Origin of the sequence: Psychrobacter sp. H7-1, assembly GCF_904846585.1 — a bacterium.
In the GTDB taxonomy this organism is placed as follows: Bacteria; Pseudomonadota; Gammaproteobacteria; order Pseudomonadales; family Moraxellaceae; genus Psychrobacter; species Psychrobacter raelei.
Genome location: NZ_CAJHBH010000016.1, coordinates 1 through 53664 on the forward strand (window position 1 = coordinate 1; position 53664 = coordinate 53664).

Genomic DNA, 53664 nt, shown 5'->3' on the forward strand with positions numbered 1-53664 from the left:
TCTATTTATGGTTATTTGCAAGAATTTGACATCTATTTCGGGTAATATGCGACATTTATTTCTGGTAATTATAGCCTAAAAGGTGCAATATATGGAGTGATTTTGACATTTATTTCTGAAACTGACACCTCAGGTGGCTCAGTCGGTTATGACCACAAGGCCATGGGGATTACTGCTCGCGGCGCTTGGGAATCGGTCAAACGTCACTTTAGAATGTTGGGTCTAGACATCCAAAACAAAGACGACTTCACCGTCGTGGGTATTGGTGATATGAGCGGCGACGTGTTCGGTAATGGCATGCTGCTGTCTAAGCATATCAAGCTGCAAGCTGCCTTTAACCATCTGCATATCTTTATCGATCCTAATCCAGATACGGAGGCATCTTACGCCGAACGCGAGCGCTTATTTAATCTACCGCGCTCAACGTGGGATGATTATGAAAAATCGCTTATTAGCCAAGGCGGCGGCGTGTTCTCACGCTCAGATAAATCGATTGTCATAACTGATGAAATGAAAGCGGCCTTTGATATCTCTGAGGACAGCTTAACCCCCAATGAGTTGATTGGTCGCTTATTAAAAGCGCCGGTGGACTTAATTTGGAACGGCGGTATCGGTACGTACGTCAAGAGCCGCGAGGAGAGCCATGCTGATGTGGGTGACCGAGCTAATGACGCGGTTCGCGTTAATGGTGAGGATATCCGTGCCAAAGTCTTTGGTGAAGGGGGTAACTTAGGCTGCACCCAACAAGGCCGTATTGAGTATGCCTTATATGGTGGCCCACAACATGAAGGCGGTCATTTATATACCGATGCCATTGATAACTCAGCCGGTGTTAACTGCTCAGATCATGAGGTCAATATAAAAATCTTATTGGGCAAAGTGGTTGAGCAAGGTGATATGACCACCAAGCAGCGCAATGACTTATTAAAGAGCATGACCGATGAAGTGGCTCAGTTGGTACTGCGTCAAAACTATCTGCAGCCGCAAGCCTTAGAGCTCAGTCATTTAGATGGGGCAGATAACCTAACCGATCATAAGCGTATTATTGATTATCTAGAAGCACAGGGCCGTTTAGATAGAGCCATTGAATTCTTACCAAGTGATGAGGTGATTGAGCAGCGCATGAAGTCAGGCGTTGGTATGACCCGCCCTGAGCTTGCTGTGATATTGGCCTATGGCAAAATGTGGGTGTATGAGCAGCTATTAGAGTCAGATCTTCCTGATGACCCTTATTTCGTTAATGAGCTGCGTAAATACTTCCCAGATGAGCTGGCAAGCCGTTTCTTTGATGAGATGACCCGTCACCGTTTGCATCGCGAGATCATCAGTACGTATCTGACCAACAGTGTGGTAAACCGCTTGGGTATTGAGGCCATCTTCCGCTTGTTTGAAGAGACCAATCAAAGCGTAGCGACCCTAATCCGCGCTTATGCCATTGCCCGTGATATCTTTGCAGTCACTGACAGCTGGCAGACGCTTGAAGCCTTGGATAACCAAGTGGACGCCGTAACCTTGCTGCAGTTAGAAGTCAGAGTGCGCTCGGTGTTAGAGCAGGGTATTGTGTGGCTGGTTAATGCTTTTGGCAATGATTTGCAAGTCGCACCAACCATTGAGCGCTTCAAAAATGGGGTGTCTGAATTAACTCAGTCACAAGGCATTATTGCCCATCAGTTCGAAACACATCTAGAAGAAGATGTGTCTGAGTTGACCGACTTAGGACTCAATCAAGATCAGGCTCAAAGCTTTGCCATCTTACCCTATGCTATTGATGCCTTAGACACAGCGCTACTGGCTGAGCAGTATCAGCGCCCGGTGGATGAGATTGCACAGCTGTACTTTGAGGTTTATCAAAACCTGCATATCGACTGGCTAATGCTACAAGTTGAGCATCTACCGCAGCAAGACCACTGGGACAGACGTGCGCGCTATGCGCTGCTTAATGAGCTGACCCGTAGTTTGCGTCAGATGATGAACAAACTGTTGTCTCAGGACAATGCAGCGGCCACTCTTGAGCAGTGGCAACAGGCTCACAGACAAGCCATTGAAGATATGGCGGGTCAAATGTCTAAGCTGAACGGTACTGAAGTAGGCTTATCAGCGCTCTCAGTTATGATTAGCGAGATTAACAAGCTGATTTCTGAGTAAGTAGCGAGCGCTTGATGATGAGCGTTATGTGTCTCTAACAAAAAGACCTCTTTATCGATAAAGAGGTCTTTTTATTTGCCTGTATTCTGCCTTTAGTATGATGATGACTGAGCTTAGCGCTTATAACGAGACATATGAGAAAATAGAGGGCATTAATCCTTAACCGCCGAACAGCCAGGACCGCTGAGTTTACTATATCCGCCTGAGAGTTTATCCACTCTAATTTGGGTGTGAATTCTATCTTTAAGCGCTTGCACATGTGAGATAATCCCAATCAGCTTGCCTTCTTGCTGCAAGTTGGTCAGCGTATTGAGCGCCACATCCAGCGAGTCCTCATCAAGTGTACCAAAGCCTTCATCCAAGAACAGCGAGTCGACCCGAATGTTTTGGCTGGCCATACTCGATAACCCCAGTGCCAAAGCCAGACTGATTAAGAAGCCTTCGCCGCCCGATAAGTTTTTGGTACTGCGTATCAATCCGCCTTGATAGTCATCAATAACGTTAAGCTCAAGCGGACTGTTCTCGTCACGTACCAGTATGTATCGGTCACTCATTTTGCGCAGCTGAGTATTGGCGTTGCTGACCATAATCTCAAAGGTGAGCCCTTGAGCGAAGGTGCGGTATTTTTTACCATCGGCAGAGCCAATTAAGCCATAGAGCTCTTGCCAGACTTTCAGCTTTTGTTTTTGCTCAGCTATCTTCTCAAGTTGGGAGCGCTGATCTGTTTTTCGTGCCTCATTGGTTTGTAGCTGCTGATTGATGCCGCCCACCTGTTCGATAAGCTCATCGACCATGTCTTGTTGCTGTTGCCGCTTAGCCTGTAGATTTTCTTTGGTGTCTGTGGTTTGCGGATTAGCCGTTTTATGCTGTAGCTGATGTTCAACCGTTTTTAAAGCATTTTGGGCATAATTTAGGGCATTAACAATCTCTTGCTGTCGTTGATTGAGCGCATCACGCTCTTCTTTGGGCAGGCGAGCGGCCAAATAATCGGCCTCAGAATCAAAATCATGGGCAAGAAGCTGTGTGCCTAGCGCGTGCTCTTGCTGAGCAAGTTGACTTTGTAATTCAGACAGCTGAGCCTCAAGGCGTAGGCTTTCTGCTTGAAGCGTGCTTAATTGATGCTGCGTATGGCTGTGCTCTTTATTTATTTGGTTAAGCTGGTCTTTGGCACTATCAAGCGCGGCACGCAATCTGCTGTCTTCGCTATTGACTTGCTTATCACCAAATAAATCACGGCGGCGGCTTTGCAGCTGAGTCATCTCATGTGACAGCTGACGGATGGTGTCAGTCAATAGCGCAAGCTGGCTGTGCTCTTTGTCTGCCTGAGCCTGATTGCTTTTAAGCTGTGTGTCTAATGTTTGGATCTCAGTGAAGAGCTGCTGCTTGGAGGTCAGCTTGGCTGCATAGCTGTTATTGAGTGTGCCCATCCATTGACTAAGATTGCGTAGCGGCTGTAATGAGTCATAGCACTGCTTGTCATCTAAGTGTTGCTGATTATTCATACAGTGTCTAAGCTGAGCCAGTGACTGCTCGCAATCAGTAAGGGTCTGTGAGGCGTCATTAATCGCCGCACTGTCTTTATACTTATCTAGCAAACCTTGCAGCTGTTGGACGCTCTCACCAAGCTTACTGAAACCTTGATCTATAAAGGCTGTAGCTTGAGTGATACTATGCTGGTTAAGCTGCTGCTTGGATTCAATGTCCTTGATGTGCATCATTAGCCTTTGGTTATCAGCCTCTATCGCTTTATGCCGCTTCTCGATATCTGTTATCTGCTGGGTCAGCGCATCTTGTTCCTCTAAAGACTGCTTAATCTGCTGTTTTTGATGGTGTAATCGCTGCTGTGCGTCATAAATACACGCTGTAATTTGCTTACCCGTGGCTAGTAAAGCCTCAAGCTGCTGCTGGCTTGGCTGACTGTCAAAACCTGCTGTTAGCTGCGATAGCTTTAACAAGAGAGCCGGCTTAGGCGCCGCTGGCTGCTGGTCGTTTTGATGATTATTTGGATCGCTGCTTTGAGGATCAGTTTCATGAAGGTGAGCGCTGCTATTTAGTAACTGCTGTTGCAGCACAGTGGGGTCAGCACTTAATTGCTCAGATAACGTATTAGTATGGCTTAGTATCTGGCTTAGTGTTGTATTAAGTCGCTGTAGCTGGTTTGTCAGCTGAGCATGGCTTTGTTGCTGCTTATACTCAGTGTTTTTATAAGCCAGCTTGGCGTCGTCCAAATTTTGCTTGGCACGATTAATTTTAGCGACTATTTGAGACAGCTCATCTTTTAATTGATGGAGCTTGGTATGAGCCTCAGATGAATTAGATTTTTTGTTAGCAACACTAGGGTGTTCGGTAGAGCCACACAGTGGACAGGGCTGATTATGGGCTAACAGCTCGATATAATCCTCAAGCTTGGCCTCCAGCTCAATGATTTTTTGTTGTTGTTCTACTTGAGATTGTTTGTCCTGCTGATGACGGTTTAGCATCTCAAGATCTTGCTCAGCCTGTTCAATGGCGCTTTTTAGGTCAGCCATATCTGAGTCAAACTGAGTGGTGACTGCCTTTTCAGCGCTGATTTGAGTAGCCAATTCAGCTTTATTATCAAGGTGCTGCTGTAGTATGGACAGCTGCGTGCTCAAGGCATCATTGTACTCTTGCTGCTGACGAAGTGCCGCCAAAGGCTGCCCCTGTAACAGGGCTTGCTGCGCGTGATATAACTCAGTTAACTTGGCTTGTTTTGTCTCATAAAGGGCCTGGTTCGTGGCCTGTTCTTGCTTTAGGGCGTTTAATTGATGGGTCAGATCCTTATTTTCTTGCTCTTTTAAGTGCTGCTGCTGATACAGCTTATAGTTATTTTCAAGCTCAGCTTTGAGAGTTAAGCCGAGGGTATTTAAGCCACTTATATCCACATTTAGCTGGCTGTGGTGCTGGTACTGCTGTAGGTAGCTATCAACCTCAGCCAGCTGCTGCTGGGTTTGGCTTTTATCTGATATAAGGCGTGTTATTGTTGCCTTGAATTCGGCCAAGCTTTGCTGATGGGTGTGCTGTAATTGTTGCTGCTGCTTTAGGGTAAGCTGCTTTTGTTCAATTTGATTATCCAGCTGGCGCGTTTGTTCAATCACAGGGAGCGTGTCATTCAAGACTTGGTTAGCTGATGCTTCACGCTTTTGTGCCTGAGTCATTTGTGTTTGCTGCTCATCAAGCTGCTGCTGTAAGACAGGGATTTGCTGCTGTTTATTAGACAGCTCTTGATCCAGCTGATGTTTTGAGGCGCGCAGATTACACACTTGTGTATAGTGACTTTCAATCTCTAACGCCTTATTGGCAAGCTCTAGACGTTTTGCATCCTCTTCAAAGGCTGTTTTTGCTTGTATGGATACCGCCACATCGGCGTTAAGCGTCACCACTTGCTCTGTAAGCTGCTCAACCTCAGTGATCCATGTTAATTGATCCTCTAATTGGCTAACGATGGCGCGGTGATCTGTCAGTTGTTTGGTATTGGCCTCGAGCTGTTGTTTGAGTTGGGTCTCGGCCTCTACATCGAGCAACTCTAGCCCCTGAAGCTTGGCCTGCAAGGTATTAAGAAGGGCTTCTTCTTGTCGTTTTTTTTCGTGCACCCGCTCAGAGATGGTGGCATAAATATCGGTGCCGGTTATCTTCTCCAAGATGTCGGCACGCTCATCGGCTTTGGCGCTTAAAAATGCCGCAAAGCTGCCCTGAGCCAATAAGATGGAGCGGGTGAATTGCTGAAAGTCCATACGGGTAAGTTCAACAATTCGCTTTTTGGTCAGTGATGATTTTTCTTCAAGAACCGTACCGGCTTTTTGTCCCTCATGATCGCTGGCAAGGGATAGCTCATGGGTGGCGTCTTGCAAGTTACCGTCAGGCTTACCATGGGCACGGCGCTGATACCAATGACAGCGGTAATGTGTGCCATTTATATCAATCACCACTTCGGCCAGACACTCCCCAGTTTGGCGAGTCATCACCTCATTGGTCGATTTACTAATGTTACTGATCCGCGGTGTTTCTCCATATAGCGCTAAGCAAATGGCATCCAAAATGGTGGTCTTGCCTGCGCCTGTGTGCCCAATAATGGCAAAAATACCTTCGTTGATATAGGCTTCATCGCTAAAGTCGATGCGCCATTCGCCTTTTAAAGAGTTTAGGTTTTTGAGTCGTAATTCAATCAGTCGCATGGGATAACAAGCCGTTTAAATAAATAACGTTGAAATAATTAAAACATAGTAAATAGCAGCACAAGGGCAATAGTAATAGCAACATAAGCATAAGCATAAGCATAAGCAGCACGTGCACCAGCAATAGATCTACTCGGCCATTGAGTCATCATGATGGATTTGATACACGATTTGTGCATAGGCCTCGCGCAAGCTGGGGCGCTGAGATTCTGCCACTTTATTCGCCACTAAGCAGCGCTCAAAGACCTGCATTTCATCCAAGTCTTGCAGCGTCTCATGCGTGCTCTGTGCTTTGAGCACCTTGTTACGAATCTGATGGTTCTTGATTTTTAATACCTCAAAAGGTGTGTCAGCCACGGCAGCATGGATCTGCTCGCGCAAATCGCTGACGATTTCATCGCCGGTATAAGCCACCTCTATCCAAATGGGCTTGGTGTGTGGGAGTTGTTGCAGGCTTTGTAGAATATGATTGATATCACCTGAAATGGGCAAGAGCTGCTGAAAGCAAGGCACAGTAACCGCGATAATTTGCATGGTATTATCGGCGGTGATGTGCAAGGTTTTGGCCGCCAGTGCCTCATCTGGCTTATGCTGCTTGTCTAATTGGCTTATAGAGTCTGCTGCTGAATCTGCATGGGTTTGCAGCTGAGATGGCTGATTTGCTGTCGGCTCAAGCCAATCGTCAAATAAATCTCCACAAAACAAATCCGCTTGAGATGAATTGGCAGCTGCGCCTGCTGCCGGTGTCGTCAAGGTATGGCTGGGCTTAGCAGATATTTGAGGTGCAGTAGAAGCCTTCTCAATACGCTCTTTAATGTGCTCTTGAACGCTCTCTTTAAGGCTATCAGAGGCTAAATTTTGGCCAAATTGTACCAACAATACCTGTTTGGTCTGATTGGCCTCTCCAAAGCCCATCGCAATAGGGGAGCCACTATAACGAATGTGCTCACGGCCGCCCACCTTTTGCGGCACATGCAGATGCCCAAGTGCCACATAATCAAAGCACTCATCAAACATATCGGCTGAAATCTTACCCAGACTGCCGACATACAGCTCACGTACCCCATCATCAGCTGTGGTCGCACCCCCTGCGGCAAACAAATGACCAGTGGCAATAAGAGGGATATGGCGCTGCTGCTGAGTGATCAGCTTGGCCTGTTTGGCTTTGGCAACCTGAGCCACCTTCGCATAGTGCTCATGGATACCAGCCAACAGATTGGCATCTTTATCTGCGCCTGACTCGCCTGCTTGAGCACTACGCACATCACGGTCACGAAGATAAGGCACCGCCGCAATGACACACTGCGCTTTATCCTGGCTGTCTGTGAGCACCAATACTTCATCGGCCACATCTTCGCAAGCGGTGCCAATCACATGCACGTTTAACGCTTTGAGCACATTGGCTGGCGCGTCCAAGAAGGTAGGGGAGTCATGATTGCCAGCCACCACCACCACGTGATCACAGTGCGACTTAGAGACCACACCCAAAAATTCATAGTACAGCGCTTGAGCCTTATTACTGGGCGTCATGGTGTCAAATACATCACCAGCGACGATCAGCACATCGACCTCATATTGCTGCAAGGTCTGAGTCAGCCATGCCAAAAAAGCCTCAAATTCATGGTAGCGCAATTGGCCATACAAACGGCGTCCCAGATGCCAGTCTGAGGTATGTAAAATGGTGAGTGGTTTTGGAGGATGGGATAACGAAGTAGAGTTTGACATAAAGGATAGCAGAGCAGGTTAAATAGTTAAGAGGGCGACTTGTCGTTAAAAGAGCGACTTAATCAATAGCAAAGAGGATAAATTATCATAGCACAAATACCGCAAAAGCTGAGCAGGATAACCAGGCTGTCGCGAAGTTTATTATTGTTTAGTGTATGATAGTGGTTTTTTTAGTATTGATAAATGAAAGAAGGTAAATTTCGTGTTAGTAGCAACAAGACAGCATGTTCAATGGCAAGAAAATGGCAGTCTACACCGTGCACAATGGCTCTCACAGAGCAATCATGGTCCGCCTGCCCGCATCATTATCATCGATGACACCACCACGGCAGATACCGCCTACCGCTTAGCCAATGCCGGCACTTCTATGCTGTGGCGAGGCGACTTTCATAATGCCAAGCAATTAATTCAAGCCCTGCAGCGCCGTATTGATCGTGCTGAGCTGCGCAAGGCTGAAAAAACCGCAAAAAAAAGCCGCTCAAGCAGTGACTGATTCAATGAGGGGTGACTCAAAGCCGGTGAGCGCGTCACAACACCTGCCGAATCTATTTCATAAAAACCGTTTGGCGCAAACTCAGCGCTCTCGAATATTAAGCCGCCTACTATTACATTTCGATGCCAATTATCAACTCAATCTAGGCCGCGCCCCTGAAGTCAGGGAGGCTTGTACAGCTGCCTTTGGTAAGATGGATGAGGCATGCGTGTTGTCCTTTCGTGACTTGCAGGGCGCATTGGGTGCCGCGCAGTGGCGCAAAAAAGGCGTTCCCGTTGAGGCTCTAGGCGTATCAATTCACCCTCATTACGGTGTGTTCGCACCAACCCGCCAAGAATATGTGCAGCTGCTACTTGATGCACCCTTGCCAAAGCCTTGCGATATCGCCTATGACATTGGTACCGGTACGGGTCTATTATCCATTGTTCTGGCGCAGCGTGGTGTGAAAGAAGTGATTGCCACTGATTTAAATCCCCGTGCATTAGACTGTGCCGATGATAACTTCGAACGCCTGCAAATTGAACAGGTACAGCTACAGCAAATAGATCTGTATCCCAAGCAAGCGCCGCTGGCTAATTTGATTGTCTGTAACCCGCCTTGGCTGCCCGCCAAACCCAGCTCACCGTTAGAGTATGCGGTATATGATGCCAATAGTGCGATGTTGCGTGGTTTTTTTATGGGCGCAAAGTCGCATCTGGCCGACAACGGTGAAGTCTGGTTGATATTGTCAGATTTAGCCGAACATTTACAGCTACGTAGCCGTGAAGAGTTACTTGGCTGGATAGAGGAGGCCGGCTTAAAGGTCAAATATCGCTTAGACACTGAGCCAACCCATGGCAAAAGCCAAGATAAAAGCGATCCATTATTTGAGGCGCGCCGTGCTGAGGTGACTTCGCTGTGGTGTTTGTATTAGGTTCACGCAGTGGACTTGTGACGGCAAAACCTTAGGCGTATTCAGCTTAGGTGCCTATTGATGGCTATTAGTAATATGCGCCTAAGCTTGCCATACCAAGCCTGTACTGTAAGCATACGCTAGATTTTTTAAGTGAATGATAATTGTTTTTATTATCGTTCGTAAGTATAATGTGACTCTAAATTCAAAGCATATTCAATTGCTTATTAATTTTTCACCTAATCTACGGCGATTCTATGTTACAAGCCCAGCACCTTTCTATTAGCCGTCAAAACACCCTATTATTACAAGACATAAACTGTCAGATTGCGACCAATCAATTGGTTGCTCTGGTTGGCCATAATGGCTCCGGAAAATCCACTTTAATAAAAACCTTGGCAGGCGAGATGTTACCAAGCTCAGGGTCGCTTGTGCTTGAAGATAAACCGCTTAGCGATTATGGCAGTAAAGATTTGGCCAAAAAACTGGCCTATTTGCCGCAGCAGTTACCCGATGCCGCCTCTTTTAGCGTCAGTGAGCTTGTGATGCTCGGCCGCTATCCGCATCAAAAATGGCTACAAAAACCCAGTCAAATAGACCGTGATAAAGTCACTGAGGCAATGCATTTGACTCAAGTGGCACCTTTTGCTGATCGCATTGTGTCTACCTTGTCGGGCGGTGAGCGAGCACGGGTTTGGCTGGCGATGTGCTTGGCTCAAGATACCCAATATCTGCTACTTGATGAGCCATTGGCAGCACTAGATGTCCGCTATCAGCTAGAGGTGATGGCACTGATTAGACAGCTGGTAGATACACAGGGCTTGGGAGTGGCTATGATTGTACATGATATTAATCTTGCCGCTCAATATGCAGACCGTATTGTTGCGCTAAAAGCTGGGAAAATCTGCCATGATGATACGGTGGCTAATATCATGCAGCCAGACGTGTTAAAAGATATTTTTAATGTCGATATGCAGCTGCTAACTCATCCAGTTAATGGCCAACCTGTGGCAGTGGTGTAATATGAAAGTGAGACTGCCTCCTCTAAAAAAACCACCCATCAGCCCCACCACCTTTCCATCCAATCAGACCGCTTTAACCAGACATTGCTTGTTTAAATCTGCAGCGTTTAAGCTGATACAAGTGCTTAGTGTGGCAAGTCTTGTGCTCACAGGCTGTGACAACGTCGATGGTGCGGCTGATTCCACACAAGATAAGCCTGCACTTAATGACTCATCAGCCCCCTCTCAGATAGAGGCGCTTGATCAGCCAGACAGCGCTTCGGCTAACCCTTCTAAGAAGTCCCTGAATGTGGTGTCACCTGATTGGGGTGTGTCGGCCACGCTTACTGCCATGGGGCATCCCCCCATTGCTACCGGAGATATGAGAGTGTGGGATCAATGGGTGGCTGAGCCCAAACTGCCATCCTCCGTCCATGACTTAGGCATACGCTATCTACCCAATGCGGAGCTTGCTGCACAGTTGCCGGTTGATTTAATTATAGATAACTTTTTTTATGAGCACTCACGCGGGGTATATGGTGACGTGCCGGCGCAGACGGTCATGTTTGCCGCTCAAGGTAAGACGGCTAAATGGTCAGATTATACCGCGCCTACGCGTAAGCTTGGGAAGATTATAGGCAATCCTGCGCAAGCAGAGCAGTATATCAACCAAAGTCAGCAGCGCATTAATCAGGCCGGTGCAAAGCTACAACAGCGGTATCCTGCCATCAAAAAATTTGCCGTGGTGCAGTTCGTTGATGCCAATAACATGCGTATGTATGCCAATAACAGCTTATTTAATACTGTGCTGACTAAGATGGATAAGCAGTTGGTTGCATTGGGTGAGGGCAATGAGTGGGGGTTTGTGCCCATTCAAATGGGAGACTTGACTCAGCTTGAGCCAGATGTGTGTCTATTGATTATCAAGCCCCTAAACCCTATCACCCAGCAGCAAATCCAAGACAGCTTGGTGTGGCAAAGACTGGGCTATGGCGCCGATCCAAGTACCTCAGACACCAGCCGTTGTATGACCATTTTGCCACCGGTATGGATTTATGGCGGTATGGCATCACTCACCAGTTTGGCAGACAATCTTGCCTCAGCTACCTTAGTTGGAGGCCGTGCTCATGACATCAAATAATCGTCACTCTATGCCTAATAGTAATCAGAACAAAGACAATAGCAATAGCCATCTCCCTAAACGCTTACTGTTAGCGGCTATTGCCATCAGCAGTTCGGTATTGATTGACAGGCTTTGGGAGCTACCAGTTAGCCAGCTGTTTAAGTCAAGCTTTACACTTGATGTGGCGGATATGGCGGTACAGTTAAAGCTGGTCGCTACCAGTGTGGTGGCCTTATTGGCTGGAGGGCTACTGGGGGTGGTCAGTGTGTTATTACAACAACTGGTCAAAAACCCTTTGGCCTCTGATACCACCTTGGCCATTGGCACTGGCGCTCAATTGGCGCTGCTTATTGCGACCTTATTTGTGCCAAGTTTAGCGATTTATGGTGGGGTATGGATTGCCTTTGTCGGGGCGCTGTTTAGTTTGGTATTGGTATTTAGCTTATCAGCGCCCAGCCGTTTTAATCCCCTAATCTTAGTGTTAGCCGGACTGGTGGTAAATATTTTACTGGCTTCATTTGCCAGCACTTTGGTGTTGTTTTTTACTGAGCATAGCGTCGGTATTTTGTCATGGGCGGCTGGGTTTTTAACGCAAAATAATTGGCATACCACGGTTAAGCTTGCCATAACGGCCATAGCACTGGCGGCGATAAGTATCCCCTTATTAAAGCCGCTAACCCTAATGAGCCTAGATGATATGCAAGCCAAACGGCTGGGCGTACCTATTAATGCCTTACGTTTAGCGGTCATTGCTATCGTGGCTATCGTATCGGCGCTGGTGGTCAGTGAGGTGGGCTTGATTGGGTTTATCGGCTTGGCGGCAGCAAGTTTGGTGAATGCCTTGGGTATTGGCTCTATCGGGCGCAGATTGGTAGCGGCCTTTGGCTTTGGCGCTTTATTGCTGTGGTTGACCAGTAATGTGGCGCTGCTATTAGAGCCGGTGATGGGGACGCCGATATCGGCGGGCTCTATCACTGGCGTGTTGGGTGCCCCGCTGATTATTTGGCTGATTTTACGTCAAAGACGCCAAGGCGTGACGCCTATTACGCCGATGTTCACGCCCCAGCGTAAAGCCATCAACTGGTGGCGGTGGAGTGTGGGCGTACTGCTACTTATTGCTTTAGTTAGCGTATGGGTCAAAGACCTCTCAGGCATTGCCTTTAGTACAGATTGGGCGCTAACCCAGCAATACCGATTGCCGCGCACGCTAAGTGCTGCTGCTACTGGCGTCATGCTGGCTACCGCCGGGGTGTTGCTACAGACCTTGACTCGCAACCCCATGGCCAGCCCGGAAGTACTGGGCATTAGCTCTGGGGCTGCATTGGGGGTCATTGGCGGCTTTTTATTGTTGCCCGCTTTTGGGATAAAAGCTGGTGCCCTAAGCTTGGTTGGCTCAGGGCTGGCAGGGGCATTTTTGGTGCTATTACTGATTATTTGGTTGGCGCGTAAAGTCACGCCAGCTTACTTACTGCTGGTCGGTATCGGGATTGCCGCTATGATGGATGGCATCATGAGTATGGTCAAGCTGTCAGGTGACCCAAGACTTGAGGCCATGCTGAGCTGGCTATCGGGCACCACGTATAGCGCCAGCCCTGAGACGGTCTGGTACTTGATGATAGCAGCAGCGGGACTGGTGGCGCTTAGTATGTTATTGATTAAGCCGCTAAGGGTGCTGGGATTAGGTGAGTCGGTGGCCAAAAGCTTGGGCGTTAAGGTGAGATTTTATCAATGGGCGCTACTGATCGTGGTGGCAGCGCTGAGTACAGTCAGCACATTGGCGGTGGGTCCGCTCAGCTTTATTGGGCTGATGGTGCCGCATTTGGCCACTTCTTTAGGGGCAGTGCAGCTTGAGAAGCAGCTGCCATTAGCAGCAATTCTGGGCGCGGGGGTGATGGTCTTAGCGGATTGGATTGGCCGCTATATCATCTTCCCTTATGAGCTGCCGGCAGGCACCATAGCCGCTATCATTGGGGGACTGTACTTTATATGGCTCATTCGGCGCAGTTCGGTTCATCAGTAAGCTAAGATTAGCATTATCTGATGACACACTTATCACCGCCGCCTGGCTCGTTATCACAACAAGCCTACCGAGATCCAGATAGCCGCCAAGTACGCCGAGTGCTGTGGACCTTGCTATTGGGCGGCACAGTGGTCAGCTTTAGCAACAGTGCGTTAAACCCGGCCATCCCTGTTTTTATGTCCATATTTTCAGTAGATATTGTGACAGGAAGCTGGCTGTTAAATGGCTATGTACTGGCAATGAGTGTGGGTCTGATGCTCAGTGGCTATTTGAGCAAGGCCTTTTATTTTAAGCAGGTATATATCTGCGCCATTACCGGATTTATGGTGGGCTCAGTGCTGGGTATGTCAGCTACCAGCTTGTCATTGATTATTATAGCAAGAGTCATTCAAGGACTGGCAGGCGGCTTAATTATCCCCTTATCCATCGGCCTGTTATATCAGGTGTATCCCAGCGCTCAGCAAGGCCGAGCGATGGCGTTGTGGGGGATAGTCATTATGATGTCTTTGGCTTTTGGCCCCTTAGTTGGGGCTTTTTTAGTGGCACATTTTGCATGGTGGACTTTATTTGCCATAACCTTACCGCTTAGCGCCTTGGTGGTGGCCATGGCAATAAAGTGGCTGCCCTGGCTACCTGAGCACCAAGCACCAAAAACCCGCCACAAGCCGTTTGATAAAAAGGGCTTTATGGGATTGCTGCTTTGGCTACTGGCACTGAGCTTATGGCTCAATACCTTAAAGTCAGACTCTGCGATGCAAAGCAATGGCTTGATTCAATTGGTGCTGCTGGCCGGCTTTGTGGTCACGGCTGTCCTCTGGTGGCGCTATGAGCAACGACAGTCAAACCCGCTAATCAATGTCAATTTGTTTGCCAATAAAACTTACTTGCACAGCACAATATTAAGTATCACCCAGACAATTGGCCTAATGATGGGCCTGCTATTTTTGCCTATTATCATTCAGCAAATAATGCACAAAAGCGCGATGTGGACAGGCTTGGTGTTAATGTTTGCCACCTTGATTGCCAGTGTGACCACTCATATTGCTGGCGGTATTGTCGATAAATATGGCGCTAGGGATATTGGCAGTGCAGGGGTGGTTATCAGTGCGGTCTCTATGCTGATGCTAGCTTGGGGCTTAGCGACGCCTAATATCTGGCTAATGATGCTGGTCATGGGCGTCCAGGGAGTGGGAACAGGATTGGCCTATTTACCCACCACAACTGTTGGGTTGAGTAGTCTGGATAAGCCTATGGTGACCGAGGGCGCCGCCTTAAATAATATCAGTCACCGTATTATCTCTACCCTGTTTATTGCGCTTGCAACTTTATATATCAATAGTGAAGGACTGGGAATATTGATAAAGCTCATGACAAGCTTATCAGAAGCTCACGCGCTAGTAGCACCGATGCAAGAGGTGTTTGTGGGACTGGCGATGCTATTGTTGATGACGCTTATTTCTGCCAGACAGCTGCCATCTGGGTTATCAGATAATTCAGAGTAAATAGGGATAGATAAGCATGAGTGATAAAAATTATAAGCTAAGACAGCGGCCTAAAAGAGCAATTAATGATTGAAATAATTATGTTTATTTAACTTTTGGGAGCCGTTTTTTTGTAATCAAATGTAGAAATGCTAATAATTATCATTTACAATATCATTTATATTTACAAGATTGATACCTTCAGTATTATGAGGGTATTGATTGTTACTGTGCTTTATCTGGTATTGTTTTCTACCTTGGATTTAGTAGATATTGATGGATTAGATAAACATTGATTGGCACTTAATTTATGACCTAAAGGTAGAAGCGATTTTGAGCCTCAGCACGCCTAAATCTAGTCCAAAAAAGAGACCCTACCTATATGAAAAACCATCATCTTGCATTATCTGTTCTAAGCTTATGTGTGAGCCAGCAGCTTTATGCCCAAACCGAGGCAGGCGCTGCTGCAAATAATAATCCAAGTGTAGATATCTCTGAGTCGATACAAACGCAGCAGCAAGCAGCCCCTCAAGCAGAATTTGAGGCGATCGTGGTTAAGAGTAAAGCAAAAACAGGGACAGCCTTAGCACAGAAAATTAGTGAAATGCCCTCTGTAACCCAAATCATTCTCGAAAAAGATATCCAAGCTCAAGCGGTGGGCAGTCGTACCACAGGCGACATATTGGCGCAGCTTATTCCAAGCTTAGGCACCAGTAGCGGCTCGACCAGTAACTACGCCACGACTATGCATGGCCGTCCGGTACAGTTTTTATTAAATGGGGTGCCGTTAACCGGTTCACGTAACTTATCTCGAGAGCTCAACAGCATTGATCCGGCACAACTTGAGAGAGTGGAGGTATTATCAGGGGCGACCAGTATTTATGGGGCAGGCGCTGCCGGCGGCTTAATTAACCTAGTTACCAAATCTACGCAAGGAGTCGGCTTACAGCACCAAACCCGTTTAGGTCTAAGCAGTGCTCGAGATTTTGACTCTGATTCATTGGGCTACAGCGTGGGCCAAAGCCTTGCTTATGGCGGTGAGCAGATGTGGGGCCGCTTGGATGTTGATTATGAAGAAAAAGGTGGAGAGTTTGACAGTCACGGTCATCGTATCAGCCCTGATGTCAACCAAACCGACCAGCAAGATACCAAATCACTGAGTGTCAATGCCAATATTGGCGCAAATATTGGACAGTCACAAAGTGTCGATTTGGCAGTGACCTATTATAATGATGAGCAAGAGACGGACTATGGCCCAGATTATGGCAACAATCTAGGGGTGTTATTGAAGGGGAAGACGCCTTCACTGCGTGCCGTAAAAGGGGCGCATTTGGATCAAGAGCCGATGACACGCAAAACCTCGGTCAATCTAAACTATAACAACAGTGATTTTGCCAAATCTAACCTGAGCATTACCGGCTATTACCGCGATGAAAAAGGACGTTTTTATCCTTCTGGTAAGCAGGTAGGTAAGGCGGTAATAGTCGCTCAGTCAGAGGCAGATATTGAAGTGGCTGGTGTCCGCGCCGCCATGCAAACTGAGTTTGATATCAAGGATATGCCAACGCTTATAAGTTATGGCGCCGACTATGAGCGTGAAAAAAGTGAGCAGACCTATTACGGTCAAGATTTAGATAAGTTTATTGCCAGTAATGGTCTAATCGCTGAGTCAAATGGGCATACCTATGCTGGCGGGCCTGACACCACTACCGATAAAATCGGTGCCTTTGTCAATGCAGACATTGATTTAAGCGATAAGTGGCATACCAGCGCAGGTATACGTTATCAAAAGCTCAAATCAGATACCGATAGCTTTACACCGCTTGCTGAGCAGGTATTGCAAGAGTATTTTAATCAGCCAGCAGGCAAGGTTGCACCCGGCAAGACCAATCACAGTAAGACCTTATTTAATATAGGCACCAGTTATCAGATTACCCCTGAAGACCAATTATTTGCCAACTTCTCTCAAGGCTTTACCACAGCTGATATCCAGCGCGCGCTACGCGATGTTCCGTCAGGCTTTGTGGTCAACTCTGATAATGTGCAGCCCATCGAAGTGGATAACTATGAGCTGGGCTGGTCGGGCATCCACGGTAACACTCGAGCCAAATTAAGTGGCTTCTATAACGAGTCGGATAAGACGGTACGCTTCAATGATGATTATACGGTTGAAGTTGTCGACACAGATGAGCGTGTTTATGGGGCAGAAGCGTCTATTAGTCAAAAGCTTGATGATAATTGGCAACTGGGCGGCAGCTTGGCGTATACCCGAGGCCAATACAAGAGCCAAGGCGACTGGCTAGAGCTTGGTGCAGATCGTCTGACCCCGATCAAGGGCACAGCTTATGCGCAATATAACTTCGATAAGGGCAGTAATATTCGCCTGCAAGTTCTAGCAATCGATGGCACGGACAGAGCCTATAAAGATCAACAAAAAGACAATGATACTAAGACCAATGCCAATGCTATCTCAGGTTACGCCACGTTTGATTTGTTAGGTCAAATGCAGTTGGGTCAAGGCAAAGGCAGAATTGATTATGGGATTTATAACCTACTCAATAAAGAGCATATCAATGTGTATCACCAAGCCACCTATGGCGATATGAACCGCCTGCCATCACAAGGCACTACCTATGGTATCAGCTATACAATTGATTATTAAGTCTATCAAGGCTTACTAAACTTTAGCAGACCCTGTGCCGGCACTCACTGCTAAGGGCCTGTAAGGGTCTGCTAATAGCCCGCCATAACCAGGCATTACCAGCCATAGCAATAAGGGCAATGACTTACTTAGTCGTTGCCCTTATTGCTATGGTCCTTATTGTTATGGCGGAATGTTTACCTGTTTTTAGAGCATATTTAAAGCATGCGCCTGCTGATCGGTATTTACTATATGCTCCCCATACCAAGCAAGCTCATCATGCAGCTTAGCCACCTCACCGACGATCAGTAGCGCTGGGGTAGGCAGAGGATTGGCCTCATGCTTGGCAACGATATCTTGTAAGGTGGCGGTCATGACTTGCTGAGTGGGCATACTGGCCTGAGAGATAATCGCAATAGGCGTCTGTGGGCTACGACCAGCATCCATTAAGCCCTTGGTTAAGCGCTCAAGCGAGTGTAGCCCCATATAAAATATGACGGTCTCATTCGGATTGGTTAAGGCAGCAAAGCCGGTATTGGGCTCGCCAGACTTTAAAAATCCGGTAACAAACCTTACCGACTGCGCATAATCACGGTGAGTCAACGGAATACCGGTATAGCAAGAGGCGCCGCCCGCAGCAGTAATGCCAGGTACCACTTGATACGCAATACCTGCCGCCCGTAGCGCTTGTATCTCTTCACCGCCTCGGCCGAATACGAAGGGATCACCGCCTTTAAGACGCACCACACGTTTGCCTGAGCTGGCCGCATCAATCATGAGCTGATTAATACCTTGCTGTGCCACAGCATGATTGCTGCGTTTTTTGCCGACGAATACTTTGTCTGCATCACGTCGACACAGATCAAGCACCTCACGTGATACCAGCGCATCATAGTAGACGATATCGGCCTGCTGCATCAGTCTTAGCGCTTTGAAGGTAAGTAGCTCCGGATCACCAGGGCCAGCACCAACGATATATACCTCTCCCACAGACTTAGGGTCAGCTTGCTTGACATCGCTATTGCTGCTTAACTGCTGATGGGTCTGCTCAAGTTGCTGTTTTAGTGCCTGCTCGGCCTCCACGCTACGCCCAGCAAACATCAGCTCACTCACTTTGCCCTCAAAGGCCTTCTCCCAAAACTGACGGCGGCCGGTCAGTGTGGGTATTTTTGATTTGACCTCATCACGCATGTCGCCTGCCAGCTTAGCCAATTTGCCATAGCCTTGAGGAATTAAGGTCTCTAAGCGGGCACGAGTCAGGCGGGCAAGCACAGGCGCTTTGCCATTGGAGGAGATGCCAATAACGATGGGGTTTCGATCAACGATGGCCGGAAATATAAAGTCGCATAAGGGCGGCGTATCCACCACATTCACGGGGATATTTAACGCTTTACAGTCGGCATGGACTTGATGGTTTAACGCCTCATCATCTGTGCCGGCGATGACAATACGCTTGCCGTCGATGTATTTTTTATCATAGTGCGCTGTGATAAGCGTGTGTCTTTCATCGCTTAAAAGCTGATGTATCTCTTGGCTAATCTGTGGGGCTAATATGGTGATACACGCACCTGCACGCGATAGCAGGTCGGCTTTACGCTGGGCGACTTCGCCACCTCCCACGATGAGCACAGGTTGATTGGTTAATTTAAAAAATAGGGGAAAGGTGTTCATAATCGGTAGGCTATTTATTATAAGATATGCCCATTATGGCGTATTCGATGACAACAAGCATGGAAGTATTTGATATTACTTAATGCATAATTGTCATAAGGCTATGTTAATTAACCGATTTTAAGAATTAATGATAAAAAAAGACACCGCCTAATGAGCCATTAAGCGGTGTCTGTGTCTCTAACTGGCCTTAATGCTTACTGGCCATCTAGAGGATTACAGCTGAGTGTGTAGACCACACTCACGGTTTTCTTCAACTTTGGTCGGATCAAAATAATCAAACTCATTAGGCAGGTCATGCTCTGCTAAGTAAGCGTCTAAGTCTTTATCGTTTTTGTAGAACAAAGGCGCGACTTTTAATACGCCGTCTTTTGACTGGCTCAGCACATCAAGACCTTGACGGAATTCAGTTTGGTCTTTGCGGATGGCATTGAACCACACATCAGGCTTTAACTCAGCCAAAGCACGCTTAAATGGCTCAAGTTTTACCTGCTCAGTGAATTCATCATGTAGTGAGTTATTCACGCTTGGAATACCGTTCATGGTGGCGTCACGATGGGCACTGGTTTGCTTAGGAATATAAGTCACTACGTTTAGGTTTAGATCTTTAATCAGCTTGTTAGCGAAGTCATAAGTGGCACGTGTGTTGTAGCCTGAGTCTACCCAAAGTACAGTGATATCCGGCTTTTGCTTGGCCACTAAATGTAAGATGGCTGACTCATAAGGGCGGAAGTTGGTGGTGATGATTGGGTTTTCGGCTTTGGCAAGCGCCCACTCAACGATTTGCTCAGGGGTTTTGCCTTGAAGCTCTTGGTTGGCTTGGTCGATATTGATTTCGATGGTCATAGGAGTGTCCTTATTTTATAAGAGTGATAAAGTTTTTTTTGAGAGTATGAGCCAAAGCGGGCTCTAATTTTATACCGTAAAACGCCAATTCTTTAAAAGCGCTAAGCTTGCTTTCTAAACATTGGCAACTGACTGGCCACGCTGCCATCGTAAGAGGAGGGCAGCACTGAGAAAGCCGCTTGAATGTCATCGGTCACATTCTCAGCTCGGATAATAAAGCTGTCCACGCCGGCACGCTGCAAATACACAATTTGATCACGGCCAAAGTCACCTGCGATACGGATCTCGCCCTCGAAGCCTTGCTGGCGTAAATGACGCGCTTGGCTAAAGCTGCGACCATCACCGAAGCCTGGCTGATATAAGACCACAAGGTCTAAAGCATTTAACAACGGGCGCTCACTGTCTTTACAAGCTGCCAACAGCTGATCGAGCTGTTCGGTTGAGATGCTGGTGTCGGCCCATAAGCCCACACGGCTGCTGTGATTGGCAATCATCGCCAATACTTCGGTTAACAGTCCTTGCGGCGCTAAAATATCAGACAGCGGTAAGATAACATCTAGGCGTTCAGACTTATTTAACAGCTCACTTAGCTGAGTGGTCTTAGCGGCCACGCCATCTGGCAACTCTGAAGTAAAGAGCGCATACCAGGTGTCCTCAGCGGTAATGTCTTTGGCCTGCGCATCTAAAATACGGTGATTACCCATATACAGCCTCCTTAAATGGCGTGATGCCCACACGTTGTACGAAGTCAGCAAATGGCTCAGGATGATCACCCTCGACATAACGCTGCTGGGTATACACATCGAGTACCTTTTGTAGGGTAGGTGCGACTTCCTCTGTGGCCACTGAGCGGCCTAGGATATTACCCAGACGTGTTTCTGCTTTTGAGCTGCCGCCTAAGCTGATTTGATACCAGTGCTCACCTTTTTTATCGACGCCTAAGATACCGATATCACCCACATGGTGGTGGGCACAGGCATTCATACAGCCTGACATGTTGAGCTGAATGTCGCCTAGGTCATACAAATAATCTAAGTCATCAAAGTGTTTTTCGATCTGTTCGGCAATGTTAAAGGTGGTGGCATTCGCCAGCGCACATAAGTCAAAGCCTGGGCAGACAATCATGTCGGTTAAGGTGCCGATATTAGGACGCGCCAAATCAATCTCAGTTAACGCCTCCCATAAGGCATACAGATCGGTTTGCTTGACATCAGCAAATACCAGGTTTTGTTGATGGGTACCACGGATTTCACCGAAGCTGTATTGGTCAGCTAAATCGGCTAGGCGGTCTAATTGCTCATGAGTCACGTCACCGGCAGGCACGTATTTGCCATTGACAAGTCCGGCCTTTAAAGACACCACGACCGCACGGTAACCGGCCACTTTATGCGCAACGGTATTGCGAGAGTACCAGTCCGCAAACGCCTTATTCTCTAAGTGCTTGTTAAGCTCAGATTGGCTTGCCAGCGTATCGATATGCTCATAATCAAACTCTGGGAAGTAGCTTTTTGCGGTTTCAAAGTTGTCATCAGTTAGCGTTAATGGTCCGTCTTTGGTAAAGGTTTCCCACTCTTTATTGACAAGCTTAGTGAATTCTCTTTCACCCATGCTCTCCACTAGGATTTTAATACGGGCTTTGAATTTGTTGTCTCGGCGACCATGCAAGTTGTACACCCGCAAGATGGCATCTAGATAACTTAGTAAGTGCTCACGCGGTAAGAATTTATTGATGGTCTTACCGATGATGGGCGTACGGCCTAAGCCGCCACCAACGATAACCTCAAAGCCAATCTCACCCGCTTCATTTTTTAGCACATGTAAGCCGATGTCATGCACTTGAGTCGCTGCTCGGTCTTCTGGTGTGCCGATGACCGCAATCTTGAATTTACGCGGTAAAAAAGCAAACTCAGGGTGGAAAGTTGACCACTGACGGATAATCTCACAATAAGGGCGTGGGTCTTCTATTTCATTGGCATTAATGCCGGCATAAGGGTCGGTGGTGGTGTTACGGATACAGTTGCCAGAAGTTTGGATGGCATGCATCTGTACTGAGGCAAGCTCAGCTAGGATATCAGGCACTTCTTCAAGCTTGGGCCAGTTTAACTGTAGATTTGTACGGGTCGTGAAGTGGCCATAACCGCGGTCATATTTGCGCGTGATTTCGGCAAGCTTACGTACCTGGTAGGTTGCCATTAGACCATAAGGCACAGCGATACGTAGCATAGGCGCATGGCGCTGGATATATAGACCATTTTGCAGGCGCAGTGGCAAAAACTGCTCTTCGGGTAACTCCCCGGCTAGGAAGCGGCGGGTCTGATCGCGAAACTGCTCAACCCGCTCATCAACCATGGCTTGGTCTGCATGAGTGTACTTATACATAGTTCATATGCCCTTGGATAACAAAAAATCATGCAGCTATACTACCTATGCTTATAGTGTTTTATAAATTCATATCTGACATATCTATATCCAAAGAGAGCATAGATAAGAATAAGTAAATTTGGTTAGTCTAATGCAATCGATTTTTATAAATAGCCTAAGTAGATAATTTAAGCCTAATTATTTGAGCTTAATCATTTAAGCCTACTGTATGCTTTGCTGATATGGGGTGCGATAAGGGCCATTTACCGCCATATTAGTCTTACTTAGACTCTCTGTTAACCTTACTGGATGATGTTATGACTTCACAAAAAATAGTAAAACGCCTTGGCAAAACCAGCATTGTACCGCCGCATGGTAGCGATGAGCTAAAGCCTTTATTACTAGAGGGTGAGGCGCTAAGCCAAGCCTTACACAATGCCAAAAACCTACCCAAGATTACCCTAAGCTCACGTGAGCGTGGCGACTTAATTATGCTAGGTATTGGTGGATTTACTCCATTAGATGGATTTATGAATCAAGCCGACTGGCAGGGCGTTGTGGATGAGATGACCCTAAAAACCGGCGCCAATAAAGGCCTGTTTTGGCCCATTCCCATCACCTTATCTACCAGCAAAGAGCAAGCGGATAGCCTAGCCCCAGGCGATGAGGTGGCTTTAGTGGCAGAAGATGGCGAGATTATGGGGGTCATCACTGTTGAGGAGACTTACACCATTGATAAGGCGCATGAGTGCCAGCAAGTGTTTACCACCACAGAAGAAGAGCACCCTGGGGTAAAACAGGTGATGGAGCAAGGTGAGGTGAACGTGGCCGGTGCGGTCAAGGTGTTTAGCCAAGGCGAATTCCCAACCTTATATCCTGAGATTTATAAGACGCCTGCTGAGACCCGCAAATTGTTTGAGGAGAAGAACTGGCAGACCATCGCCGCCTTCCAGACCCGCAACCCAATGCACCGCTCGCATGAATATTTGGCCAAAATTGCCATTGAGATCTGTGATGGGGTGATGATTCACTCGTTATTAGGCGCTTTAAAGCCAGGTGATATCCCTGCTGAAGTGCGCCAAGAAGCCATCAAGACCTTGATTGACAATTACTTCAAAAAAGACACCGTCATTCAAGCCGGCTACCCATTAGACATGCGTTACGCCGGTCCTCGTGAGGCGTTGTTACATGCGCTGTTCCGTCAGAACTATGGCTGTAGCCATCTGATTGTCGGCCGTGACCACGCTGGTGTGGGCGACTATTATGGTCCTTTTGATGCGCAGGCTATTTTTGATGAGATTGACAAAGACGCTATGTTGACTCAGCCCTTGAAGATTGACTGGACCTTCTGGTGTAATGCTTGTCAGGCCATGGCTTCGACTAAGACCTGCCCGCATGACGCTGAACATCATGTGAAGGTATCGGGTACTAAGCTGCGCAAGGCTTTATCTGAAGATCAAGAAGTGCCTGAGAACTTCAGCCGTCCTGAAGTGCTACAAATCTTACGTAATTATTATGAAAGCATTGCCAAAGAAGACCGTGCTGAGGTTAAGCTGGTCGGCGCTTCTGCTCAATAGTCGATCTGTATTGCAAGCTGCTATGTACAGCTAACGGCATCATTTAGTATTGGCTATATTTAAGATTAAAAGTATTTAAGGTAAAAAGTCAGCTTCGGCTGGCTTTTTTTGTGCCCAGTAATCGGTAAATATCATAAAAAGTAAACATTAACACTACGTGAATCTAAACCTAAATAGTCAACAAATGTTATACTATTTGAATCTATAAAGACTCTCCTAAAAAATAATTAAAAAAAACCAACACATAAGCTGCTATAAAAATGGTAAATATCTCTAGTAGAGAATTTGCTTAGGGCTTAACTTTTTGCCAAATTAGGCTTTGGCGATAAGGTATTGGTATTGTAGGATTTTTTTGATTTAATGGGAGTAGGGTGACAAACCATTATCACCTTGATGCATACGCTTGAGGTGGGTTTGTTTGATGTTGAGGGGCAAGGTGTCAATCAGTGTCAATAACAGTTATGGTCGCATTGGTACAAACTAAGCTAGGCACATGGTCTGCTTATTAAGAGGTATAGTCAGCGTTATGGGTAACAAATTAGCACTTATGACGGGCGGCTTTCTGCTCACAGCAGCAGTTACAGCCATCGCAGCAGAACCCCAGATCGACTCTGCAAAAGCCCCGCTATATATCGGCAAGTCGGTCATGGCATGTGGTACAGTGGCAGAGATTAATCATATGCCCAATAGGCACTACATTAATTTTGACAAAAAAAATCCCAATCAAAGCCTCACCGCCTTGGTGTGGAACAAAGACTATGTATGGTTTGAGAAGCGCTACGGCCGTATGGACAGTTATGTGGGTAAAAAGATGTGTGTGCTTGGCAATATCACCTCCACCCAAAGCTACTTACAGATTAATGTGACCAATCCGCAATTTTTGCGTCTTCCCAATAGATAACACACTGGCCAAAGCCGCTTTAAGCTTACGCCTGTATCTTTTGTCCTGATTCAAATACGCCAGCTGCCTTCCGCTTAACATAACGGATGAGGCAATTAGACCAGCTTAGGCTGGTTTTTTTATTGCCTGTGCCTGCTACAGTTAGCAACCCAATGGCATCACAAGCTAGGCTATACTAAATGACAAGTGATCACCGCTTAGCTTTTAGAGTAGGGCTTTACTATCAACCACTATAATAAGAAGCACCCTTGTATTTTTTATACTTAGAGAGTGACGGCATGTTTTTGGATTTTTTACTCGGCCTACATTTTTTGATATGGCTTACCATCTCGCTGCGGGTATTGGCCCGCCATGATCTGTCCGCTCCGGCTCGTCTGGCTTGGCTGGTGGTGCTGTTTATCTTACCATACGTAGGCGTGGTGGTGTATTGGATGTTTGGTGAGGTGCATTTAGGTATTAACTTCACCCACCGTTATGATCGCATCACTCAGAAGCTGGCCGAAAGCTATCCTCAAGTGCTGGGCGATAAAGACACGATGGCACAGGTGGTAGAGCGTGAATATCAAGCGGCCGGATATGCGGCGAGTGTCACCGGCTTTCACACCACATTGGGCAACCGTGCCGAGCTTATGGCCGATGCCAAGGCCACGCAGCAGCGTATGATTGCCGACTTCGATGCCGCCACAGATCATATTCACGTGATGTATTATATTTGGCTAGATGATGACATGGGGACCGCCGTGGGTGAGGCATTAATGCGTGCTGCCAAACGCGGGGTGCGCTGCCGTGCCATGGTCGATGGCTTAGGGTCACGCAAGCTGTTACGCTCCTTATTGTGGAAGCGGATGCAAGATGCTGGGGTTGAGGTGAGTGTGGCGCTACCGATCAATAACTTGCTAAAAGTGCTGCTATTTAGTCGTATTGACCTACGCAATCACCGTAAGATTACCGTGATTGATGGCAAGATTGGCTATGTCGGCAGCCGCAACAGTGCTGATCCTGAGTTTCGGATTAAGCCCAAGTATGCGCCTTGGGTCGATATCATGCTGCGGGTACAAGGCCCGCTGGTTGCCCAAAATCAGATGCTCTTTGCCAATGACTGGCTGATGGAAAACCCCGATACCGATTTTAACAGCTTCCCTTATGTCACCGAGTCGCATCCTGAGGGCATTGCCGCTCAAGTCTTCGCCGATGGTCCTACTCAGCGTCAAGGCACCACGCCGCAGTTTTTGAGTACGCTGATGAGTCAGGCACGTCACACCCTTATCATCTCCACTCCCTATTTTGTCCCAGATTACACCTTGATTAATATGCTGTGTGCCACCGCTTACCGCGGTGTGGCGGTGAGCATTATCTTTCCAAAGAACAACGACTCCTTTATTGTGGCCGCCACCAGTCACAGCTACTATTGGCAGCTGCTTGAAGCCGGCGTCAAGGTGTATGAGTATAAGCCTGGCTTACTGCATGCCAAGACTCTAACGGTGGATGGTAAGATCAGCTTGATTGGCTCGACCAATTTAGACCTGCGCAGCTTCGACTTAAACTATGAGAACAATGCGTTATTTTATGATGAAGCGCTCACGGCACAGATTGTGGAGCGTCAGTATGCGTATATCGCTGACTCAGATGAGGTGATGCGTCAAGAGGTGCGTGACTGGCCGATTTATTACCGCATCTGGATTAATATTGTCTCCACCATGGGGCCGCTGCTCTAGACAAACACCGTTACCAAGGGTAAACCGGCCTTTACTGAGTATTTATGTACCGACTGAGGCCAATTTGCCGATATTAGAGGCGGGCAAGCGTCAGCCTGTGGTCGAGGCGTCTGGCGATTAAGCGTAGGGAGTAGCTTTAAGTTGCGCCGAGTTGCATAAGTCCTGATAAGTCTAGGCTCTTATACTCGATGCTTCTTAAACTGCTCAGCCTGCTCAAATATCTCAGAATACACTTCGTCACGGTCAATGGGCGGATATCCCCACTCATCAAGTAGGACAATCAGCTCAAATTCAAGCTCGGCCTTAATGTCATTACGCTTGTTCCAGTCGGTATAGCGGGCTTTGTCATCGACCAAGTCTTTGACTGCTTTAGACAATTCAATCAGCCTATCTTCTGGATAATTAAAATCGTATTTATGAGCCAGCGTTAATAAGATGTCATAGAAGGCTTTTTCTTCAATATCAATCCCCATGTCTTGATAAGAGTTTACCTCATCACGCATTTGATGAATAAGGTCTATGATCTGGTCAGTGAAGTCTTTCATAACCGTAGCGTGCATGGTGCTGTTTTCATCACGCTCATTATACTTCTGTACAATGGCGCTCATCTTCTTACTAAAGTCGATACTTTTAACCTTGTTGGTCTTTTTAAATTCACCAATGGCTTTTTTTAGGAGCTGCTGTAATAGCTCCATCTTGGTATTGGGCTGTTTGATATTTTCAATTTTGGCTAAGTAGTCATCATCAAAGATACTAATCTCATGGCCATGCTCGGCGCCCATTTTGAAGATTTCTTCCACGCCCTCGCTTTGTAGGGCATCTTTGACCAGCTCACGCACCTTTTCATTCATCTGCTCAACATCAGGCGCATCGCCTGTGGTGAGCTTGAAGATAATGGTACGGACAGCTAGGTAATAGTGAATTTTATCCTTATGGGCTTGAGTGAGGTTGCTGCTACCCACACAGATATCGTAAGCAGACTTGAGACGTTTGACCACATCCATAAAGAATCGCTTCGATTTTTCAGTGGTTAGCACAAACTCGGCTGACGCATTCAGACAGTCTAGTTGTTCAATCGGCTTACCAGAGAAGTAACCTGAGTTATCAAAGTTATGGAACATCGCATCAAGCAGACTAAGTTGGTCTTTTACCACCACCACCGATTGTTCAATTTCTTCTAGGTTTTGCTGATTGCCCTCAGTATATTGTGCCAAAGCTAGGTTCATGTGCTTTTTGATGCCGATATAGTCCACGACTAATCCGCGCTCTTTACCCTCAAACTTACGGTTAACTCGGGAGATGGTCTGAATTAGGTTGTGCTTTTGTAGTGGCTTATCAATATAGATAGTATCTAAGAAGGGCACATCAAAGCCTGTGAGCCACATATCGACCACGATGGCTATCTTAAAGTTGGATTTGCCGTTTTTAAATTGACGATCCAGCTCTTTACGGTAGTCTTTAGTGCCCAGTAAGTCCCACAGCTCTTGAGAGTCATCTTTGTTACGCGTCATGATCATTTTGACGCGCTCCATGGGCTTAATGGTCTTTTTTTCGTTCTCAGTTAAGGTACTGCCTTCTTCACAGGCCATCACTTCTGCCCACTGAGGCCTTATATCAATGATGTTTTTATAAAGCTGAAAGGCGTTCTCACGCGAGCTACAGACGAACATGGCCTTGCCTTTTTGGGTCGTGCCCTCAGCCACACGTGTCTCATAATGGGCGACGAAGTCTTCTGCAATGGCACGCAGTCGCTCAGGGTTACCCAGTACGGTAGACATGGTGGCCATGCTTTGCTTACTTTTATCGATTTGATATTCGTTAGCTCCCGAGGCTTCAGCATCTTTGTAATATCTTTCCACTTCTTCTAGCTGGCGAGAGTCTAGCAATACCTTAGCGGCACGTCCTTCATAGACGATGGGTACGGTAATCTCATCATGCACAGACTCGGTCATGGTGTAGCTGTCAACGATAGCTCCGAATACATCGAGCGTGGCATCGACTGGTGTGCCGGTAAAGCCAACGTAGGTCGCATTCGGCAGTGAGTCATGCAGATATTTGGCAAAGCCGTACGTCTTCTTCACGCCATCTTCGGTTACGGTAATTTTCTGCTCAAGGTTGAGCTGGCTGCGGTGCGCTTCATCAGACAGCACAATGACGTTGCTACGCTCTGTGAGCAGCTGCGTATCTTCAGTAAACTTATGAATAGTCGTCAGATACACGCCGCCACTTTTGATACCTGATAGGCGCTCACGAAGCTCCGCTCGGCTCTCAACACTAATGATGTTGTCATCACCAATATAAGTCTTGGCATTGGTAAATTGACCAGATAGCTGATCGTCTAGGTCAGTACGGTCGGTAATCAAGATAATGGTTGGGCTGCCCAAATCAACATCACGCATCAGCAGACGGGTCAAAAACAGCATGGTGTAGCTCTTACCACATCCAGTCGCCCCAAAGTAGGTACCGCCTTTACCATCACCAGCGATTAGCTTGCCAGCTGAATTAAATTGCTTGATGTGTTGTTTGATGTTATGAAATAGTTTAGTCGCCGCATAGTACTGCGGATAGCGGCAGATGATTTTTTCTTTTTTGGTCGAGGTGTCGGGTAGGTAGATAAAGTTGCGCAGCACATCAAACAGACGCTGTTGATTAAACAGACCTTGTATCATGGTAATCAGCGCACTGATACCGTCTGTCTCCAGCGCTTCATCACCAGTGACTTTGCGCCAAGAATAGAAGAACTCATACGGGGCAAACTGCGACCCCATCTTGGTGTTCACGCCATCGCTAATGACGCAGATGGCATTGTATTTGAGTAGCTCAGGGATATCACGGGTATAGCGGGTTGTCAGCTGCACGTAGGCATCATGTAGCGGTGCATCCTCACGGATAGCGCTCTTAAATTCAAACACCACCAGCGGCAAGCCATTGATGTACAAAATAGCATCGGGAATACGTAGCTCATAGCCTTGAATATTAAGCTGAGTGACCACTCGCAAAGTATTATTGCTGATATCATCATAATCAATCAGCTGGATAAACAAATCTTTTTTGGTGTGGTCTTCACGCTTGAGCAAAAAGCCATTAGAGATATCTTTCATAATGGTTTTGTTGCTGTCGTAAAGGTCAGAGGCGGGTAGGGTCTTAATACGATGCAGGATTAACCCAATCTCATAATCGGTAATGTGCTGATCGTGATAGCGGCTGGCGAGAAATCCACGTAAGTCAGACTCAATTAACACCTCATGTACCGCGCGACCAAGCTGAATATCGACCACCTCACCTGGGGTGTGTGGATAGCCCTCGCAGGCAAGTAACTCAATGATGGCTTGTTCAAGTTTGGCTTCGGTGAATTTCAATACTATACTTCCTATACTAATATGTTTCCTATACTACATTGCCGCTAACATGTGTGTGCGCTCTACGCACCTGTTAAGTCACGATATCAACCGCGTCTCTTTCGGCTTCTTAGACAGCCAATACTATAGTCAGAGAGATTAATAACAGGTACAAGGCAGACAAGTGCAAGTGCTACAATAGTAGGCTAAACGAGTCTAATGCCATAACTGTTGTTGGGTTCGCTGACTGTATATTTTGCTTGAACGTAACTTAACTTACGTCTATAATAGATATCAACAGCACCGTCACCTCTACCTAATCTCTCTGGTAACATTGAATTAGGAAATGTGGCGGTTTTCTATTGTCTATTGATTTATCTTAGTAGATTTTTGAGTGTCTTCACCAGTCCTGCCATGAGCTAAACCCTGTATCATTTAATGTGATAGCATTATTCATTGGTATAGGAAAATCATGAAATAAACGCTCTACTTTATGATGCCAAACACTTTTTGGCACAATGACCGCTAACAAATGCTTCATCATAATAAGATAAAAGAACAACCGTTTATTATCCGCTAATGACAATCCCAAAAAACGAGTATCCACCTTTGCCACAACATCAATATTAACATTCCATAATCTCGCATGATGTGCACAAATATTGCGGATATAGTTTAACGACTTAAGCCAACTTTCGAACACCCTAGGGTTATCCACGCCATAACTTTGTGATATTTGCTTTTTTTGCCTACCTTTAAGTCCTGAATACAATACCGATAAGCTACCAAAATCCATTACCTCTACACCTACCCATATCGGCAAGTCTTCATAAGTGGCTATGTGGTGCTTGATAAATGGACTCTTGTCTGAACGACTCATGCTTCCTATATTTTGTAGGGTGCATTTTTAAGCACCTTTTTAATATTGTAATTTAAAAAATTTATCAGATAGCTCTATCAGGTTTGCTGTCAGTTATTTTTAGCGGTCCATGCAATGCACTCTACTACCCGATTTCTGCCACCAATTTCTCAGCATCAGCAATACGCAGCTCGCCTAACAATAGACTGTGTTGTCCAAAGTAGTTTAATGTACTTGATTAATAATACTCTTTTTTCACAGGGTTAAACTTCTTGATGACACTGTGATTAACGGACTCAATACGCTCATAGTCATCAGTCGGCCTTTCCCCTTTATAGGTTAATTTGATAGGATAATACTTATTGCCATCAGGTATCACTTGATAGGTAGATTCATAGTCATAATACAGCGGTGATGTTTCTTCATAATTACCTCCATTGCTCGAGCCTGCATCACCTAATACGTAACTGTTGATATAATCATCTTCTGGCAGATGTAATACTTCCCACCAAGTTTCAACCACTCCAGTAGAGACGTAACCATTTGAAAAGATGCTACCAACAAGGTTTTTGCCTATAGGCTGTAAGCCAGTTTTGAGGCTAGATGCATCCAACTGTATTCGCCCCCAACTCCCTGATAACTGCAAGTTAGGTCCAGATTTGCTGACTAATTGATATTGTCCAGTTTTTAGGCGTTTAAAGGTATATAGGTCGGCATCTGCCCCCATAGCATGACCTGATACTAGGCTTCTACTGTCTTCATAGATTTTTAGCTTTTCGATAATCACTAAATAGCGAGGTTCGCCTGTGCTATTGAGATAGCCAACAATAGGGTGCATAACGGCAACCGTTTGTTCTCCATCTTCTCCATAGCCAAGCCCAATGTAAGGTAAAGACTCAATATCTTCATCGTTAACAAAGACTCTGGTCATTTGACCATTATAAAAAGCCCGCATCACCTGCTTAAAACTTAAGTCAGGTAATTTGACCTGAGCAACCTTTTGAGCTGAAAAAGCAGGTGTCGCTGCCATAGCTGAAGTGCTTGCTACAGCACCCAAGCCAATCGCCACACTTAATAGTAATCTCTTCATAAAAAGTCCTTTGATACGTTTGAAACTAAAACCCCTTTAAATATCTGCCACCAACTTCTCAGCATCAGCAATACGCAGCTCGCCTGACATAAGCTTGGGGAGTAGCGTGTCACGGAGTTTGGCTAGGCACGAATTTTGTTTCGTTAATGCATTTGTATGATTAAAAAAGTCAGTAGCCAGTCTATCAAACTCATAAAGTGCATTATTTGAAGGTATTACAATGTTTAAGTCATTCAATACTCTCGTTGTCATACTTGGCACTGCGGAACCAACATTCATTGAAGCTAGATCAAACAAACTTAAGCATTGAAATAAATATTTGACAGTTTTTTCTTGTTTTGGAATTGAATAAAACATAGTATCAACAGTCCAAAACTCTTCATCAACATACATCAAATTACTTAAAGTACCCTTGCGAGGAATTAATATAGACTCACCGTTATAAAGAGATTTATCAACTGAACGCATTAGACCGCCAGAACCATAGACAGGAATACTTCCTTGTTCTAACTTCTTGTGATCTTTACCATATTTAATGTTTAATAATTCCCCGAGCTTTTTTGAAGCCCACCCCTTAGGAATCCACCCCAATTCCTCAGTAAACTCAAACTCACTGGGGAATAAGTCATTAATCTCTGAGTTGGTCTTGGCTTTACCACTGTCTAACTGAGCCTGACGCAGCTCGGCACGTTCTGCTAATTCATCAGGAATAGCCTTACCTGCCAGCAACGCATTATCAATTACTGGATCAAAGTCAACAAACCAGCTTTTAAACAAAGCTTGTGTCATTGCTTCTAGTGTTTCGTTCATTTGACGGTTAAGTTCTATTTTATCGTCTAAAGTACCTAGAATGTGGGCTATTGCTTTTTGTTCTGGGATTAGGGGAGTTGGAATTTGAAATGCTTTAATATTTGGTATTCGAATATTACTAACAGTAGTTCCTGTACCTTCATTCCAACTAATTTGATACTGCAAATAAGGGCTTTGCAAAGTGTATAGCAAATACTTTGAGTCTATTATTTCCTCTTTTACTCTTATAAGTACCATTCTTTGCCCAAGACAACACTTTAGCCCTTCAGGTATTTGACAGACCTCACCCATTGGAGCTTCACGAGTTAATACTAAATCTCCTGCTTGAGGTACTGCTCGTTTGACTCTTTTCTCATAACCATCTAGGTCAGTATAGCTAGGTGACGATACATCCAATCTACCATTTTTAATATTATTACTTCTCAGGACAACTATTCCTTCATCTGTCCATTTAGGTGTGGAGTGTGGGCAGTCAATAATCAACTCTGTCACTTCATCAAGACGCAACTCTTTCCATTTACTCACCATAACCCAATACCTCCATGTTATGACGAATCGCTTTATCTAACGTCTCAGACTCAGCCATTTGCTGATATAAGGTTTGGCTAAGTTCACTCATCTTGGTTTCAAACGGAATACCATCATCTTCAATAGCAGCCATACCCACATAACGCCCTGGAGTGAGTACATAATCATTGGCTTTAATCTCATCAAGCGTCGCTGATTTACAGAAGCCTGCGTCGTCTTCATACGCCTCATAGCCGCCAGCGTGCTGCTCACCACGCCACGCATGATAAGTATCGGTAATCTTCTTCACATCCTCATCAGACAAGCCTTTATGCGTACGGTCTAGCATATAGCCCAGATTACGCGCATCGATAAATAGCGTCTCACCAGAGCGATTGCGTAAGCCACGTTCTTTACTGTCAGCAGACTCCGCCTTTTTATCCTTACTGATAAACCATAAGCAAACAGGAATCTGTGTGGTATAAAACAGCTGACCGGGCAGAGCGACCATACAATCCACCAAATCATTCTCTAAGATTTGTTGACGTATTTCAGCTTCACCGCTTGTGCTTGTAGACATAGAACCATTGGCCAATACAAAGCCTGCTGTACCATGCTCAGACAGCTTAGATATCATGTGCAATATCCAAGCATAGTTGGCATTGCCGGTTGGCGGTGTGGGATACCCTGCCCAGCGTGGGTCATCGACCAGCTCATCATCAGCGCGCCACTGCGACTGGTTAAAGGGCGGGTTGGCCATGATAAAGTCAGCTTTTAGGGTAGGGTGCTGGTCTTTGAAGAAGGTATCGGCCGCCACTTCGCCCAAGTTACTAGAGATACCGCGAATGGCTAAGTTCATCTTCGCCAGCTTATAGGTCGTCGTGGTGTACTCTTGACCATAGATAGACACATCCTTGGTGTCGCCTTGATGGTTCTCAATAAACTTAATCGACTGCACAAACATACCGCCCGAGCCGCAGCACGGATCGTATATCTTGCCCTTATACGGCTCAATCATCTCAGTAATCAAGTTCACCACCGACTTAGGCGTGTAGAACTCACCGCCGCCCTTACCTTCACTGTCCGCAAACTTACCTAAGAAATACTCATACACACGCCCAACCACATCTTTGTGCTCATTGTCGATGGTGTCGATGTTGTTAATCACATCGATCAAAGCCGCTAATTTGCTCGGGGTTAAGCCAAGGCGTGAGAAGTAATTGTCAGGCAGTGCGCCTTTTAGTGATTTGTTGGTCTTCTCAATGGTGCTAAGCGCGGTATCAATCTTCAGCGCAATGTCTTCTTGCTTGGCGTTTTGTTGAATAAAACGCCAACGGGATTCTTCTGGCAAATAAAACACGTTCTCTTTGGTATAAGCCTGCACCAAGTCAACATACTTCTCTTGGCCAGCATCTATCAGCGCTTGCTTACGCTGCTCAAAGGTATCACTGATGAACTTTAAGAAGATAAGACTGAGCACGATGTGCTTATACTCTGATGACTCAACGCTACCACGCAGCTTATTGGCTGCATCCCATAGCGCCTCTTCAAAGCGAACTTCTTTTTTGTCACTCTTTTTGGTGATCTCTTTTGCCATACTATGTGACTTCCTAAATTAAACAATGTTGAAGGAGGATTAATGACTTGAACTTAAATACTTACGATTAAATACTTACGCCTGATGCCATAATACAGGACGACCTGAGTTTTCAATAAAAACTCAGTAACAAAGCCAACCTGTCAACCAAGCCGCACCATCCAGTTGCCAGAACGACAGTACACACCGGCTTTGCTTATCATTTACAAGCAGTTAACATACTTATAATCATAGCAAATAACCCAATTTTTCACACACAAAATCAATAACCTTGCTAAAGTCCTACTGCTAGGCAGAGTTATTGATAACAGCCATGGTTGTTTTGGCCAAATATTTATATACTGAGGGCAACTAGGAGTAATTATTATGATCAAATCTATTTCATCAAAGACAATCACACCGACTCTCAAAGCCAGCTTTATGGCTGCTGCCGTAATGTTCGGTAGCCTAGGCGCGTATGCAGCCGATACCCAAGACGATGCGCCCGATGAGCTGTGTGTCGATATCGCTGCTATGGCGGGCAAGGTAATGCAGGCTCGCCAAGAGGGCGCTACCAAAGCACAATTAAATAAAGTTGCGCAAAAGGCAGATGAAACCTCACAAGCCTTAGCGGCCGGTATCATCGATAAGGCATTCACCGTTAAGCGCTATGAGAACAAAGCCGATCAAGAAGCCCAAATTGATAAATTTATCTCGCAGTACTACAACACCTGCTTTAACGCACTAAATAAAGGCTAAGCGCCCAAGCACACCAAGACACAAGTCGTCTAATGCACATAAGCTGTCTAAAAATAGCCACCATAAAGCGCTATTTTGATTTTGCCTAAATCCATAAGCTCTCTGGGATTTAGGCTTTTTTTGTGCTCAAATAATGTGAGGTGTTAAGCCAAAGCCTAACGCAGCCAAGAGATGACGACTATCATGAGCCAGCCCATGCTCAGTACCCGAGCTGTGGTGCTATAGCCCTCACGCAGTACTAGCCAGCTAAAGATATAGGGAATAAATAAGATACCCAGCAGCAGGCCAAAGGAGACTTTGCGGTACTCGTGATCAGGGTAAGTGCTCTGCGTATCAGTTGCACGAGGGGCAGGCGGGCAAGAAGTGGTTGTCGATGGCAGCGCATCGGGCGAATGTAGATCGGGCGAAGATAGAGAAGAGGGCGGTGCAGGATGCGTAGTGTCAGCTTTGACGCTGCGAGACTTGGCGCTGCGAGATTTGGCCGGGCCGCTTAACTTTTGAGTATAAGATAAGCCGGTGCCGGGCAGCCCAGTGCTGGCAGTGGTGCCACGCTTACCGATATTGATACGGGCACCTCGGCCACCGACAGAGACACTGGAGATGCCTTTTTTGCCGATATTTAGGCGCACACCAGGTGCAATCTTAATGCTTTTTCTAAATCTAAATCCCATGCCACACTCCCAGCTGTATTTAGACCTTAATGTGTTAATTTAAAAAGACGGCTTGAGGCGACGGCCACCGTTGAGCGCTGCCATCTTAGTCTATTTGGACATAATCCCCTTTTAATACCATATTGCCCTGACATAACAGCCCCAACGCTTGCGGATTGTTGCTATCAATGCTTAGCACATTGTCTTTAAAGCGGAAAAACAGCAGCCCATTGCTGTGATCGGCATCTAATAAGGCAGAGCTGGTGCCGCTATGGATTAAGCTGCTCACTGGGGCGGTATAGATAACACCATGCAGGGCGTCTTGGCCCATTAGCTTGGCTGAGCCGTGGTAAGTACAGCTTGAGGCCGCGTCAGTAGTGCTGGCGCTGAGTGCTGGGGTAGCAGAGTCAGTGGTTATGTCGATTTTGATGTCTTTGGCTGGGGTAAATAGCCCAATTTTTTTGACAGTTACGGTTAGATTGGCAGGATGCGCCCCAGAGTGCAGTAGGCTGTAGCGGCCTGAGATCTGCGGGTGTTCGTCGCTATGTTGCATTTGGGTGGCGTGCGTTTGCCCAGCCAGACCAGACTGAGAGTGAGGCTGCACATAACAGCCCGATAAGGATGTGGCGCAGACAGTGGCTAATAACAAGAATTTTAAACCGTTGATACGGGTCACAATCGAACTCATAGACATACCGCCTTACCTGATATAGCGCTTAATTGCGACAAGCAGCATCCTTGCTACTAAAGAATGACGCCGCATGGCACAGAAGCTTGGCTGTTATATAACGTGATCGCTATATGATTGCTCCTAGCCATCGACATGATGAATTAAGCAAGATATTCACTCAACAATTAGCGTGACAAAAAACTACAATAATTAACAATATAAATAAATTAGATTATGCCATAGAATCAAAAATTATTCCCATTTATTGTGGCTAATTACGATATGGTGAGTCATTTTTTTTATGCATATTCTATTTGTTCACTAAGATAGCCAAAATCATCATTAAACATGATCACAGCGTCTTGTTACCATGGCACCCTAAAATTACTTTTGTATCTAAAAGTATGGTGACTCATGACTACTATGGTTACTCATTACTAAATAGATAGCTCTTAAGTTTTATCCTATAAGTTTGCTAATAAAGGACACAGACCATGGCGATCAGTTTTAAGCTTAGCCAAGCCCCTCTTACCCAAGCTGCCAAGCTTGCCTCTATTACCACAGTGGCGACCCTAGCTTTAGGTCTGGCTGCCTGTGGCAATCAAAAAAACACCGAGACTGAAGGCGCTGACAAATCAGGTGATACCGCCGCTGCCAGCACAGATGCTCAAGACATCGAGCTACTAAACGTCTCTTATGACGTGGCGCGCGACTTCTATAAAGACTACAACCCCATGTTCATTGAGCACTACAAGTCTGAGCATCCTGGGGTGAATATCAATATCAAGCAGTCGCATGGCGGCTCAAGCAAGCAGGCCTTATCTGTGGCCAATGGTCTACAAGCCGATGTGGCAACCATGAACCAAGGCTCAGACATTGAGCTACTACAGAAAAAAGGCCTTGTGGCAGACACTTGGGAAGACGCTTTCCCAGATCACGCCGTACCTTTTACCAGTACCATTGTATTTTTGGTACGTAAAGACAATCCAAAAAACATCACCACTTGGGAGGACTTAACCAAGCCGGGTGTTGAGATTGTTATGGCTAACCCAAAAGTGACGGGTAACGGCCGTTATGCATTCTTAGGTGCCTATGGCTATGGTCTACATGCCTTTAATAAAGATGAGGACAAAACCAAATCTTTTGTTAAAGATGTGCTAAAAAACGTCAAAGTCTATGAAAATGGCGGCCGTGCGGCAACCACCACCTTTATGCAGCGCAACATCGGTGATGTGCTTATCACTTTTGAAAACGAGTCAAACCTAGCCGCGACTAAGTTTGGTAAAGGCCAAGTACAAATCGTGTATCCTAAATACTCTATTAAGTCAGAAAGCCCTGTGGCTGTAGTCAACACAGTGACTGACAAAAAAGGCACGACTGAAGCGGCCACTGAATACCTAAACTACCTATGGAGCGAGCCGGCGCAGCAGTTAGCCGCAGACTTATACCTACGTCCTAGCGTACAGTCTGTTCTTGATGCCAACAGCGATAAGCTACCTCCGATCGAAACCTTCCGTCCAAACGATGTATTCGGTACTTGGGATGAGATTATGGACACCTACTTCAGTGATGGTGGTGTGTTTGATCAATTGGCAGTGAACGCCCCAAAATAAGCGCATCGCTCTAAAAGCCGCTATTTATAAGCCCTTTCAAGCCAGCCATCTATCTAAGATTGCCTGACTTGAAAGGGCTTTTTTGTGCCCAAAAACCACCCGTTTTATATTCCTATTTTTCATTAAGATAGATATATTTATCACTAAATATAATAACAAAGCCCTGATAGCATAACCTTATGGTTTTATAACTGTCTGTAAATACACTATTTAATTATAAAGCAGACTCACTTTTTTAAGGACACGCGCTTCATGGCAACTTTTAATATTTATCGCCGATCTGCTGCTGTGACGACAGCTGCATTAAGCGCCCAGATTACACCTTCTGCCACAAAAAAATGGGCCAGCGCTGCGCTAATGACGACGCTTGCCTTTGGACTCATTGCCTGTGGTAGCCAAAAACAGACCAATGCCGATGGCAGCGTCAGCACAGTGGACAGTCACAATGTGCAGTTATTAAACGTCTCTTATGACATCTCGCGTGACTTTTATAAAGCGTACAACCCGCTATTTGTGGCGCAGTATAAGGCGGCGCATCCTGATAGCACCATCAGTATTAGCCAGTCGCATGGCGGCTCAAGTAAGCAGGCTTTATCAGTGGCCAATGGCCTACAAGCCGATGTGGTCACCATGAACCAAGGCTCAGATGTGGCGCTGCTTGAGAAAAAAGGCTTAGTGGCCAATAACTGGGCAGAAGCCTTTGACAATCATGCGGTGCCTTTTACCAGTACCACGGTGTTTTTGGTACGTAAGGGCAACCCAAAGCAGATTAAGGATTGGAATGACTTAACCCAGCCTGGTCTTGAGCTGATTATTGCCAATCCCAAGGCGTCAGGCAGTGGCCGTTATAGCTTCTTGGGCGCTTATGGCTACGGCTTACATGCCTTTAATAACGATGAGGACAAGACCAAGGCATTTGTTAAATCGCTTTTGGGTAATGTCAAAGTCTATGAAAATGGCGGACGTGCGGCCACCACCACCTTTGTGCAGCGCAACATCGGTGATGTGCTTATCACCTTCGAAAACGAAGCCAATTTGGCCGCCAATAAGTTTGGCAAAGGTCAGGTGGAGATTGTCTATCCAAGCTACTCAGTACAGTCCGAAAACCCTGTGGCCGTTGTCACCTCAGTCACTGATAAAAAAGGCACCACAGAGCCGGCTGCCGAGTACCTTGAGTATCTGTGGAGCACGCCTGCGCAGCAGTTGGCTGCCGATCTGTATCTACGCCCAAGCGTAGCATCTGTTCTTGAAGCCAATAGCGATAAGCTACCTGCCATGGATACCTTCCGCGCCAATGACGTATTTGGCAGCTGGGATGAGATTATGAGTAAGTTCTTCGCTGAGGGCGGGGTGTTTGATCAGTTGGCCAGTAGCCAAAATAAGCCGCAATAAGCGACTGCACCATCTGCCTCACCTGTAGCACCGACTTAGCGGCCGCAAAATAACGGCGCCTATCGTGCTAATAACAGTCGGCTCAGGGCGGCAGTTAAGGTGAGCGTAGCCGCCCAGTATATTCCTTTTATTCACTACGATAGCCTTATTCATCATTAAACTTAATAACCTTGCCCTGTTAGCATGAGCAGCACCATACAAAAGCATGACCCATTTTCATCAATGCAGTGAGACCTTCATGAACCAGTCAGCCCCATCGACAGCTCCTATCCGCAAGCGCTCTTGGCTTACCCGATTGCGTCAGCGCAACGTGTTACCCGGTTTTGGCTTGTCTATGGGTATCACCGTATTGAGCTTATCGTTATTGGTTATTCTACCCTTTGCGATGATGGCTTATACCACCACCCAAATGGGGCTAAGTGGTTTTATCGAGGCCATCAGTCAGCCTCAGGTGAAGGCTGCGATTATTTTGTCACTGAAGATGTCGTTTTATGCCATGTTGACCAATATGGTGTTCGGTACCTTGGTGGCGTGGGTATTGGTGCGTTATGACTTCATAGGTAAGTCGCTGATTAATGCCTTGGTGGATCTGCCTTTTGCTTTGCCCACGGCAGTGACTGGTATTTCACTGGCCACCTTGTATGCGCCCAATGGCTTAATCGGTCAGTTCTTTGACAAGGTGGGTATTCAAGTTGCCTTTACCCCCATTGGTATTTGGCTGGCCTTGGTGGTGGTAAGCTTTCCATTTATCGTACGTGCTGTGCAGCCGGTATTAGAGGAGCTGTCAGTTGAGTATGAAGAAGCGGCCGCGGTACTGGGGGCCAATCGCTTGACCACCTTTCGTACGGTGATACTGCCAGAGCTGTTTCCTGCCTTATTGATGGGTGCAGGCATGATGTTTGCACGCGCCACCGGAGAGTATGGCTCGGTTATCTTTATTGCTGGTAATATCCCGATGCAGTCTGAGATTTTACCGCTGATTATTATCAGTAAGCTTGAGCAATTCGATATCCAAGGGGCATCTGCGGTGGCGTTATTTATGCTCATGATCTCCTTTGTCATCTTATTGGCCATCAACCTACTACAGTGGCGTTTGTCTCGCCGTGTCGGGGCTAAGTAAGCCGACCTAGGCCAATTTATAGGCCAGGTTAGGCCAAGTTATGGGTTAAGTTGTGAGTCAAGTTCAGCCTGCTTTATACAGTACATTCGGATAATTAGGACAGCATATGCAAATCTCAAATGGGTATAACTATCAAGACAATGCCGCCACCCGCGATGCCCCTTGGGTGCGGGCGCTATTTATCGGTATCGCCTCGATATTTATGATTGTGATGCTGGTTATCCCGTTGTTGGCCGTGTTTTATGAGGCGTTTAAAGGCGGCTGGGACTTGTATGTGGCCGCGCTTGTAGAGCCTGAAGCGGTCTCTGCCATTAAGCTGACCTTACTGACTGCGGCCATCGTGCTGCCGGTGAATATCGTGATGGGTGTGGCCATTGCTTGGCTGGTGACCCGTTATAAGTTTAAGGGTAAGCAGCTGGTCACCACTTTATTAGACTTACCGTTTTCGGTATCGCCGGTTGTGGCGGGTCTGATGTTCGTGATGCTGTTTGGTCTGAATTCGACCATGGGCGGCTGGCTTGAGTCGATGGGCATTCAGGTGATCTTTGCGGTCCCTGGCATTGTGTTGGCGACCTTGTTTGTGACCTTTCCCTTTATTGCCCGTGAGCTGATTCCTTTGATGCAGTCACAGGGCGACAGTGAAGAGCAGGCAGCATTAACCTTAGGCGCGTCAGGCTGGCAGGTGTTCTGGCACATTACCTTACCCAATATTAAATGGGCGCTGCTGTACGGCATTATCTTAACCAATGCTCGCGCGATGGGTGAGTTTGGTGCGGTGAGCGTGGTATCAGGCCACATCCGCGGTGAGACCAATACCATGCCGTTGTTGGTTGAGATTGCTTATAACGAATATAACTTTACAGCAGCTTTTGCCTTATCAAGCCTACTTGCAGCCTTGGCACTGCTGACGCTTATTGTGCAGCAGATTATGTCAAAATTGCAGACACGCAAATATGCCAAAGGCAATGACCGAGAAGCGATTACCGCGCCCGCTTTGGTGATTCCGGCCACTGAACCGGCCAAAGCGACTGATGCCAAAAACTAAGCCAGCGTAGTTATCATTTAGGCCACAAGCTAAGTCATAAGCCAAGCCATAATAGACCGTTCACTACGACGCTAAGGCTTGCCGCACCGCTATATACACATTAAAAAAATGAGGGTAAAGATGAGCATTGATATTCAAAACGTCCATAAAAGCTTTGGCAATTTTGTTGCCCTAGAAAACATCTCGCTAAGCGTACCAACCGGTAAGCTGACCACGTTATTGGGCCCCTCAGGCTGCGGTAAGACCACCTTATTACGTATTATTGCCGGTCTTGAGTACTCAGACAGTGGCCGTATCTTATTTGATGGGGTGGATGTGACGGATACGCCGGTACAAAAGCGCCATATTGGCTTTATGTTTCAGCACTATGCGCTGTTTCGTCATAAGACCATTGCGGAGAATATTGCCTTTGGCCTCAAGCTATTACCCAAAGATCAGCGCCCAAGCAGCAGCGATATTAAAAAGCGGGTAGAGCACTTGCTTGAGCTGGTACAGTTGCCGACTTTGGCCAATGCGTATCCGCACCAGTTATCCGGCGGTCAGCGTCAGCGTATTGCCTTGGCACGTGCCTTAGCCGTTGAGCCTAAGCTGTTATTGTTAGATGAGCCATTTGGGGCGTTAGATGCCAAAGTGCGTAAGGAGCTGCGCACTTGGCTTAAGACCATTCATCATGAGCTGGGCGTGACCAGTATCATGGTGACCCACGATCAAGAAGAGGCGCGTGATGTGTCGGATGAGATTGTGGTAATGAATCATGGCTCGGTAGAGCAGATTGGCACCCCAGAGGCACTTATCGCCAAGCCTGCCAACGCGTTTGTGGCTGACTTTCTAGATTTGGTCTAAACGGCTTATGAGAACGAATAGAGCGGATAGCGTGAATAGAGCGAGTACTGGTATCCGGTATCCGTGAATCTATACCATGATTCTGTCCCATGATTCTGTCCCATGACAATAAAAAAGAGACCCAGCGCTATTGCTGGGTCTTTTTTATGGGGCATGTGTAGCAGCGTAGCGCCGCCGCTTATGAGGTTACCGCATCGCTATATTAACGCAGCAACATCACAGGCGCTGTGGTCTTCGTCAAAAGCTTGGTGGTGGTGCTACCGACGAAGAAGCGCCGCCATTTGGCATGGCCATAGGCACCGATAACGAACATGCTGATGTTGTGCTGGTTACGAAAGGCTGTGAGGGCTGAGACCACATCACCCTCGCCATATTTTTCACTGCTGATTAAATGGGCTGTGACCTCGAAGCCGGCATCGCTAAGCTGTTTTTGTGCTTTATACAACGCGCTTTCGTGCACGCTGTTCTTATTATCGACCATGACAATGTGGCCGGTAAGATTTTTGGCAATTTTATTGTCGCATACTTTTTGTACGGCTTTTTTTGCCGTCTCGCTGCCATCGAAAGCTATCATATAAGAGTCGGGGGTAATAAAGCCATCTGAGCAGATCAATATCGGGCAGTCCACGGCGCGTACCACGCTCTCAATCTGGCTGCCTATGGTCATGTGATCGCCTTGATGATCGCGCCCACGGCGTCCTAAGATGATCATTTTGCTGTCATCAATGAAGTGTTGAATGGCGGCAAGCAGCTTACTACGGCGCAGATAGCGGTAGACATTGGCTTGGGGGAGATTGATTAAGATATGGGCTTTGGCATCTTGTAGTAGCGCCTCACCGTGCTGGTTGGCCACGCGCGCGCTTTGTTCATCAAGGAGGGTAAGCTGTTGTAGCAAGGTATTGCGGCTATCCATGCCAATAGAGCCGCTTAAATCATGACGATAGCTATAGCTTTTGGGCACATCAATCACATGTAGCAGGCTAATAGGCAGCTTAAGCTCTCGGGCATACCAAGCGGCGTAGTCACAGACCGACTCTGTCACGCTCGAGCCATCGATACAGGCCAATATGGCAGGCTTATGAGGGGCTGGTGTAGAGCTTGTATCAGGCTCGGGGGTGATGGCCGTATCCACCGCCAAATCCAAGGCAGAGTCTGTCGCAAAGCGTGTCATGGCAAAATCCTTTTTTTTATAACGGGTCTATAAACACTATAGTTTGACGTGTTTTAATTATCAATGACTAATGCGTTGTGAGCAGTAATTAATGGGTGCTTATATCTGACGCTTATAACCGATGTTTATATCTGAGGCATGCGATGAATGATGTCTTGGCACCACTGCGGCAAGTCAGGGTTAATGGCATACCACATCCAAGTGCCACGGCGCTCGCACGTCACAAGCCCCGCTTTTTTTAGGTGACTTAGATGACGAGAGATGGTCGGCTGCGGCTGCTGTAAGTGTTCAGTTAAGTGGCACACACACAGCATGTCTTGCTCACGCAGCTGTAACATGAGCTTTAGGCGTGTGGGATCTGATAATGCTTTAAAAAATGTAACCGATGACACCATAGTCGACCCTCTGTTTTATGCAGACTTTAAGCAGTTTTATCACATCAGGGGTTATATCCGCATAACCGAATATAGTATACTCGGTTTTATACTATAAAGATAATCTATTAAAGCAAGCTATCTGTGGTCATTGTTGGCGTATTTTAGCGCTAGATTTTATAGCTTTTATGCCCTGCTGTTATGCCATCAATCGCTTTATCAATAGTACGAACTTTCTTAGTGCGGATTCCCTGATTGATAAATAGTAGCACAGGCTTATGCGATATTTTTGAATATATATAGTTTAAATATAGTTGTTTAATTCACTACACAATAGAGAGTGGTTATGGTACTTGCGGCGCTTATTTTTGTGGTTACATTGGTGCTGGTTATCTGGCAGCCCAAAGGGCTTGGTATCGGGGTAAGCGCCAGCCTAGGCGCACTGGCGGCGTTATTAATGGGGGTAATCTCCTTAGCGGATATCCCTGTGGTTTGGGACATCGTGTGGAATGCCACCTTTGCGTTTATTGCCATTATTATTATCAGTCTGCTTCTGGATCAGGCCGGGTTTTTTGAATGGATAGCGCTGCATGTGGCACGACTGGGCGGGGGTAATGCCAAGCTATTATTTGTGCTTATTGTGCTACTTGGGGCTGTGGTATCGGCGTTGTTTGCCAATGATGGCGCAGCGCTAATTTTGACCCCTATTGTGATAGCTATGCTGCTTAAGATGCGGGTGTCTGCCGCCACTACCTTGGCTTTTATCATGGCAGCAGGTTTTATTGCGGATACGGCAAGCTTGCCGCTGGTGGTATCCAACCTGGTTAATATCGTATCGGCAGATTTTTTTAACTTAAGCTTTGATCGTTATGCTCAGGTGATGCTGCCGGTGAATATGGTGTCGGTACTAAGCTCACTTGCGGTACTGTACTTTTTTTATCAAAAAGACATTCCCGCCACATATGAGGTGGCTAATTTACCAAGTCCGCATAGTGTCATTAAGGATAAGGCGACCTTTGTTACTGGCTGGGCGGTATTGGCTGCTTTATTGGTGGGGTTCTTTGTACTAGAGCCTAGAGGCGTGCCCATTAGCCTAATCGCAGCCATAGGGGCGTTGGTGTTAATCTTGACGGCATTGGCCAATAAAAAACTGTCAGTATCTAGTGTATTAAAAGGGGCACCTTGGCAAGTGGTGGTGTTCTCACTGGGCATGTATCTGGTGGTTTATGGCCTAAAAAACGAAGGGTTAACCGGTTATCTTACCCAAGCTCTAAATGCTCTGGGCGGGCAGGGGCTGTGGGCGGCCACAATTGGCACCGGCTTTATGTCGGCGGGTCTGTCCTCGATTATGAATAACATGCCCACTGTATTGATGCAGTCGCTGGCCATTGCTGATGTAAATACATCGACCTTTAGTGAGCCTGAGCAGATACATCAAGCGATGGTCTATGCCAATGTCATTGGCTCAGACTTAGGGCCAAAGATTACGCCCATCGGCTCACTGGCAACCTTGTTGTGGCTACATGTGCTGGCAAGTAAGGAGGTGGTCATTACTTGGGGTTATTACTTTAAGGTGGGCGTTATCCTAACGGTGCCAGTATTGCTGGCAACTTTAATGGCATTGGCGCTTTGGCTGCCTATGATCAGTTAGTAGATGGCTAGTAGATGGCTAGTAGCAAGTAAGTAGAGAATAGGGCGCAGCTAGTAAAGAATAGAATAGAGCGCACTAAACAAGCGCTGTAATATGGCCTTAGCCAAACGGCCTAATAAAATAGCCTAAGCAAATAAAAACACCTATTTCTACTCACTTCTAACACTATTTACTCATAGCCATTCACCCATTGCCTATTCAACAACACGCAATTAACACGCAAACCCTACTTTACCAACACTCATTACCAATGGACTAAGAGAGCGATATGACGCCCCTAAAAATATTATATATATGCACCCACAATCGCTGCCGTAGTGCCTTATCAGAGGCCATTACCAATCAATATCAGCCTCAACAAGGCGCACAGAGCAAGACAGACCAGAAGTTATTAGTGGCTAAGAGTGCAGGAAGTGCGCCGGTGGGGCAGGTACATCCTTTAACTTTAGAGTATCTAACGCAGGCAGGCTATAGCGTAGAGGGGCTAACCAGCAATGGTTGGGATGATAAGGAGTATATGCAAGGCTTTGAGCCGGATGTGTTAATCACTGTGTGTGACAATGCGGCAGGCGAGCAGTGTCCGCTGTGGCTAGGTAATATCCCTAATCTGGTCAAGCTACATTGGGGATTGTCTGATCCTTCAAAAGATACGCAAGATGCAACAAAAACTGCTCAAAACTTCGCTAAGACCATTGCTATCATTGAGCAAAGAGTCGCCAAGTTACATCAGATTGCCAGCGCTGAGCTGTCAGCTGAGGCGCGCAAACAGGCGCTGCTTGATTTGGTACATCACGTTTAATCACCACGGCTGGCTAATCAAACTGATCAAAGAATGAAAGAATGTGAGCCACTCTGGATTAGAGCGGATGACCCATAGACATGGCTTTATATTAAAAATTAGCCTAAGCAAATAAAAGCAAAAACCCTCCAATCCAGCACCATTAACAAAACAACCATCACACAGGACACCACTTATGAGCAAAATCCGAAAATTTGACGATTTACCCAACATTGACCCTGAACAGTTTCATATACCGCACATCAATGACTTCAAGCGAGAGCTGTCGAGTCATAAGCCAAAGTTTGTATTGTTATATGGCTCATTAGGGGAGGTGTCTTATAGCCGTCTGGTGGTAGAGGAGTGCGCTCGTATTCTGCAAGCGATGGGTGCAGAGGTGAAGATATTTGACCCAACTGGTCTGCCTTTGCCTGATAGCGAGGAGGTCACTCATCCGAAAGTTAGCGAGCTGCGTGAGTTGGTACAGTGGAGTGAGGGGATGGTGTGGTGCTCACCTGAGCGTCACGGTGCGATGACTGGCATAATGAAAGCGCAAATCGATTGGATTCCGTTGTCGCTGGGCGCAGTTCGGCCAACACAGGGTAAGACCCTTGCTGTGATGCAGGTCAATGGTGGCTCTCAATCATTTAATACGGTCAACCAGTTACGTATCTTAGGGCGCTGGATGCGGATGATTACCATACCCAACCAATCTTCGCTGCCCAAAGCCTTCTTGGAATTTGAAGACGTTGAAAACACCGATGGCAGTATTAGCAAGCGTATAAAGCCATCTGGATATTACTTACGCATTGTGGATGTGATGGAAGAGTTGGTACGATTTACGTTATTGACACGCGATCATGCACCTTATTTGGTGGATCGATATTCAGAGCGAGTAGAGAGTGCAGAAGCGCTGATGCAGCGGGTCAATCAAAACAATCTTTGAGTATTAAAAGATGACAATATGAATTAGGATAATTTACAAAGGAAGTAATTTATGCTGGATTTAGATATTAACTTCGGGTTGATGGGCTACCATTTATTAAAGCTGTTTATTGCTTTTTTATTGTCATTGCCCATTGCTTTGAATCGCGAGATGAAGGACAGTGGCGCAGGGCTTAGGACGTTTCCGCTAGTCACTATTGCCTCATGTGCCTTTATGCTAGTAGGCATGGACATTTATAAAGGCGATGCCGAGGCGCGTATTATGTATGCGATCATCACGGGCATGGGGTTTATCGGTGGTGGTGCAATATTTAAGACAGAAGATGGGGCGAGGGGCACGGCAACCGCGGCAAGTTTATGGAACACGGCCGCTATTGGCATCTCTGTGGCCACGGGCCGATACGAAATTGCCATCATTTTATCTGTTGTGGGCTTCGTTATCTTGCAGTTCTCCGAACCCTTTAAAGTAAAGGACAACAGGCTACCTTAAATGTTAAAACTGATCAGTGCGATAATAGTAGGCAGCGCTATTATGGCAGGCTGTAGTTCAGCCCCATTTAGCCAACAGCACTCAGGCCGAGCCGCAAACGCTATGAGTGCTGCCTCCCTGGACCAAGAAGAGACCATTTTAGCTATGGCCTATCCAGTATATGACGGGGCACGCCAGCCTGGTATAGTACTCATCGGTAGCCAATACAGCTATCTGATATCCAGTGGCACTCAGGCGCTTGATCAAGTGACCCAACTGAATGGGTGGAATAGGTTGAACGGGTTAAATAGGCTGAATGGACAGCAATTAGACATCCATGAGCCGATAATTATCAATAAATACCCCGATAACAGCGTTCAAATCCAGCTTGCCTTTGAGATCCAGAGCGCCCATAGCACCAAAAACAGCCTACCTGCACCGCTTAACAGCAGCTGTAAACTCACTGATGCGGCACACTATAGCTGCAACTTATCCTTACAAGGCGGTATGTATGCAGCACTAGATAATCACAGCTCAATGGGGTTTAAACTCGGCGAGGGGGTAACAGCGCTGATACATCCTACAGGTAGTAAGCGCTTTAAGACACAAGCTGAGCTTGGGGTCGTTCCACTAAAAGTCTTATTAGAGACTCTAGCGCTGCCGCTGGAGATTGTCTCTATTTTTAAATAAGGTCTTAAAAAAGATAGTGTCATAAAAAAAGGGAGAGCCGCTTGGCTCTCCTTTTTCTAGTGCATCATTGAACAATGAAATAAACACTTAAATAAGCAGAAAATCGCTTAGTTGAGTAATCCATACGCCATTAAGGCATTGGCCACACGGATATAGCCGGCAATGTTCGCCCCTGACATGTAGTCAATACAATCATCAGAGTTATAGCCATACTCTTCAGACGCCCGAGCGGCATCATCATGGATATTTTTCATGATGATTTGAAGCTGCTGATCCACATCTTCAAACGTACGATACTGACGTACGGAGTTTTGTGACATCTCAAGACCAGATACTGCCACACCGCCAGCATTGGCCGCTTTGCCTGGCGCATAACGCATTTTTTTGTCACGAACGACGTCAATGGCTTCGGCATCAAGAGGCATATTAGCCCCTTCAACCACATAACGAACACCATGCTCGTACATGGCTTCGGCATCAGCAGCGGTCACTTCATTTTGAGTGGCGCAAGGAATAGCGATATCGCCATCAAACTTCCAAGGCTTCTCACCAGGTAGCCATACGCCACTGCCTGAGAATCTTCTATGGTACTCAAATAAAGGCTGACGATTGGCTTTTTGCTGTTTTACCCAATCGAGTTTTTCTTGATCAAAACCAAATTCGTCGTACAACGTGCCTTTTGAGTCTGATAAAGTAATGACTTTGGCACCCAAAGCAATGGCTTTTTCGGCGGCATGGACGGCCACATTACCAGCACCTGAAACCAGTACCGTTTTGCCTTCCATACTGTCGTTGTGAGCGCTTAGCATGTTTTGTAGGAAGTAAACGGCCCCATAGCCAGTAGCTTCTGAGCGACATAAGCTGCCCCCAAAGCCAACACCTTTACCGGTCAATACCCCAGTGTATTCATTGGTAAGGTTCTTGTACATCGCAAACATATAGCTGACTTCTCTGCCACCAACCCCAATATCACCGGCCGGTACGTCCATGTCTTTACCAATATAGCGATACAGCTCACGCATAAAGGCATAACAAAAACGGCGGATTTCGCTGTCTGATTTACCATGTGGGTCAAAGTCTGAGCCACCCTTTGCACCGCCCATAGGCAGACCGGTTAGGGCGTTTTTGAAGATTTGTTCAAAGCCTAAGAATTTTAAGATAGACTCGTTAACGGTGGGATGGAAGCGGATACCGCCTTTGTAGGGACCTAGAGCATTACTAAACTGGACACGCCAGCCGCGGTTGATTTGAATGTTACCTTCATCATCTTCCCAGTTAACACGGAAGCTAATAATACGATCAGGCTCAGTCAGACGCTCAAAAATTTTATATTTCGCGAAGTTCGGATCACGATCATATACAACGTCAATAGTGCTCGCTACCTCTTTTACTGCTTGAATAAACTCCGGTTGGTGTGGGTAGCGTTCTTCAATACGTTTAATGACGTCTTGCATGCTCATAGGGCCCTGTCCTTATCAGATTAAATTAACATTACAGTATTGTTACATTAAAAAATTACTCTAATTTCAGTGTAAATTCAACATTTTTTTATATCTTTTTAACCACTCATTACTAAATTCTATAAGTGCCTTAGGAATAAGTTATTAAAAGTATGATTTTAAAGTAAATTTATGATCTAAACAGACAAGGTTTTTCATCATTTTATCGACAACTCGTTATGGGCTATCACTTAGTATAAGCCGCGGCCATCTTCAGGTTTTAATCTTAAAAATGACAGCCCAGAGATGATGGTGATAATACCCAGCACATAGTAGGTGGCATGAAAGGCACTAACAATCTCAAAGTTAAGCCTATCGCTAAAGACGCTCAATATGGTGGCGCCAAAAGCAATACCAAAACTAATGGCCAACTGCTGATTAACAGCCATTAAGCTATTACCACTACTGGTTTGACTGCCTTCTAGGTCACCGATAGTAATGGTGTTCATGGCGCTAAACTGCATGGAGTTACATGCCCCCATAATCACCAAAAGCGGTGCAATATAGTACCAAGGTATCGAGGCATTTAGCTGCGCCAATAAAATAATCAAAATACCAAGGATGGTGGTATTGGTGACCAATACTTTGCGGTAGCTAAAGCGCTGAATGATTTTACTTACCCAAGGCTTGATGCCCATGGCGCCGACAGCAATAGGAGTTAACAACCAGCCTGCCTGCGATGGGGTATATTTAAATGCCACCTGTAACAATAGCGGTAATAAATAGGGCACAGCACTGATACCAAGTCGGGTAAATAAGTTACCGGTTATACCAATTCTAAAGGTTCGAACATCAAATAACGACAGCGGAAAAATAGGGTTGCCTGCCTTTCGGGCATGGCGCACGTACATGAGTAATAAGCCAAGTGCGGCCGCGATAAGAACAAAGCCTGGGATGGCCTCTCCTGGCTTGGATAACAGCTCAACTGCCAGCGTCAATAATCCAGCGGCGAGCGCAAATAGACCAAAACCAAACCAGTCCAACTTGCCAGCGGCTTCTTTGATATCAGGTACCAATTTAAAACCAAGGATAAAGCCCAGTATCCCCATCGGAATATTAATCAAAAAAATCCAGTGCCAGCTGGCATATTGCACCAGATAGCCGCCAACCAGCGGGCCGACAAGGGGCGCTATCAAAGCTGGGATAACGGCAAAGTTCATCACCGTCAGTAGCTGGTTGCGCGGATAGGACTTGACCAATATCAAGCGGGCCACGGGTGTCATCATTGCTCCGCCCACACCTTGTAGTATGCGAGAGGCGACCAAGATATCCAGATTAGGGGACATGGCACAGAAGATTGAGCCAATGCTAAACAGTACAATCGCAGTTAAGAATACTTTGCGAGTCCCATACTTGTCGGCCATAAACCCGCTTATTGGGATAAAGATGGCTAAAGTTAATGCATAGCTGATCACAGCCCACTGCATCTTGAGCGGCGACTCACCTAACGCCAGCGCCATTTCCGGCAGGGCCGTGTTTAAGATAGTCGCATCCAAAATCTGCATAAACAAAGCGACAGCAAGAACATAAGGCAAAAACTTGGCTTGAACCGCAGATAAAGTGAATTTGGGCTGTAAATCTGATGCCAATGAAGTGGCGGTGGTGTTAGTGATTTCTTGATTATTAGAATTATTGGGCATAAGACGACCTAAAAAATTAGGTTTAACTAAGAAAATAAAGTTATCTATAGTACCACGGCCGCCGCACGAACTATTTAGTGTTAATGTTAGTAATGGGCTGTCAATTAATCTGTAACTGAACTTAACCAAAAAATTGTTTATGATAGGCTAAATCAAAACATATAAAGCCCATAACGCCTCAATAACACGTTAATAAAAAAAGGACTTATCATGAGCTCAAACAATACCTTAAATAACACCTTAAATGATACCAATACAGATTATGTGCCCCCTAAAGTGTGGCAGCCGGTAGAGGGCAATGGCGGCAAGTTTGCCAATACCAACAAGCCCACAGCAGGCGCCCGTCATCAGCAAACTCTACCCAAAGGCGACAATCCTCTACAGCTGTATTCGCTGAACACACCCAATGGCATTAAGGTAAATATATTGTTAGAGGAGCTCGCTGAGCTTGGCATAGAGTCGGCTAAGTATGATGCCTATAAAATTGACATTATGGAGAATGATCAATTCGGCTCAGACTTCGTGGAGATTAATCCAAACTCTAAAATTCCTGCGCTTATCGATTACTCTGATGCCAACAATCCTGTCAAATTGTTTGAATCGGGCGCCATCTTGATGTATTTGGCAGAAAAATTTAATAAATTTAAGCCACAAAACACACAAACCCAAAAATACGCCACCTATCTAAGCTGGGTGATGTGGCAAATGGGCAGCGCGCCTTATTTGGGCGGCGGTTTTGGTCATTTCTTTAGCTATGCGCCATATCCGATGCAGTATCCCATTGACAGATTTACGATGGAGACCAAACGACAATTAGATTTGCTAGATAAGCACTTAGCCCACCATGAATATATGATTGGCGATGGCGAGGACAACTATAGCGTGGCTGATATGCTCATCTGGCCTTGGTATGGCCGCTTGGCGTTGGATGAGTCGTATGAGCGCGCTGGAGAATTTTTGCAAGTGGACAGCTACACCCATCTACAGCGCTGGGCGAAGCAAATCTCTACACGTCCTGCGGTACAGCGTGCGGTCAACCTTGAGCTAAAGCCGATTAAATAACTGTCTTTAAAGTAACTGTCTTTAAAATAGCAAAATTTCAAATAGCAAAATTTAAAATAGCTCGCTTTAAGACAGTAAATTTTAAGATAGTAAATAGCGTCGGACAAAGGGTAGGGTATGGGATACTGAGTGAGCTAGGTGGATGTTTTTAAATATAATTTTAAATTATACCAAACCCAACAATTAAAGTTGCGCCCAAGCACGAGCAGTTAACGACCGAATTCTTTGTGGCTGTTTAAGCAAATTATTCCAAGCCAAGCAAGTGGCATCGACAATAGCCTCATAACTGTCATAACAACGATTAGATAGCTCATTTTGCTTACTGTCA

General features: G+C 46.3%; 38 protein-coding genes and 1 pseudogene. 22 read left to right on the forward strand and 17 right to left on the reverse strand.

Going from position 1 to position 53664, the window contains the following annotated elements; genetic code table 11:
* The first annotated feature begins 102 nt into the window (after nucleotides 1-102).
* Nucleotides 103-2145: an NAD-glutamate dehydrogenase domain-containing protein gene (locus JMX92_RS06575; RefSeq protein WP_227675290.1), complete on the forward strand. Its 2043-nt coding sequence runs from the start codon at nucleotides 103-105 to the stop codon at nucleotides 2143-2145.
* 152 nt (nucleotides 2146-2297) lie between these two features.
* Here the strand turns inward: JMX92_RS06575 and JMX92_RS06580 are convergent, their stop codons facing one another.
* Together JMX92_RS06580 and JMX92_RS06585 are read right to left on the reverse strand one after the other, a co-directional pair.
* Nucleotides 2298-6338 (reverse strand): AAA family ATPase, encoded by a 4041-nt coding sequence (locus tag JMX92_RS06580; protein ID WP_201544604.1) that lies wholly within the window; start codon nucleotides 6336-6338, stop codon nucleotides 2298-2300.
* 129 nt (nucleotides 6339-6467) lie between these two features.
* On the reverse strand, nucleotides 6468-8063 hold the full coding sequence (locus JMX92_RS06585; RefSeq protein ID WP_201544607.1) for an exonuclease SbcCD subunit D C-terminal domain-containing protein: 1596 nt from the start codon (nucleotides 8061-8063) through the stop codon (nucleotides 6468-6470).
* 202 nt (nucleotides 8064-8265) lie between these two features.
* On the opposite strand from JMX92_RS06585, the pseudogene JMX92_RS06590 reads away from it, so the two are divergent.
* The 6 genes and pseudogenes from JMX92_RS06590 (at nucleotide 8266) to JMX92_RS06615 (ending at nucleotide 17735) form a co-directional block, all read left to right on the forward strand.
* Nucleotides 8266-9469, forward strand: a pseudogene (locus JMX92_RS06590) (methyltransferase).
* Nucleotides 9470-9705: 236 nt separating this feature from the next.
* Complete coding sequence (locus JMX92_RS06595; protein WP_201544609.1) at nucleotides 9706-10470, forward strand: ABC transporter ATP-binding protein; 765 nt, start codon at nucleotides 9706-9708, stop codon at nucleotides 10468-10470.
* A 1-nt stretch (nucleotide 10471) separates the two neighbouring features.
* On the forward strand, nucleotides 10472-11590 hold the full coding sequence (locus tag JMX92_RS06600; protein WP_227675293.1) for an ABC transporter substrate-binding protein: 1119 nt from the start codon (nucleotides 10472-10474) through the stop codon (nucleotides 11588-11590).
* The gene (gene fhuB, locus JMX92_RS06605; RefSeq protein WP_227675294.1) at nucleotides 11577-13592 is read left to right on the forward strand and encodes a Fe(3+)-hydroxamate ABC transporter permease FhuB; all 2016 of its coding nucleotides are present in this window, start codon (nucleotides 11577-11579) and stop codon (nucleotides 13590-13592) included. The genes JMX92_RS06600 and fhuB overlap by 14 nt, the downstream gene beginning before the upstream one ends.
* Before the next feature lie 20 nt (nucleotides 13593-13612).
* Nucleotides 13613-15094 carry an MFS transporter gene (locus JMX92_RS06610; protein WP_201544611.1) on the forward strand — a complete coding sequence of 494 codons (1482 nt, stop codon included), beginning with the start codon at nucleotides 13613-13615 and terminating at the stop codon, nucleotides 15092-15094.
* 361 nt (nucleotides 15095-15455) lie between these two features.
* The gene (locus tag JMX92_RS06615) at nucleotides 15456-17735 is read left to right on the forward strand and encodes a TonB-dependent receptor (RefSeq protein WP_201544613.1); all 2280 of its coding nucleotides are present in this window, start codon (nucleotides 15456-15458) and stop codon (nucleotides 17733-17735) included.
* Between the two features lie 186 nt (nucleotides 17736-17921).
* Here JMX92_RS06615 and cysG read toward each other — a convergent pair whose 3' ends face one another.
* The 4 genes from cysG to JMX92_RS06635 form a co-directional block, all read right to left on the reverse strand.
* Nucleotides 17922-19385, reverse strand: a complete 1464-nt coding sequence (cysG, locus tag JMX92_RS06620; RefSeq protein WP_201544615.1) for a siroheme synthase CysG — start codon at nucleotides 19383-19385, stop codon at nucleotides 17922-17924.
* Nucleotides 19386-19601: 216 nt separating this feature from the next.
* Nucleotides 19602-20231, reverse strand: coding sequence for a phosphoadenosine phosphosulfate reductase family protein (locus JMX92_RS06625; RefSeq protein ID WP_201544622.1), 630 nt, complete (start codon nucleotides 20229-20231; stop codon nucleotides 19602-19604).
* Nucleotides 20232-20332: 101 nt separating this feature from the next.
* Complete coding sequence (locus JMX92_RS06630; protein ID WP_011960368.1) at nucleotides 20333-20935, reverse strand: DUF934 domain-containing protein; 603 nt, start codon at nucleotides 20933-20935, stop codon at nucleotides 20333-20335.
* Nucleotides 20928-22610, reverse strand: a complete 1683-nt coding sequence (locus JMX92_RS06635; protein WP_011960369.1) for a nitrite/sulfite reductase — start codon at nucleotides 22608-22610, stop codon at nucleotides 20928-20930. Before JMX92_RS06635 ends, JMX92_RS06630 begins: the two co-directional genes overlap by 8 nt.
* Nucleotides 22611-22909: 299 nt before the next feature.
* Here JMX92_RS06635 and sat point away from each other — a divergent pair, with 299 nt between their 5' ends.
* From sat to cls, 3 genes are all read left to right on the forward strand, one after another.
* Nucleotides 22910-24169, forward strand: a complete 1260-nt coding sequence (sat, locus tag JMX92_RS06640) for a sulfate adenylyltransferase (protein ID WP_011960370.1) — start codon at nucleotides 22910-22912, stop codon at nucleotides 24167-24169.
* Between the two features lie 526 nt (nucleotides 24170-24695).
* Nucleotides 24696-25070, forward strand: coding sequence for a hypothetical protein (locus tag JMX92_RS06645; protein WP_011960371.1), 375 nt, complete (start codon nucleotides 24696-24698; stop codon nucleotides 25068-25070).
* A 278-nt stretch (nucleotides 25071-25348) separates the two neighbouring features.
* Nucleotides 25349-26785 (forward strand): cardiolipin synthase, encoded by a 1437-nt coding sequence (cls, locus tag JMX92_RS06650; protein ID WP_201544624.1) that lies wholly within the window; start codon nucleotides 25349-25351, stop codon nucleotides 26783-26785.
* A gap of 179 nt (nucleotides 26786-26964) precedes the next feature.
* Here the strand turns inward: cls and JMX92_RS06655 are convergent, their stop codons facing one another.
* From JMX92_RS06655 to JMX92_RS06675, 5 genes are all read right to left on the reverse strand, one after another.
* Nucleotides 26965-30144: a type I restriction endonuclease subunit R gene (locus JMX92_RS06655; protein ID WP_201544626.1), complete on the reverse strand. Its 3180-nt coding sequence runs from the start codon at nucleotides 30142-30144 to the stop codon at nucleotides 26965-26967.
* A gap of 379 nt (nucleotides 30145-30523) precedes the next feature.
* Nucleotides 30524-31003, reverse strand: coding sequence for an Abi family protein (locus JMX92_RS06660; RefSeq protein WP_201544635.1), 480 nt, complete (start codon nucleotides 31001-31003; stop codon nucleotides 30524-30526).
* Between the two features lie 217 nt (nucleotides 31004-31220).
* Nucleotides 31221-32072, reverse strand: a complete 852-nt coding sequence (locus tag JMX92_RS06665; RefSeq protein WP_201544637.1) for a hypothetical protein — start codon at nucleotides 32070-32072, stop codon at nucleotides 31221-31223.
* Between the two features lie 36 nt (nucleotides 32073-32108).
* Nucleotides 32109-33410, reverse strand: a complete 1302-nt coding sequence (locus JMX92_RS06670; protein WP_201544644.1) for a restriction endonuclease subunit S — start codon at nucleotides 33408-33410, stop codon at nucleotides 32109-32111.
* The gene (locus tag JMX92_RS06675; protein WP_201544645.1) at nucleotides 33400-34986 is read right to left on the reverse strand and encodes a type I restriction-modification system subunit M; all 1587 of its coding nucleotides are present in this window, start codon (nucleotides 34984-34986) and stop codon (nucleotides 33400-33402) included. Before JMX92_RS06675 ends, JMX92_RS06670 begins: the two co-directional genes overlap by 11 nt.
* Before the next feature lie 366 nt (nucleotides 34987-35352).
* Here JMX92_RS06675 and JMX92_RS06680 point away from each other — a divergent pair, with 366 nt between their 5' ends.
* Complete coding sequence (locus tag JMX92_RS06680) at nucleotides 35353-35724, forward strand: hypothetical protein (RefSeq protein WP_011960385.1); 372 nt, start codon at nucleotides 35353-35355, stop codon at nucleotides 35722-35724.
* 155 nt (nucleotides 35725-35879) lie between these two features.
* Here the strand turns inward: JMX92_RS06680 and JMX92_RS13760 are convergent, their stop codons facing one another.
* Both JMX92_RS13760 and JMX92_RS06690 read right to left on the reverse strand, forming a co-directional pair.
* Nucleotides 35880-36395: a DUF4236 domain-containing protein gene (locus JMX92_RS13760; RefSeq protein ID WP_201544647.1), complete on the reverse strand. Its 516-nt coding sequence runs from the start codon at nucleotides 36393-36395 to the stop codon at nucleotides 35880-35882.
* A gap of 85 nt (nucleotides 36396-36480) precedes the next feature.
* Complete coding sequence (locus tag JMX92_RS06690; RefSeq protein ID WP_227675295.1) at nucleotides 36481-37062, reverse strand: hypothetical protein; 582 nt, start codon at nucleotides 37060-37062, stop codon at nucleotides 36481-36483.
* Between the two features lie 476 nt (nucleotides 37063-37538).
* Here JMX92_RS06690 and JMX92_RS06695 point away from each other — a divergent pair, with 476 nt between their 5' ends.
* From JMX92_RS06695 to JMX92_RS06715, 5 genes are all read left to right on the forward strand, one after another.
* On the forward strand, nucleotides 37539-38657 hold the full coding sequence (locus tag JMX92_RS06695; RefSeq protein ID WP_201544649.1) for a sulfate ABC transporter substrate-binding protein: 1119 nt from the start codon (nucleotides 37539-37541) through the stop codon (nucleotides 38655-38657).
* A 357-nt stretch (nucleotides 38658-39014) separates the two neighbouring features.
* The gene (locus JMX92_RS06700) at nucleotides 39015-40049 is read left to right on the forward strand and encodes a sulfate ABC transporter substrate-binding protein (RefSeq protein WP_201544666.1); all 1035 of its coding nucleotides are present in this window, start codon (nucleotides 39015-39017) and stop codon (nucleotides 40047-40049) included.
* A 238-nt stretch (nucleotides 40050-40287) separates the two neighbouring features.
* Entirely contained in the window at nucleotides 40288-41169 is an 882-nt protein-coding gene (cysT, locus tag JMX92_RS06705) for a sulfate ABC transporter permease subunit CysT (protein ID WP_110816540.1), read from the forward strand.
* Between the two features lie 106 nt (nucleotides 41170-41275).
* The gene (cysW, locus tag JMX92_RS06710) at nucleotides 41276-42214 is read left to right on the forward strand and encodes a sulfate ABC transporter permease subunit CysW (RefSeq protein ID WP_011960391.1); all 939 of its coding nucleotides are present in this window, start codon (nucleotides 41276-41278) and stop codon (nucleotides 42212-42214) included.
* Between the two features lie 120 nt (nucleotides 42215-42334).
* Nucleotides 42335-43057 carry a sulfate/molybdate ABC transporter ATP-binding protein gene (locus JMX92_RS06715; RefSeq protein ID WP_011960392.1) on the forward strand — a complete coding sequence of 241 codons (723 nt, stop codon included), beginning with the start codon at nucleotides 42335-42337 and terminating at the stop codon, nucleotides 43055-43057.
* Nucleotides 43058-43259: 202 nt separating this feature from the next.
* Here JMX92_RS06715 and JMX92_RS06720 read toward each other — a convergent pair whose 3' ends face one another.
* Nucleotides 43260-44228 (reverse strand): universal stress protein, encoded by a 969-nt coding sequence (locus tag JMX92_RS06720; RefSeq protein ID WP_227675297.1) that lies wholly within the window; start codon nucleotides 44226-44228, stop codon nucleotides 43260-43262.
* Nucleotides 44229-44353: 125 nt separating this feature from the next.
* Nucleotides 44354-44623, reverse strand: a complete 270-nt coding sequence (locus JMX92_RS06725) for an ArsR/SmtB family transcription factor (protein ID WP_011960394.1) — start codon at nucleotides 44621-44623, stop codon at nucleotides 44354-44356.
* A gap of 325 nt (nucleotides 44624-44948) precedes the next feature.
* Between JMX92_RS06725 and JMX92_RS06730 the strand changes: the two genes are divergently transcribed.
* From JMX92_RS06730 to JMX92_RS06750, 5 genes are all read left to right on the forward strand, one after another.
* Nucleotides 44949-46253: an arsenic transporter gene (locus JMX92_RS06730; RefSeq protein WP_201544651.1), complete on the forward strand. Its 1305-nt coding sequence runs from the start codon at nucleotides 44949-44951 to the stop codon at nucleotides 46251-46253.
* A 268-nt stretch (nucleotides 46254-46521) separates the two neighbouring features.
* Complete coding sequence (locus JMX92_RS06735) at nucleotides 46522-47052, forward strand: arsenate reductase ArsC (RefSeq protein WP_011960396.1); 531 nt, start codon at nucleotides 46522-46524, stop codon at nucleotides 47050-47052.
* Between the two features lie 175 nt (nucleotides 47053-47227).
* Nucleotides 47228-47977: an arsenical resistance protein ArsH gene (gene arsH, locus JMX92_RS06740; protein WP_201544656.1), complete on the forward strand. Its 750-nt coding sequence runs from the start codon at nucleotides 47228-47230 to the stop codon at nucleotides 47975-47977.
* 51 nt (nucleotides 47978-48028) lie between these two features.
* Entirely contained in the window at nucleotides 48029-48466 is a 438-nt protein-coding gene (locus tag JMX92_RS06745; protein WP_011960398.1) for an MgtC/SapB family protein, read from the forward strand.
* Nucleotides 48467-49135 (forward strand): hypothetical protein, encoded by a 669-nt coding sequence (locus tag JMX92_RS06750; RefSeq protein ID WP_201544658.1) that lies wholly within the window; start codon nucleotides 48467-48469, stop codon nucleotides 49133-49135. It abuts the gene before it with no gap.
* Nucleotides 49136-49242: 107 nt separating this feature from the next.
* Here the strand turns inward: JMX92_RS06750 and gdhA are convergent, their stop codons facing one another.
* Complete coding sequence (gene gdhA, locus JMX92_RS06755; protein ID WP_041773311.1) at nucleotides 49243-50595, reverse strand: NADP-specific glutamate dehydrogenase; 1353 nt, start codon at nucleotides 50593-50595, stop codon at nucleotides 49243-49245.
* Between the two features lie 230 nt (nucleotides 50596-50825).
* Entirely contained in the window at nucleotides 50826-52274 is a 1449-nt protein-coding gene (locus JMX92_RS06760; RefSeq protein WP_193564703.1) for a DHA2 family efflux MFS transporter permease subunit, read from the reverse strand.
* Nucleotides 52275-52484: 210 nt separating this feature from the next.
* Between JMX92_RS06760 and yghU the strand changes: the two genes are divergently transcribed.
* On the forward strand, nucleotides 52485-53336 hold the full coding sequence (gene yghU / locus JMX92_RS06765) for a glutathione-dependent disulfide-bond oxidoreductase (protein WP_201544660.1): 852 nt from the start codon (nucleotides 52485-52487) through the stop codon (nucleotides 53334-53336).
* Nucleotides 53337-53664: the final 328 nt, after the last annotated feature.

Excerpts from the sequence above, each read along its gene's own strand:
- JMX92_RS06730 (WP_201544651.1), top strand. The coding sequence starts at position 44,949 with ATGGTACTTGCGGCGCTTATTTTTGTGGTTACATTGGTGCTGGTTATC.
- cysW (WP_011960391.1), top strand. The coding sequence starts at position 41,276 with ATGCAAATCTCAAATGGGTATAACTATCAAGACAATGCCGCCACCCGC.
- JMX92_RS06665 (WP_201544637.1), bottom strand. The coding sequence starts at position 32,072 with ATGAAGAGATTACTATTAAGTGTGGCGATTGGCTTGGGTGCTGTAGCA.
- JMX92_RS06635 (WP_011960369.1), bottom strand. The coding sequence starts at position 22,610 with ATGTATAAGTACACTCATGCAGACCAAGCCATGGTTGATGAGCGGGTT.
- JMX92_RS06715 (WP_011960392.1), top strand. The coding sequence starts at position 42,335 with ATGAGCATTGATATTCAAAACGTCCATAAAAGCTTTGGCAATTTTGTT.
- JMX92_RS06600 (WP_227675293.1), top strand. The coding sequence starts at position 10,472 with ATGAAAGTGAGACTGCCTCCTCTAAAAAAACCACCCATCAGCCCCACC.
- JMX92_RS06610 (WP_201544611.1), top strand. The coding sequence starts at position 13,613 with ATGACACACTTATCACCGCCGCCTGGCTCGTTATCACAACAAGCCTAC.
- fhuB (WP_227675294.1), top strand. The coding sequence starts at position 11,577 with ATGACATCAAATAATCGTCACTCTATGCCTAATAGTAATCAGAACAAA.
- JMX92_RS06680 (WP_011960385.1), top strand. The coding sequence starts at position 35,353 with ATGATCAAATCTATTTCATCAAAGACAATCACACCGACTCTCAAAGCC.
- JMX92_RS06750 (WP_201544658.1), top strand. The coding sequence starts at position 48,467 with ATGTTAAAACTGATCAGTGCGATAATAGTAGGCAGCGCTATTATGGCA.
- JMX92_RS06595 (WP_201544609.1), top strand. The coding sequence starts at position 9,706 with ATGTTACAAGCCCAGCACCTTTCTATTAGCCGTCAAAACACCCTATTA.
- JMX92_RS06660 (WP_201544635.1), bottom strand. The coding sequence starts at position 31,003 with ATGAGTCGTTCAGACAAGAGTCCATTTATCAAGCACCACATAGCCACT.
- JMX92_RS06700 (WP_201544666.1), top strand. The coding sequence starts at position 39,015 with ATGACGACGCTTGCCTTTGGACTCATTGCCTGTGGTAGCCAAAAACAG.
- JMX92_RS06735 (WP_011960396.1), top strand. The coding sequence starts at position 46,522 with ATGACGCCCCTAAAAATATTATATATATGCACCCACAATCGCTGCCGT.
- JMX92_RS06695 (WP_201544649.1), top strand. The coding sequence starts at position 37,539 with ATGGCGATCAGTTTTAAGCTTAGCCAAGCCCCTCTTACCCAAGCTGCC.
- JMX92_RS06630 (WP_011960368.1), bottom strand. The coding sequence starts at position 20,935 with ATGGGTAATCACCGTATTTTAGATGCGCAGGCCAAAGACATTACCGCT.
- cysG (WP_201544615.1), bottom strand. The coding sequence starts at position 19,385 with ATGAACACCTTTCCCCTATTTTTTAAATTAACCAATCAACCTGTGCTC.
- cysT (WP_110816540.1), top strand. The coding sequence starts at position 40,288 with ATGAACCAGTCAGCCCCATCGACAGCTCCTATCCGCAAGCGCTCTTGG.
- yghU (WP_201544660.1), top strand. The coding sequence starts at position 52,485 with ATGAGCTCAAACAATACCTTAAATAACACCTTAAATGATACCAATACA.
- JMX92_RS06645 (WP_011960371.1), top strand. The coding sequence starts at position 24,696 with ATGGGTAACAAATTAGCACTTATGACGGGCGGCTTTCTGCTCACAGCA.
- JMX92_RS06760 (WP_193564703.1), bottom strand. The coding sequence starts at position 52,274 with ATGCCCAATAATTCTAATAATCAAGAAATCACTAACACCACCGCCACT.
- JMX92_RS13760 (WP_201544647.1), bottom strand. The coding sequence starts at position 36,395 with ATGGGATTTAGATTTAGAAAAAGCATTAAGATTGCACCTGGTGTGCGC.
- JMX92_RS06625 (WP_201544622.1), bottom strand. The coding sequence starts at position 20,231 with ATGACCATCGAAATCAATATCGACCAAGCCAACCAAGAGCTTCAAGGC.
- JMX92_RS06720 (WP_227675297.1), bottom strand. The coding sequence starts at position 44,228 with ATGACACGCTTTGCGACAGACTCTGCCTTGGATTTGGCGGTGGATACG.
- cls (WP_201544624.1), top strand. The coding sequence starts at position 25,349 with ATGTTTTTGGATTTTTTACTCGGCCTACATTTTTTGATATGGCTTACC.
- arsH (WP_201544656.1), top strand. The coding sequence starts at position 47,228 with ATGAGCAAAATCCGAAAATTTGACGATTTACCCAACATTGACCCTGAA.
- JMX92_RS06580 (WP_201544604.1), bottom strand. The coding sequence starts at position 6,338 with ATGCGACTGATTGAATTACGACTCAAAAACCTAAACTCTTTAAAAGGC.
- JMX92_RS06675 (WP_201544645.1), bottom strand. The coding sequence starts at position 34,986 with ATGGCAAAAGAGATCACCAAAAAGAGTGACAAAAAAGAAGTTCGCTTT.
- JMX92_RS06745 (WP_011960398.1), top strand. The coding sequence starts at position 48,029 with ATGCTGGATTTAGATATTAACTTCGGGTTGATGGGCTACCATTTATTA.
- JMX92_RS06615 (WP_201544613.1), top strand. The coding sequence starts at position 15,456 with ATGAAAAACCATCATCTTGCATTATCTGTTCTAAGCTTATGTGTGAGC.
- JMX92_RS06725 (WP_011960394.1), bottom strand. The coding sequence starts at position 44,623 with ATGGTGTCATCGGTTACATTTTTTAAAGCATTATCAGATCCCACACGC.
- gdhA (WP_041773311.1), bottom strand. The coding sequence starts at position 50,595 with ATGAGCATGCAAGACGTCATTAAACGTATTGAAGAACGCTACCCACAC.
- JMX92_RS06690 (WP_227675295.1), bottom strand. The coding sequence starts at position 37,062 with ATGAGTTCGATTGTGACCCGTATCAACGGTTTAAAATTCTTGTTATTA.
- JMX92_RS06585 (WP_201544607.1), bottom strand. The coding sequence starts at position 8,063 with ATGTCAAACTCTACTTCGTTATCCCATCCTCCAAAACCACTCACCATT.
- JMX92_RS06670 (WP_201544644.1), bottom strand. The coding sequence starts at position 33,410 with ATGGTGAGTAAATGGAAAGAGTTGCGTCTTGATGAAGTGACAGAGTTG.
- sat (WP_011960370.1), top strand. The coding sequence starts at position 22,910 with ATGACTTCACAAAAAATAGTAAAACGCCTTGGCAAAACCAGCATTGTA.